A 57,671-nucleotide genomic window follows, 5' to 3' on the forward strand; every position below is an offset into this window, starting at 1 on the left:
GCTGGGATTTCAGCCACATGAGCTCGAAGCCAACGTTGAAACCTGGAAAAGCAAATTGCACCCAGACGACTACGATCTTGCGGTCGGGGCATTTGAATCGCACCTACATGGAGAGACAGAGGCGTATCAGGTCATTCACCGCATGATCCACAAAGACGGCAGCCACAGCTGGGTGTCGGACCGTGGAAGAATCGTCGAATACACACCTGAAGGCGAACCGCTGCGTATTATGGGAACGCACATCGACATCACCAACGAAAAACGCTACGAGCTAGAGTTAGCCAAACTCGCGACACAAGACCCGCTCACAAGCTTAATGAACCGCCAAGCGCTGAAATCGGCGTTTGACGAGCGAGCAGTGCTCTCCCCGCAAGACTCGTCTGCCTTGATCTTTATCGATGTGGATGATTTTAAGAAAGTAAACGACCACCTTGGTCATAAAGCTGGCGATCTGGTTTTAGTTCACATTGCGGATTGGATGAGAAAACTTGCCCCTCAGCACGCTAAAGTTGCCCGTATGGGCGGCGACGAGTTTGTTGTTTTCTGCCCACGCTACCACGCAGATCGAGTCCACCAGTTCGTCGATAGATTACTTAGCCAAGCCCACCAGCCGATCCGTCTAGAAAATGGTGAAGCACAGATTGGTTTTAGTATTGGGGTTTGCCAGTTTAGTAGTGCGTATCAAGATTTCGAAGTGCTCTATGAACACGCGGATCAGGCGATGTATCAAGTGAAGCGCAACGGAAAAAATGGCGTCTCATTTGTTTCGATTTAACTCGGTGCTTAGCGATAGAGAACCTAAGCAGGCTAAAGAGAGATGTATCTAAATGCTCACTAAGAAACTTGGAAAACAGTCCAGTCAGTGACAAACTGAACGTGGAAGACAGCATATGTAAAATTGGGGCTAACTGGTTCGGCATAATTTCTCCTTTTCTGTGATTAAGTTTAGGAGTGAGGCACGCCAAATAAAAACGATTAATATTTACAGATCCAGTTAGAAAAACTTACAGATGAAAAAACTTGCACCTCTCAAATCGATACACTCATTCGTCGCTGTAGCGGAAACAGGCAGCATGACAGATGCCGCGCTTCAGCTTAACGTCAGCCACTCCGCCGTGAGCCAGGCGATTAAATCTCTCGAACACCAAGTGGGTCAGCCAGTTCTCAACCCTTACCAAGATTTCTACTTTGCCTGTCAAAAAGACAAACTCAAGAATGAACACGTTTTGACGCTACGCAGTTGGCTACGCAGTGAGTTTACGGGGCCGTAAGTGAAAATTTCCCCTCAACTGAGCTATGGATAATTTAGCCAATTGAATTGGTGAGAGCGTCCCCCTTTACCTATACTCAGAAGTGGACCTCATACAGAAGGAGACTTGTATGACAATCTCTCACCGACTCGATCACTACATGGCAGAGCACGATATTCCGTTTCAAATTGTGCCCCACAGCCATAGTAACAGCTCATTGCAAAGTGGTGTCGCTGCTGGTATTCCATTGGTGAACTTAGCAAAAGGCGTGGTACTAGAAGATCATGAAGGACGTCATATCATGGCAGTGTTACCTGCCAACAATAAGATAAGCCTGTCCCGATTGGATGATGAATTTAGTGCGTCTTACCACTTAGTCAAAGAGCGTGAAATCTATCAAATGTTTACAGACTGCGATCATGGTGCAGTGCCTCCGGTTGGAAGCCCTTACCATATGGCCACCGTGTGCGATGAAATGCTCACTCACCTTGATTATGTGTATCTAGAAGCGGGTGACCATGAAACGCTTATTAAGTTGGATCAAGATGCGTTCTTGGCGCTCATCGACCCTATCCGAATTTTGCGTTTTAGTAGTCAAATTTTTCATTGATAACAAAGGCTTCTATCACTTTATTGTCTTTACTGACTTAATTGATTGATAGAAGCCTTTATGCCTCTAAGCGCTGAAGCGTTCCTTGAGTGTCAAGATGATATCTAGCAAGATCTTCGGCAAGAAAAAGCCTTCCGCTGTACTCACGCTGGGCTTCTTTTCTTATTTGCTCGATTGAGGTCTCTGCGTCAGGCTGGCTCTGATAACGGGCGCTAAAATGCGTCAAAATGAGATTGGGAATACTGACAGCCTGCGCGAACTTCGCCACCAGCGCACCGTAGCTATGCCCATACTCTTTCGCTTGCTGTGCTAATTCTTCAGAATACGTCGATTCATGTACGAGTACATGGCAGTTTTTACTGAGATTCGTCAACTTGTCAGGCTCACTATTGTCACCCGAAATAATCACTTTTCTTGGTTCATGTGCGTAATAAGTAAAATCTGCGCTTTTAAGTAACGTGTTCCCAAAGTGTACATCTTCTTCTTTCACTAACTGACCCCAAATCGGCCCCCTAGGAATGCGCTTCTTAGCCAGCTTTTCGAAGTCAAGATAACGTTTAATTGTCGACTCAGTAAATCCATACGCATAAGAGGGAACTCGATGAGTGAGTGCAGTCAACGTAATAGTAAATTGACCGATAGTGACTTCAGGTAACATCTCCGCGTCTAGAAAGTTGATCTGATAAGGCAGATAAAGCCCAGTCAAGGTTTGTGTCGCCTCAAACCACTCTTTTATGCCGTTGGGTGCAATAATCGTGAGTGGTTCTGTCCTACGATTCATCGCTGCGCTGGCGAGTAATCCGGGCAAACCATAGCAATGATCTCCGTGTATATGGGTAATCAAAATCGCTTGCAGATGGTTAACCGCCAACGGTGTATTTAAGAGCTGATGTTGAGTTGCCTCACCGCAATCAACCAGAAACCAACCTTTGCCTTTGCTTTCTTTCAGCGCTACCGCAGAAACGTTACGAGTTTTAGTCGGGACACCCGAAGACGTTCCTAAGAAATAGAGTTCCATGATCTCCTCGTGGGTAAGAATGTACAGATACTCTTAGATCATAGTTGATCAGGCTTCAGACTTTTTCCTTCTCCAACGTATTTTTGCCGTATTCCTGTTCTTAAAGTAAGAGAGCCAATAAAAAAGGTTGCGAAATGCAACCTCTTTGACTGTTGTTAACCAAGTTTGCAAAACGGAAAGTTATTACGCTAAACAGTCCATCGTTTAATTACATAACTATTTGGCTCACTATTGACCTTTAATACTTTAGCGGGCACTCCTGCTACTGTTGTATTTTCAGGAACATCTTTGATTACCACAGCCCCCGCACCAATTTTAACGTTACTATTGATTTTAATATCTTCAACAATGCATACGGATGGGCCAATATACACGTTATCTCCAATTGTCGCGGCTTGACCATGATTTGAACCGATCGTCGTAAATTGACTTAAATTAACGTTATTTCCTATTTTAGTGGTTGGATTTATTACAATACACTTACCGTGTCCAATAAATAAACCATACCCAATTTCAGTACTAGCAGGGATATCTATCATATATTTTCTTCCAACCCTATAGTGCTGAATTGTCGCTATGCCTCTTACTATTCTGCTTTTAGAAAATCTCTTAACTCGAAGCCAGAATGAAAATTTAAATCCACTATTTTTAACGTAATTCTTAAAAAAAGAACTCATGTTTACATTTTCTCTGCCTACATAACGACAAAGATCACTTTTTACATAATCAATCCACATAGTTAATACATAATATCTCGAAATTTATGCACAAAGTATCACATGATGTGGTTCTATAAAATAGGGATCGATGATGATTAATAATTAAGTTAACCATTAAAAATACGGTTATTCCAACTCTATTAAACCTTGTTACGGTAACGAGTCATCACCTCACTTTTGGGGTGATATTCATTCATCAATTGTTCAAGCAAACCCTCTGCTTTTAATCGTTCAAAACTTTGCATTAACGCCTTAACAACGGCTGGTGAGGTTTTGTTTCCAGTCACTAACCAAAGCTCTTGAGAGAGTTCGTCCACTTTGAGAACCTCCACAAATTCACTGGGCTTATAACCGTATTGCTCCACGCGATAATGAAAACTCGATTGAGTAAGAGGAGCGAAGTCGACACGTTTAGCGTGAAGCAGTTTAATCGCTTCTCTTCCATAGTGGACGGGAATGATGTTTTCTACGCCAATGTCTTTAATTAATGCTTCAAACGCACTCGCAGGCTGTGCAGCGACACTAAAACCCTTCAATTGCGACAAGTTTTTTATCGCCACACTTGGCCCAGAGATATGTCGGTAAACGGCCACTTCATAAGGTGAAACCTGACCTATCCAAGTGTATTGTGCTTCGCGAGACTGGGTTCTTGAAAGAGAGAAGAAAAGGACATTGCTGTTTCTCTGAGTCGTACGGATTGCACGCTTCCAAGGAACAAAATGAACGCCTGAGATTTCCATTGGCAGCGTTTTTGCCGCATCAGCGACCACAGCTTCCACAAATTTGACGACATAGCCTTCTGGTTTGCCATTGAGTTCAATTTGAAGAGGTGGGAATTCTTGAGTGTAGAGTTCAAGTGGGATAGGCGCGGCTATACTTGCACTGGTAAACGAGAGACATAGAACACCAGTTAGGATTCGTTTTAAATAACATGCAAGAATACGCACTTTAAAACTCTTAATAAGAAACGGTAGTAATAACCAATATCACTAATAGTCTCAGTAACTCGAAAATAAATTAAAAAGTTGGAAGCAAGGTAATGAAATTAGCTATTTTCATTATCAAATCGAACACTTGCTCATGACAGCAATCACACAACATCGACTTTTTAAAATGGCAACTCTATCTGCATCATCACATCACCATCGTACGTTTCGTGCCAGCGGTAATCGAGTCGCATTCGAGGTTGACCTGAGTTTCTTTCACCAATGCCTAAACTGAACTGTAAACCATGACTCAGAATCCAAGCCTCCGTTTCCATGTAGTCCAGTTGTGTTTCAAGTTCGTGCGGAACCCAAATGCCAATACCAAAATGACTGGTGGAAAGTGACTGAGTAATCAAAGGGTTCGTTTCTGTTTTCAACACCCAGTCAGACCAATAATCGGGATCGCTTTCCGATTCTTGTCTCGACAAATCGTAGTGTGCTTCCCCTTTCTCTACGTTGTAATCAATACCTGCGATAAGGGAAAAGCAGAGACTATCAGGAGAGTGAAACATTACAGATTCATTCGGCGTGTCCGTCGAGTACATCTCACACGCAAATAACAGCGTAGGAAACATGACCAGTGTAGGGAACATTGCTAGCAACGGTGTTATCTTCATACCTACTCTTCGAACCTCGAACACTCTTTACTAATATTGTTTGTTAATAATATTGTTTGTCGACCAACATTCGCCAAACTTTCGGTGTCGTTAAGTGAGAGACATCCGCTTTTATTTGCAGTGCATTTCGTATGTCGGTACTTCGCACATTGACCTTTTCTGGACACGCCATCACCGCCCAACGTTTTAAGATTTCCTCTGCGCGGTAAAACTTGGAAAAGTTTATTAGGTTATCGGGGCCCATAACAAACGTTAGCTCACAATCTTCACATTGTGCTTCCAATGCTTGTAAAACAGCAAAAGTTGTCACACTTTCTCCCGGCTGATACAACTTCTCCTCTATGGTCGAACGCTCAACGTTATCGACATCCAAATCGGAGATAAACGCATCAACCAGTGCGCAGCGCTCATCATAATCAAGCATATCTTTACCCCAGGCATGAGCGATACTCGGAAGCAATAAGACTTTGTCAAAATGAGAGAGCGATTCAATAACGCTCTTATGCCCTAACGTTGGCGGATTAAACGCACTACCAAAAACTGCAATTTTTTTCATTTTTTTCCTTAAATTTGGCTGAAAACTGTGAACGCAGTTTTCTAATTGATACTTTTAGGTATCATGTGAAAAAGCCACTTTACGATATTAACCCTCATTTTTCGTCAGAAAAGGGGATATCTTAAGGCGACTTGAATTTTAAACTACATTGCTTGCAGGAAGGAAACATAATGGAACAGTTGATTCGCGACGAGATGCATGTACTGCCATCTATTGAGCCTCAATATGAAATCACACGCCGTATCGACTTCATCAAACGTAAACTGCAAGAATCAGGGTGTAAATCACTGGTTCTTGGTATCAGCGGAGGCGTCGATTCGACCACCTGCGGCCGCCTTGCGCAGCTTGCAGTCAACCAGCTCAATGAAGAGCACGGTGGCGGGTATCAGTTTATCGCGGTTCGCCTTCCTTACGGAGAGCAAAGAGACGAAGACGAAGCGCAATTAGCCATTCGCTTTATCCAGCCTACTCATTCAGTTTCTGTGAATATCAAAGATGGTGTTGAGGGCATGCATGCTGCGACTCACACGGCTTTAGAAGGCACAGGTCTTATCCCGCAAGATGCTGGGAAAGTAGACTTTGTTAAAGGCAATGTGAAAGCTCGCGCGCGTATGATTGCCCAATACGAGATTGCAGGATATGTTGGTGGGCTTGTACTAGGCACAGATCACTCAGCAGAAAATATAACGGGGTTTTACACTAAGTTTGGTGATGGTGCTTGCGACCTTGCTCCTCTGTTTGGTTTGAACAAACGTCAAGTTCGACAAGTAGCTGACGCACTAGGTGCACCAGAGTTATTGGTTAAGAAAGTGCCAACAGCAGATCTTGAAGAGTTGGCGCCGCAAAAAGCCGATGAAGATGCACTCAACTTAACCTATGACCAGATCGACGACTTCCTAGAAGGGAAACCTGTCACCCAAGAGGTCATTGAACGTTTGGTACACATCTACACCATCACGCAGCACAAACGTCAACCAATCCCAACTATTTACGATTAATTTTTCAAGGTTCGAAGCTCACATAGGTTTTGCCGTGTGAGCTTTGAAATCCATGCCTGAAAAAGTCGCCCAAAGCGACCAAAGTCCACCCAACCACAATGACCAACGTATGACTAAGCTGTCAAAACTAACGGTTTTATGACGAGTTTTGCTGGCGTATACCCTTTATTTTCTCTAAAATACGCGATTGAAATCTAATTCCAGATTCAATGTTCTCGGTACAGGCCGCAATTATTAATGTGTAGCCCCTAATTCTGCCGTTTTTCGATAGCAATTAAGTGTTTTTATATGGATCAAGATAAGTTTACTAATATTTATCGCTTACCAACCGCCATTCAGATCCGAATTGGCAAATGGCAACAAACGTTCAATGGCACTTCTGATCTGGTGATGCATCAGGCGATTGAAACTCGCAACATGCAATACAAAAAACGGGACTATCTTCCTACAGGCTGGTGCGTGAAACTGTTTGATAAAGACGACATTTCAATCACCAACCACGGAAAATACATACAGACCGCGCTTCGCACCATGGTAGATCGCAAAGTTGCTTACAAGCGTATTTATCTGTCGCGTCTTCCGCTAGAACAAGCCGAACCCGCGTTGAATGCATTTAAACAAGAGTGGATTGGAAAGCACAACCACGTTGCGCGAAAATATAATCAGATTAAAAAGAAACAGTTTCTGCGTTTAGCGATGGATGAATTAGATACGCTATATCCGGCATTGGAAAAAGCAGAATTCGACCGAGTGCTTTGGAACAAACTGGTTCAAGCAGAACTCGGAAACCCAAAAAAATTCGATAACCCTTATTTTGTTAAGAAAGCAACGGTTTAAGCGCAACCGTTGCTTTCGATCAAGTAGCTAACGTTTCGGGAACGCAAGCATTAACTAACCAATCTCAATGGTTCTCTATCGATTAGTAATACTCAATCCCATCGCCTTGTTTGATTAATGTACCTGCTTGATTGCAGATGACTTTATCTAAATCAAACAAAGAACCGATGGCAGCGTTGCCACGTCCTGACTCTACAAACTTACATACTGCGTCGATTTTCGGTCCCATGGAACCCGCTGGGAATGAAAACTCAGACAGCCCTTTTGGCGTTGCAACTTTCATCTCTGCTTGATCAGCTTTGCCGTAATTTCGATAAATCGAACCATCAGTTAAAATTACGAATAAATCCGCATTGATCTTTTCCGCTAAAAGCTCTGCAGTTAAATCTTTGTCAATCACACATTCGACGCCAACACTGCGACCCTGTTCAATACAAACTGGTACACCTCCACCACCACAAGCAATCACGACATTGTCAGCAGTCAGCAAGGTTTCAATTTGCGAAACTTCAATGATCTCTTTTGGCATAGGAGACGGAACTACACGACGATAATATTCACCATCGGCTTTAAATACTTTGTCACTGCTTTCCATTAGTGCTTTCGCTTTTGCTTCACTGTATACAGGACCGACAAACTTAGTTGGATTGTAAAAGGCGGGGTCGTCTTTACTCACCTGTGTTTGCGTAACCAAAGTCGCAATGTTTAGACTAGGATCGCTATTTCTAAGTTCTTGCTGAAGCATGTATCCCACCATTCCGCAGGTTTCGGAGCCTAATACGTCCATCGGATAAGGTGTCGTGTCAGGAGAATATTCTTGATATGTCGCGTTTTGCTCCATCAGCAATCCAACTTGGGGCCCATTACCATGAACGATGACAACTTCATGATGTTTAGCAATCGCCGCGATACTCTCTGCTGCTTTTTGGATGTTTTCTCTCTGGTTTTCAGCAGTTAAAGCCTGACCACGAGCCAATAATGCGTTGCCGCCCAATGCTAATACGATGCGCATAAAACTATCCTCCAAATATGGGATAAAAATAATTCAATGAATGATTTAGTATTTGTCGACCCCAAGATTAAATAAATCTTGCCTTTAAATTCGTGACTTCAATCTCTTAAAACAGGCATGAATAAAGTGGGATAATTTCCAGTTGTTTTCTCTATTGAATATAAATCCGTATACCCATGTCTGAATTATTTATAATTGAATTAATTCGTACGTTGAGTTGAATAGTTAGCTTGTAGTCGCTCTCGTCAACACATAAAACTTTGTGCACCTTCTTAACCTCTATCACAAAATGGTATATGTTTTAATGCGACGAGGAATAAATATCCAAGGAATATCCAGTATGGACGGTATTGTGAATCATGAGATAACCCCACAAGATGTTTTGTTCTATTGGTTTGACGAGCTGACGCCTAATGATTGGTTTGCTGGCGATAATACTCTCGATAAAGCAATATCAGAGCGCTTTAGTCCATTGCTCAAAAGCGCCGAAAAGTCAGAGCTTTTCTCGTGGAGAACCACACCGCATGGGAGGCTGGCGGAGATCATTGTCCTAGACCAGTTCTCTAGAAACATTTATCGCGGCACGCCACAAGCGTTTACTCAAGATCCACTCGCGTTAGCCCTGGCTCAGGAAGCGATTCTTCTTGAAATGGATGAGCAGCTAACAACTACGGAAAAAGCATTTCTCTATATGCCTTTCATGCACAGTGAATCAAACATTATTCACGAAAAAGCGGTCGAGCTTTTTAATAAGCCAGGCTTAGAGAATAATTATGACTTTGAATTGAAACATAAAGTCATTATCGATCGTTTTGGTCGCTATCCCCATAGAAATGAAGTGTTGGGCCGAGAAAGTACGCTAGAAGAAATCGAATTTTTACAACAGCCCGGATCTCGCTTTTAAGCCTCCAAAAAATATAAGGGATATATTGTGAAAAAAGCGATTTTGGAGGATCATCAGGATCAGTTTGTATCCTATAGAGTGCGTGAAAACCTCGCTAACCCATTAGTGTACAAATCGTTCAGTAGCCACCCACAAACATAAGCTATTGATAAATATAATTTAAGCCTAAAAGTAAATCCATTACAACCAATGCAATCAAAAGCATATGAAAACACAATTGAGAATTGATATTATTTGCATTTTGATCGATAATCCCACTCCAATTTTAAAGACCTAGTGGTGAGGACAGAGTGAATCTGAAGCGATATTGCGTAGCAGGCGGCGTATCTTTAGCGGTACATGCGGCGTTTCTTTTTGTCGCCCATGAGCCAAAAGTGTTTGCTATGCCTACGGGTAATCAATCCACATCTGTTTCAATCAACTTTACTACGCAACCTACCCCTAAAGCGGTAGAAACACCTCCTACCGAGCAACCAGCAGAAAAGCCAGTGACTCCGCCACCGGTTAAAGAAAAAGTCGTCAAACAGGAAGAGCCGAAACCCGTTAAGAAGAAAGCCAAACCTGTTGAGAAAAAAAAGCCGGTCAAAAAGCAAGAACAACCCAAAGTTAAACCTCAAAAAGCCGTTGAGCAACCAAAGGCAAAGCAGGTGACACAAGAAAAACCTGCGGAGACGCATAAGCCAGAACCTGAAAAGCAAGCTACAGACCCTAAACCTGCGGTTTCGAATAAGGGCGCGTCTGCTCAACCCGTTCTTGTGCAAAAGCCTTCATTTTTGACCAACCCAACACCTCCAAATTACCCTCGCCTAGCAAGGAAAAGAGGTATTGAAGGCGTGGCCGTTTACGAAGTGTGGCTCGACAAAAATGGCAAACAAGTTAAGCAAGTTCTTATGAACTCTTCTGGTACCAAAATACTGGATAAAGCTGCATTGGATGCAATCAAAAAATGGAAATTTTCTCCGCATACCGTCGATGGCGTACGCATGGCCCATCGAGTTCAAATTCCTATACGTTTTAAGTTGGATAGATAATGGAACATTTACAGCAATTACAAGAAAACCTTGGCTTAATGGCATGGCCACTCATGATTTGTTCTGCTTTGACCGTCATGATCGTCGTAGAGAGACTTTTTCAAGTCGTCATCAGTTTGGGTGTGGGCAAACGAGCGATTCGCGCGGAACTGGAACAAATTTCACCAACAGATGAAGCAGAAATCGAACGCCTTGCGGAAAAGTTGGCACCAAGACGACCATTGCTTTACAAAGGTGTCGCCATGTTGCTGGCGCATCACTCTTTTTCAAAAACGCTAAGAGAAGATGCCGCAGGCATGTGGCTACAAGAGAAACGCCACCAGCTGAATTCTGGTTTAAGGCTGCTTACCTTAATTGGTGTCCTTAGCCCTTTAATTGGTCTGCTTGGTACCGTACTCGGTTTGATTGAGATGTTTAAAGGCGTTGCGGCCTCTACAGGCAATATTACGCCTAACGATTTAGCTGACGGCCTTGGCTTAGCGATGAGAACAACTGCCGCAGGTCTACTGATTGCACTCCCAGCAATTGCTGGCGCTCAATTACTTGGCTTATGGGCAGACAAAGTGATGGCGAAACTTGAGCACACGCTAAATTACGTGAACTTATGGCTAGAAGGCATTAGTGTTCAGCATGTCGCCTTAAATGGAAAAGCCAAAACCAAAGCTGCGACAGAGGCCAATGTATGATTAAGGCAAAAACGTCGGATAACCAACTTGGTCTGACGCCTGACTTGACACCTCTGCTAGACATCATTTTCATTGTTATGGTGTTTTTGATGCTGACGGCAGCAGTCAAATTAGACTCATTAGAAGTCGACTTGCCGACGACAGACTCTCAAGCCGTTTCTGAGGTTGAAAATAAGTCCATCACCGTCAACATTCTTGCGTCAGAGCCTCACTGGGCAATCGACAGCAAAGAATACATCAACTGGGAAAACTTCTCGATCGCTCTGCTGGAGCAACATAAGTCAAATGAGAAGCCCATCGTGATTGGCGCGGAAAAAACTGCTGAAGTACAGCATCTGGTTCAGTTGCTCGCTTTCCTGCAAGAAAACGGAATTCAGGCCACTCAACTTCTTACGGAAGAACCAACAAAGTAAGACGATACATTTCCAAAGACTGAAATAGGGAGCTCAATGAGCTCCCTATTTTTATTCAACCGATTAAAGCAAACGACGTCGCAACCCCGCCTTCTCCAAAATACGTGTTGATATTTCCTCTACCGAAAGCGACGACGTATTGATGTATGGAATGGCTTCACGTCGGAACAACGATTCTACGCTCGCCAATTCCGTCAAGCACTGCTCTGTACTGGCGTATTCGCTACCCGCAAGGCGATTCTCACGAATTTCCGTCAATCGTTCAGGATCAATGGTTAAGCCAAACAGTTTATGACGATGAATTTCAAACTCAGGAAGCAGCCTGAGTCGTTTGATGTCTTCTTCGATAAACGGGTAATTTACCACTCGCAGACCAAACTGCATCGCCATATAAAGGCTGGTTGGCGTTTTACCGCTTCGGGATACCCCCAACAGAATGATGTCGGCCTGTTCTAGCCCCTTCAATGTAATACCATCATCATGCGCTAGCGTGTACTCAACGGCTGCAATACGGTCAAAGTAGGTATCTGAGTCTTTCCCAACACTTCGCGAACGCTGTAATTTAGGCGAAGGATCCATCTGGGTGTCATCTTGTACTTTCTGCACAATACTTTCCAGCACATCGTAGCAATGCGCTGGTGCTTTTAGGAGCATCCGCTTAAGTTCTGGAATAACGATGGAGAAAAAAACCAAAGGCTTGACGCCGTTCACACGATTTGATGCCTCAATTTGTTTTAATAGCTCTTCCAGTTTGTCTTCACTTTCCACAAATGGGAAAGTCTTCTCATTAGTTTTGAATGAAAATTGACCTAGGACAACATGCCCTAAAGTCTCACATGTTATGGCCGTTCCGTCAGAAACATAGAATACATCACGACTTTGACTATCAATTTGCATATTTTATTTAAACTTTCAAATTCTTTTGAGTAGGATGAACACCATAATATAGATAACAAAGATAGGCTGACGTTACGTCCCCCACAGCTTTAAAAAATAGTGACTATTTTTTTGAGCTAAAGCGTAAACGTTTGCCTTTTAGAATCCCTACAAAGCTGCAATGTTTCGGAGATAGACATGCAAAACAATACCCTCTGGTTCAATGGCCTATCCATGGAAGATGTCGACAAAGTCGGCGGTAAAAATGCTTCACTTGGTGAAATGGTGTCTAACCTGTCAAACGCTGGTGTTTCAGTGCCAAATGGCTTTGCGACAACCTCTTACGCGTTTAATCAGTTCCTTGATTTCGAAGGTCTAGACGAGCGCATTCACCAACTGCTTGATGAACTAGACGTTGAAGATGTGGAAGCCCTGCGCAAGACTGGTGCAACCATCCGTCAATGGGTTTTAGAAGCACCATTCCCAGCAGATCTTGAACAAGATATCCGTACTAACTACCAAGAACTGATTGAAGGCAACACTGAACTGTCTGTTGCGGTTCGCTCTTCTGCTACCGCGGAAGATTTGCCAGATGCTTCATTTGCTGGTCAACAAGAAACGTTCCTGAACGTGAAAGGCATTGACGCAGTATTAGAAGCCACTAAGCACGTTTATGCTTCGCTATTTAATGATCGCGCTATCTCTTACCGCGTACACCAAGGTTTCGACCACAGAGGCATTTCACTATCGGCAGGTATCCAACGCATGGTACGTTCGGATAAAGCGTCTTCTGGTGTTATGTTCACTCTGGATACAGAATCAGGCTTTGACCAAGTGGTGTTCATCACTTCGGCTTGGGGTCTAGGTGAAATGGTCGTACAGGGCGCTGTGAACCCAGACGAGTTCTACGTACACAAACCACTGCTTGAAGCGGGCCAAAACGCTATCGTTAAGAAAACGTTTGGTTCTAAACTGACTAAGATGATCTACTCAACCAACCAAGAGATTGGTAAGCAGGTTGATATCGTTGATACTTCAGACGCAGAGCGCAGCGAATTCTCTCTAAACGAAGAAGAAATCAAAGAGCTAGCGAAACAAGCGATGATCATCGAGAAGCACTACCAGCGTCCAATGGACATTGAGTGGGCAAAAGATGGTATCGATGGCAAACTATACATCGTTCAAGCTCGTCCTGAAACCGTGTGTTCTCAGAGCGATCAAAACGTTATTGAGCGCTACGAACTGAACAACAAAGCAGAAGTATTGGTAGAAGGTCGTGCAATCGGACAACGTATCGGCAGCGGTAAAGTTCGCCTAGTAGATTCACTGGATCAAATGTCTCTGGTTCAAGAAGGTGATGTTCTGGTTACAGACATGACTGACCCAGACTGGGAACCAGTAATGAAAAAGGCTTCTGCCATTGTCACTAACCGTGGTGGCCGTACTTGTCACGCAGCAATCATTGCACGTGAGCTCGGTATCCCTGCTATCGTCGGTTGTGGTAACGCGACATCAAGCCTGACTGACGGCGCGACCGTAACTGTCTCTTGTGCTGAAGGTGAAACGGGTTACGTTTACCAAGGCGAACTGGACTTTGAAATCAAACGTTCTTCGGTTGACGAGCTACCACTGCTGTCTACGAAAGTGATGATGAACGTGGGTAACCCAGACCGCGCGTTTGATTTTGCTCAGATTCCAAACGAAGGTGTGGGCCTAGCGCGACTAGAATTCATCATCAACAAGATGATCGGCATTCACCCGAAAGCACTACTCAACTTCGATGCGCAAACTGACGAGCTAAAAGCAGAAATCACTCAACGTATTCGCGGCTACAAAGACCCAGTGGATTTCTACGTAAGCAAACTGACAGAAGGCGTGGCGACCATCGCAGCGGCATTCTGGCCAAAACGTGTCATCGTTCGTTTGTCTGACTTCAAATCAAACGAGTACAGCAACCTAGTCGGTGGCCAAGGCTACGAGCCGCACGAAGAAAACCCAATGCTAGGTTTCCGTGGTGCTTCTCGCTACATTTCTCCAGTGTTTGAAGACTGTTTCGAGCTAGAAACTCAAGCAATCAAACGCGTACGTAACGAAATGGGCTTGAAGAACGTTGAAATCATGATCCCGTTCGTTCGCACTCCAAGTGAAGCGGCATCGGTCATTGATTTGCTGGCTAAATTTGACCTACGCCGCGGCGACCAAGGTCTGAAAGTCATCATGATGTGTGAGCTGCCATCTAACGCGGTATTGGCTGACGAATTCTTGAAGTACTTCGATGGTTTCTCTATCGGCTCTAACGATATGACTCAGCTAACACTGGGCTTAGACCGCGATTCAGGTGATGTTGCTCACTTGTTTGATGAGCGTAACCCAGCAGTGAAAGTGATGCTTAAGATGGCGATTGATGCGGCAACGAAAGCGGGTAAATACGTAGGTATTTGTGGTCAAGGACCTTCAGACCATGACGACTTAGCAGAGTGGTTAATGGAGCAAGGTATTAGCTCTGTATCGCTAAACCCAGATACCGTTATTGATACGTGGCTAAAACTAGGCAACGTATCTACTAACTAATAATTAGACGAAATAACAAAGGCGGCTCAGTGAGCCGCCTTTTCTTTATCTAATAAACTTGAGTTGCGAAAGTTCGCCTTCACACCAATATTAGAACTTGTAACCGCCGCCAATCATAAATACCCAAGGGTCGATTTCAACGTCCGTTGTATGCTTTTCACCATTGAAAGTGTAATTCGCCTCCGTTTCGATATCGATATACCAAACTGACGCGTTAACAAACCAATCGTCTGTGAGCATGTAGTCGAGACCCGCATTAGCGGCTAGCCCCCAAGAATCATCCAAATCAAGGCCATCAAGACCCGCAGCTTTACCTTTGCCTTTAAACTCTTCATCAAAGAAGAATGTATAGTTAATACCTGCACCTACGTATGGACGAAACTTGCTTTCTGCCTGGCCAAAATAGTATTGCAACATAAAGGTTGGTGGGAGGTGCTTAGTATCTGCAATAGTCCCTAGATCAAGTAGATCTGTCTCAATATCATGTTTAAACGGCGTTGCTGCCAACACTTCAAAACTGATGTTATCCGTGAACATGTAGCCGAAAGTCAAACCCAGCTGGACGTCGGATTTCACTTCTAATTCATCACTACTACCTAAAATTTTATCACTGCTGTCATTAGGTACTACCGCAGCTAAACCGCCACGAACAATAAAGTCACCTTCTTTATGAGCAAGCGCACTCCCTGAAGCGAGAAGAGCAAAGACCGCGACACTGCATAATGTTTTTTTCATTGTAATTTCCTTAACGTAGGGCTTTGTAATTCATGACCTTTCGAGTCATTTTTATTTTGCGGGAAAAGTAGCACACAATAACCATACACTTTTGATGGAAATCAATTTATGTAACTTAGTAGCTATTCAATTACATTTATATCGATTAGATCACTCTCTTATGCAACATTAGTGACATTCATGTAATGCAGCTTTTGCGTATATCACATGAAAAAAAGCTCCCGAAGGAGCTTTATTATTTAAGTATCTTTTTAGCCAGCTGGTGTGTCTTTGCTTTGACGTGCAATTAAGGCTTCTTGTTCCTTTATCATTTTCGCAAATTCGTCCCTACGAGCTTTAAAGCCCGCCATTTCATTCTGCGGAACCGAGTTTGCCATCGGAATATTGGCTCGCATTGCATTAACTGGTCGGCCACGGTCGATGAGTTCATAGTGAATATGTGGACCGGTCACTCGCCCTGTTGAACCTGACAGACCTACGCGCTGACCACGTGATACTTTCTGACCTTTACGAACCAGGATCTTACTGAGGTGCAAATAACGCGTTTTGTAACGGTTACCATGCTCAACAACGACATACTTACCCGCATAAGGGTGGTTACGAGTCAGTATCACGACACCGTCACCAGTAGATACGATTGGCGTGCCTGTTGGAGTCGCCCAATCCGTGCCGTTATGAGGCGCAACACGGCCAGTTACTGGGTGTTTACGCGTCGGGTTAAAATTGGAGCTCAAGCGATAATTACCAAGGATAGGTTTACGTTGGAACGCTCGCTCTAGGCTTTCACCACTATAATCGTAATATTGACCGTCGGTATGAAGGTAGGCAGTCAATTCTCGGCCTCGATTCACAATTCGAATCGCTTGCAGTTCTTCATTCCCGGTGAATACACCATTGACAGTCTGACGTGATTGCACCACTTCAAACTTGTCACCCGCTCTTAAATCTCGAGAGAAATTTACTTTCTCTTTCAACAGAGTAACGATCTGGCTTACCTGCTTAGCCCCTAGACCGAGCGAGTAGACTGACTCAGAAAAGCTCCCATGAATGGACCCAACCAATGCACGAGAACTCCACTCCCCCGGAATCTTTATATCTTCAAACTCGTAACTTCCATCGTCTAACCTTGAGTAAACAGCGCTTTCTACCAAGCTAAAAACAAGTTCCATCTTCTGTAGATTGCCATTTTCGTCGTTTTTCCAAAAACGCAGCTTGTTACCTGGTTTCAATGTATCTAATGCCAGATAGTTAAGATCGGTTGCCATCACGCTCATTAATTCGCTATAGCCAAATCCAAGTTGTTCAAAAATCACACTTAGAGTGTCGCCCGACTGAATTGTATATTCATAGTCCGGCATATCTACATGCGAAAATTCAGCGTGTTTGAGTTCGGAAGTCACCTCCGACTCTGGAATAGACAAATCAATAGTACGAGTGAAAGGGTGATTGGGGTTTGTCGAAGAAAGCGCCACAGCGACCAGCACTGGTAGGCTCAAAAGTGACAACTTTTTTAAATTTGAAAGCTCATTTAGGCGACTCATTACTGTTGTTTTAGCGCACACAGCTTTACCCTTAGTACTAAAAGAAAGTGCTAAGATTACGAATTTATGGAAGATTTGTCACCTAGCGAATGTAAAAGTTAGATCAAAGAGAGGTGCGAATTTGCACCTCTCTAAAACAAAAAACTGACCGAATTATTGATAAGTGCTGACTAAGCTATTGTCTTCACCAAAAACATTCGGCTTGAACGTGTCAGATTGAGGGTCATTCACCCACTTATTGTCATCAACCAAATAGCGAAACTCGAAGTGCGCATCTTTAGGTAATCGAGTTTTAAACTTATAAGATTTCGTTTTAGCCACCTTCTTCATTTCTGCTGGTTGCCAATCGAGAAAATCGGCAACAATTGCAGCGGATTGCTCGACTTCTGATGCTGGCAGCTCAAAAGTAACCTCTACTTCATCCTTGGTTTTAAAATATCGTTTACTAATCATAATCTCTTCCCTAAACAGCAATTCTTTTCTAAGCAGCTCAAACAATAAGCAAGGTTCGTCGCTTTTACAACCGAATTTTTATTCAAGCAGGCGTAGTACTCCTGAGTTAGCCAATTCAAACTTTAACGTTGATTTTGATGTAGGAACATCTGCCATTGCTTGTCCCTCGCTGTGAGCATAAAAGCTTACGTCCAGCACATTATCCGTTAAAGAAATCGCCTCTACTTTAATCCGATCGCCAAGTAAATGGCTCTCTCTCGTGATCATCCGCTTTAAGGCCTCATCATAGTGGAAGCGCGTAAGATAGTAGAAAACGCCACTTCCTTGATTAGACACACTCATCACAGACACATAATCCGTGCTATTCACGGGCAGCATCCACTTTGTAAATATCGTTATATTCCCTCGCTCGGAACCAGCATCATAACGGCCTGTCACCACTTCAGAAGCTGCATCATTCGTTTCAATAAAACTATAGGCGTGACTGTTTGGCACTTCAATTGTCCATGGGTTAGGCGTTGAAATCCCAAACACGGATTTCAAAACTTCATCTTGATTTTGCTGTGTCCTTGGAAACTTATCGAGTATCTCTTGATCACTCATACTGAATCGATATAGACCTGCAACAACCACAATGATGAGAAGCAAAATAGGAATAAGCAGGATTAAAGGAACTGGAAGTAGACGTTTCTTCATTTTTTCTCTCAATAAAAATCTAAGTGAGTAATGTTACATTACTAACCCGTAACATTTGACCAATTCGGCTTTACTGTCCTAAAAATAGTGACATAGGCTTTATATCTTTTGTCTTCTATACGAATGGGAGTTGCAGTGAAGTCCAAAACGCAAGTACGTACTGCCGAATGTAGCTGCGGCCAGGTCAAACTTATATGTAATGGTGAACCTGAGCGTACAGCCATCTGCCATTGCTTTGAGTGCCAAAAAAGAACGGGAAGCGTGTTTGGTGTGCAAGCAAGGTTTAATAAAGAACAAGTCTCGTACAGTGGTGAAATGAATGAATACACCCGTATTTCAGATACAGGAAACCAAGTGACCTATTACTTCTGTCCTCGCTGTAGCACCACGATGCTACTTAGCCTGTCTGCCGCCCCAAACATCGTAGTTGTCCCCGTAGGAATATTTAACCATCAGGACCTACCCACACCCAGCTTCTCTGTCTATGAGTTAAGAATGCATTCTTGGGTTAAGTTCGACTGCCAAGTGGAACGTCACTTTTGATTGTTTAAGATCAAGTTGTTTCATAGATTTGAAGTGTTTAGTCATAGCTCTAACGGTATAATCCTTCTCTTCATACTGAGGGGCTGAATGTGATATCTAAATTACCGAAATGGGTAGAATACGGCGCTTTTCTACTCGCTTTATTGGCGGGCGTTGTGAATGCGATTGGATTACTTGGCTTTCAACACCAAGCCGTCTCACATGTATCAGGAACCTTCACTCTGCTGGGAACGCACCTCAGTGCGTTTGATCATCAAACTATCCACCTTCTTATGGTTGTGGTGAGTTTCATGTTAGGTGCGGTTTTAAGTGGGACATTCATCGAAGGAACAGCACTAAAACTTGGCCGACGATATGGAGTCGCGCTCTGTATAGAAAGTGGGCTTCTGTACATCGCTTACCTATTGCTTATGGATGGCGAACTCTCGGGTCAGTACTTTGCGTCTGCCGCATGTGGGCTACAGAATGCGATGATTACAACGTTCAGTGGCGCAGTCGTTCGCACCACTCATATGACTGGTATTATCACCGATCTGGGGATAATGATAGGTGCTCGTCTACGCGGTCAACATTTTGATTTTCGCAAAGCAAAACTCTTTATTTTTATTCTCTTCGGCTTTCTAGCTGGGGGATTGATTGGAGGAAAACTTTTCGTACTGTATTCTCTATCTGCTCTATTAATGCCCATTTTCTTTGCCCTGATATTGGCAATTTTTTATTGGTTCTACCTTTATGCATCTAATGACAAACATGTCAACCAAGATCACAAATAAAACAAAAAACCAAAGAAGTTAACATAATTACTACAATTATCTAGTAGAATCTCTTTGTATCGAATTTATTGTTGAATATTTAACGATGATTAATGAATAGTATTGCAAAGAGATTCCAAAGGCATTACTCTCCATCCGTATGACGATATATGGATGTTTAGTGAATATATATGCCAACTTGGATAGGCATGCTATTGACTAGTAGTAACATGAGAAATCTAATGTCAAATCAAGCTCAAACGATCACACAGCCAAAAGCTAAGGGCAACTTTTGGATGTTTTTAATCCCATCACTGGTGGGACTGTTCCTATTCATGGCTCCTATCAGCTATCAAGGTGATATCACAATCCCTGTTGCGGTACTGGCTAAACTCCTTCAAAACGTTATTGGCGACCACTTAGTTAGCGTTGTCACTGCAATTATCGCTTTTATGGCAGCGGCATCCGTGCTGTTCAGCATCGCTAAGCCGTCTTTTATTGCTAACAACTCATTTTTGAACGGCTTATTCAGCCCGTCTCCTATCTGGTTAGCAGTCCGTGCAATCGGTGGTATTGCTGTAGTGATGGCTTACTTCCAAGTCGGCCCTGAAGCAGTATGGGAAGAAAATACAGGTGGCCTAGTGCTAGAGGGGCTTCTTCCTACTCTATTCTCCGTCTTCATCTTTGCTGGGTTGCTGCTACCGCTGTTGATGAACTTTGGCCTACTTGAACTTGTCGGTACGCTCCTTTGTAAGGTCATGCGCCCTGTGTTTAACCTACCTGGCCGTAGCGCGATTGATTGTATCGCTTCATGGTTAGGTGATGGCTCTGTAGGTATTCTATTAACCAGCAAACAATATGAAGAAAAATTCTATACTCAGCGTGAAGCTGCCGTTGTAGGTACGACCTTCTCAGCGGTTTCGATTACCTTCAGCTTAGTCGTTATTGCTCAAGTGGAACTGGAGCATCTATTCCTTCCATTTTACGGTGCAGTTTGTTTAGCTGGTATTGTCGCAGCAATCATCATTCCACGACTACCACCGCTTAGCACAAAGAAAGACACATTCATTGATGGTACCAAACCTGAAAAAGACGCCGATGCAATTCCAGAAGGTTACACAAGCGTATCTTGGGGTATGGAGTTAGCACTTGCAAAAGCAAGCAAAGTGAAATCTTTTAAAGATGTCTTCAGTGAAGGTGTTCAAAACGCTATCGATATGGTGTTTGGCGTTCTTCCAGTTGTGATGGGCTTGGGAACGATCGCTCTAGTGGTCGCAGAATACACGCCAGTATTCAGCATCCTAGGTCAACCGTTCATTCCATTCCTAGAGCTACTGCAGATCCCTGAAGCGGCAGCAGCGTCTGAAACGATTGTGGTTGGTTTTGCTGATATGTTTATTCCAGCCATTCTGGCAGCGTCTATCGACAGTGAAATGACTCGCTTCGTGATCGCAGCAATGTCGGTAACTCAACTTATCTATATGTCTGAAGTTGGTGCTTTATTATTAGGCAGCCGTATTCCAGTTAACATTTTTGAGCTGTTTGTAATCTTCATATTACGTACATTGATTACACTACCCGTTATTGCAGGTGTAGCTCACTTGATTTTCTGATAATCAACTTAAATAACTGGTAAAGCCCTCAATTTTGAGGGCTTTTTTAATGTCTTGCGTCCTAGCAGGAACTTCCATCAGACCCATCTAAACGCCTGTTTCACGATAAAAAACGCCCCTTTTAAAGAGCATTATGTATATAATCAACAATAAGCCAACTCACCCGGAGGAACTATGGTGAGATTAGTTGGAGTTATTTTACTCCTAATGAGTTTTCAAGCTGCAAGCTCACCGTTAATCGTTCAGACGGGCGAGCAAGAACCAAGTGCCCTTTCTTACACTGAAATGGTTGAGAAATTTGCACAAACGACATTAAAAACAAAGCTGCCTTGGTTTGAAGAAGAACAAACGTTTACAGGTATAAAAGTTACAGACTTACTAAAGTTTTACAAAATTGAAGATGTTACTTCTGTCTCGTTCTTGGCACTCAATGACTATACAGCTACAACAAAAATCGAAGACATATACAGCTACGAACCGATCATTGCGTATGAGATCAATCGTGAAAAAATCAAAGTTAGGGATAAAGGACCTTATTGGTTGATATTCAACTTAAAGAAGTATCCTGAGCTCGATAACATCGACTTCCATGCACAAATGGTGTGGCAAATTAATAAAATCACTATTCATAGCAAACATGATTCGACTAAAACGTAAAGCAATCAACTTCCATTCATTCTTGTATAGTGCAAAAGCGCTGCTTCTTGTGCTATCCGTCATGCTGATTTTTGCAAACCTGCACCTCCTAAGCTCAACCAAAGATTTGGTCAAATCCTACTCAGAACAACAAAGCCAGGCCAGATGGTTTCTGTTTCAGCTAACAAAAGAATTCTCAGAGCTCAATGCCGTTTCTCAATATTCAGAGAAAAACGACGATTATAAACAAAGAGTCAAACTCAAGTATGAGCTCACTTGGAGTCGATTTGACTTACTACTAAACAACAGAGAAGCAGATACATTCACTTCCTTGCCCGGCACCCGTTCATTTTTTCATTCAATATTTGATGACTTTAAATCACTCGAACCAAAATTGGATCTTATCGACAACGAATATTATGCGCAGGAAGTCTCTGCGTCACTAACCTCAATTTACCTAGCGATGATCCAGTACGTGAATAATAATTTTCGGATGGAAAGCCCGTTGTTTAAGGGGCAGTTAGAAAAAACAAAGGTACTCAATAAATTGCAAATTGCGATGCTTTTGATTCTTTTCTTTTGCTTTGGTTTAACGAGCTTTATTTTTCATAAAGAAGCTCGCTATCATCGTAAACTGTCACGAACAGACTCTCTGACCAAAGTCAAAAATCGTTTAGCTATGTTCCATGACTTAAATACACGAATCGAACGCAATCAAAAATTCTCGCTATTTATGCTGGATTTGGATGGATTCAAACAGATAAATGATAATTATGGCCATCAAGCTGGAGATCGAGCGTTGGCTCAAATCGCGCAACGCATTTCCAATCTTGGTCTGCCCTGTTACCGAATGGGTGGAGATGAGTTTGCAATCGCAGCTCGTAGCCAGAACTGCGAAGATGACTTAGCTCAGATAAATTCATGCTTTATCGAACATGTCGACATTGGTGAGAAGCAAATGGTGCAACTTTCTACTAGCATCGGGGTAGCACATTTCCCTTCCGATGCAAAAGAACTAACTCAATTAATCTCTATCGCGGATGGAAACATGTATGAAATGAAATTTTTGAGGGAAGGTAAACTCTTGTCAAAAAACGCGTGCTAAATGTTTTGTTAGCATTTTCTGGTCCAGCTCAGCGCGGCTTGCTCCAATGTTTTCAAACAACGTTCAAAGCTAACGACATCCTGACGGTAAGGATCCGCGATATCACCTTGATTAATCCATTGACCAACCAACAAGGTCTTTGAACGAATGCCTGCTGCTACCTTTGATACCTCCTCTAATTGGGAGTGGTTCATTACCAGTATCAGGTCAAAGTCTTTCAGCATATCCGGACTCACTTGCCTAGCTTTATGTTCGCTTATGTTTAAACCATGGTTTTCGGTCACTGATATCGCTCTTTCGTCTGCCGGGAAATCATCGAAGCGCAATTCAGTAACTTTTATACCAGCAGAAGCGATCACTTTACCTGGTAAGTGCTTTTTAAACAGCGCTTCTGCCATTGGAGAGCGACAAATGTTAGCGGTACAAACAATAAGAATAGACTTGAACACTTAACTTCCTGACTTGGTATTTAACGGACTGAAATCCAACGGCTTTTTGTTCATTGCTGGTAAAATAGAAGTAGAAAAACACACAAAAAGAACGAATAAAAATGTTAATGCATTGGCCATAGGTTGCAAATTGAAGTCTACTGAGATGTGAATCAGCATACCTAAAATTGCTATCAAAGAACCAAAAGCAAGCCCTTTCATGGTGCGACTACGCCGAATGTACTGAGTTTTCATAGACAGATACAAAGCATATATCACCATTGCACCGAGCATGAGTGTTGCTGGAACCCCCGCTTCAACCGCAAACTGAATATAATCATTATGGGCATGGTCATAAAAGCCAACATCAGCTTTACTATACCCAGGGAAAACAGTATAGAAGCTTCCCATTCCTGTACCTGTCAGAGGATAGTCTTTAATAATATCTAAGCTCCATACCACTACCTGATCTCGTGACTCTACCTCGACCGAGCTTTCCACAATTCGCTGCTTAACTTTATCTAGCCCAAATAGAGTCCCAACGACTAACGTATCCACTGCTAAGACGCTCACTATCAACAATGTTAGCGCTCGTGGTTTTGAACGGTATATGGCAAGCGCCAATAATCCGCCAATCGCAGTTGCAGCAAAAAACGCGATATTCCCCATTCGGGAACGTGTCATCACCAAAGCGATAACCATAACCACTAAAGCGAGCCGAATTAGCATCTTACTGCTTAGCACCCCGTTGAGCAGTCTTTTAATTCGTATGAACCACGAGCGTGACTCCGACGTATGCAATTCTGAAACAATAAGACCTAACCCCATACATAAACAGAGCATTAGGTAATTAGCAAAGTGATTCTTATAAATGAAAGACCCAGTCGCAATTGCTTGTTCTGGGGAGCCCCAAATCGGACTTTCAGTTGTTCCTATTAACACAAGGGTTGCGCCGTAAAATGCCTGAAAGCATCCGCTAAACACCAGAGCGCTAGCTGCGAGTTTTAAACGATCTCCGCTATTAACGAGTAGTATTAAGTTGAATAGAAAAAGCCAATAACTCACTCCGCGGAGCAAAGAACGAAACGTCATACCTCGATCTAATGAGACTGAAGAATTCGGCGCACCTACTAGAGCGTACAGCTCTGCAGACTTGCTAGAGATGATACCAATCAACCCTTCTGGCAATACCATTGTTTGGAACAATACCCAGCATTGAAAAATGCCGACTGGCAATAACAAGAATTTGAACTTACTGAGATATCCCCACGGGAGTGAGTTCCTATATACAAATAGTAAGCTCAGCGTTTGTAGTGCAATCCATATTTCAGCTATCGACCATGCCCAAGGGCGGTTACTACCGAGTGGTATCGGCAACCAAACCAGTAAAGCAAGTAGAGAGAGAAAGGTGGCTTTTTCAATATTTTTCATGCATAAGTAAGCGTAAAGCCCAGCAAAAATACTGGGCTATGTATCGCTGATTAATTTGGTGAAACAACCGCATGGCCGCCGCCGTTGTTCCCTACAGCTGGTGCAACAGGTGGCGCGATAGCGTTAATACTTTCTGGAGCTGTTGCAGGGGCTATACCTGCAGCTGTCGCTTCAGAGAACTGTGTCGGGTCTACCCCAGCTAATAGTGCAGCGGTGGTAATAAGTTCGTTTGATACTCCTTCTACACGGGCTATTTCTGCGATTTCTAATGCGCGTTCTGGAGCAATTTCAAACGCGCTCTGAACTGTAAGTTGTTCGTCGATATTCTCTGTCCGTAACAAAATAGTTAAAATATCGAGGACAATATCGGGGTTGGATTTGTAAGCTACGATAATATCCTCTTTGGTTAGATTCTTACCTAGCTCAGGTTTTATCCCTTCAAGTGATGCGATTGCACCAATAGGCATTATCAAAGCAAGTGTTATTGTTAATCGAGATATTAGAGTCATTATTTCTTCCTTGTGAGTGATAACTGACTAAGTAAAAGCCGAAATCTTTAAATACTTAGTCAATAGTTTATACATGGTCAAAGCCTAAGATTTTAAATAACTCTCTATGGAGAGTTAGTCGAATCAAGAGGTATAGAAATACACTTGGGATGTGTTATGCCATTAAACTTAAGTAGATGACACATTCGATGTGCATTAACCGAATATGTCAGTGCGTACGAAAGCTCATGTCGATATTTCCATCTAGCAGACAATGTTATAAAGCGAGTGCTTAATTCAATACGCTGCCGACTATCTAAAGTACTCCACCGACTAAACTCTAAGTCGAAATACGAAAATATCGTCAAAGGCATATGTGGGCCAAACCTAAAGGCAAATTCTCTTAAATCAGTTTCAGTTCCACTTTGAAACGGCGCTCCACCAAATCTTGAAAGATCAATATAAGTCGCATACCAAGTTGGTCGATACTGTACACTTTTTAAAAAATAATGATTAGCTGATTCTATATTTCCAGTGCTAGGAAACAAATACGCATTCCAACTTGCTACCCTACCCGACAAATCATATTCATAGCCACCTACAACCCCACTAGACAACAACTTGTTAAGTAATAACTTGTCATTATTTACGCTAAACCTATCAACTAGTTCTATATTTTCGTGATAGCGAGAAAGAGAGCGCTCTAAAGCACTAGCATATAACGTTGATATTAATTGGAGACAGGCGAATATAATAAGAGAAAGAGAAATCAACCCTAGCAATAGCGCCCTAACGTCAAAGTTATTTTTTTTGCTACGATTCATTTTGGCAATTGTGGCGCGTTTGGAACCTTTCTTTGATTAGTAGCCAAGCAAACTGAGAGTTGGTCACTAAATAGCGTTTCCACATGCGCCTTGGTTCTTGAATAACCCGGTACAACCATTCTAGCCCAGCTCTCTGCATCCATTCCGGTGCACGATTCACCTTGCCAGCCACCACGTCAAACGTACCACCGACACCCATAACAAAACTCACACCTAAACGCTCACGCCATCTGTTTATAAAGTTTTCCTTTTTCGGAGATGTGATGGCAACAAATAGTAGCTGCGCGCCTGATTGACGAATCTGTTCAACCACTGATTCTTCGTCATCCCAGAAATAACCATGATGAATACCAGCAATCTTCAAGTTTGGATGTTTCGCTTGCATTCGTTTCGCTGTTTCTTCAACAACTTCTTGTTTTGCACCCAAGTAAAACACCGTAAAAGCTTCTTGCTCTGCCATCGCGTTTAACTGGTGGAACAAATCGACGCCCGCAACACGCTCTGGCACCTTATGACCTAGGGCGTTGGCACCCCAAACGACTCCCATACCATCAATATTGATAATATCGCATTCGGTTACGCTTCTCGCCAACTCAGCGTCTTTACGCATATTTACTAGCTTGGCAACGTTTACAACAACATGCTGAGTAAATTGTCCATTTAAGATTTTGTTTCTGATATCTGCGACAGTTTCTTCCATTGTGGCTTTATCCATAGGGAAGCCAAGAAACTTAATACGTTTCATTTTTATCTAACCTTATTCCACAGTAGTTATCTTGAGGTTTCTAAATAAGATCTCATTCTTATTTTCAATATCCCGATGACGATACATCCCTATCTTCAGATAATGCTGATAGTTGTTGTGCATATTCTTACCAGAGAAATTAAATTCAACTCCATTGACATGCACTGCCAACTTTCCTTCATCTCCCTCTGACCACAAGAATTCAAACTTCAAGGTATTCCACATACCCAAATGAAAAGGCAGTATCGTACTATCACCATTATAAGTTACGCCAAATTTCGAGTCCGGCGCCGAGTAAAGGGAAACTAAAGGACTTCGACCAGGGAAGCCTTCCCAGGTTTCACCCAGTGCAGGATCGGGTTGATCATGCCACTGAGTAAGGACAAACCAGCGACCTTGAGGATCAGAGGAAAAATATCTTGGAATATACAATTGATATTCATAAGTGACTTTGTCTCCCGCATTAAAAGGGTAATTCACGGTGAGCTCTGAACGTAATCCGTTATGTATTTCGTCCTGGCACTCTCTAATCACAAACTTAAGTTTATTATCCAGAGGGATAATTGTTTTATCATACACCGCCTCGAGTCTCATAAACTGCATAAGCCCTTGAGCATTCAGTGAATTTGCGATATTTTCAATTTGTTGCTGCGTTGTGCTTGCATTTAAAACATGAGGAAAAATAAAACACAGACTAGCCAACAAGTAGTTAATGGCATTTCTCTTAACACCTATCATAAATCTCTCGCCACTTTGGAAGAATCACTTGAGAAGTGAAGTTAGCTTGATAAATAGTAAAAGCTTGGGCGGTTACACTCTCCAATTCTTTTGGTTTGGATAATACGAATTCAAGCTTATCTCGGATCTGTGTGACATTGCCCGGTTCAACCAAGTAACCAGAATATCCATCTTGAATGACTTCAGGAATTGCACCAACAGGTGTAGTGATGACTGGAATCTGGCTACCCATAGACTCGATCAACGTCATAGGTAAACCTTCATTGTATGCAGGTAATATCATCACACTGCACGAATGCAGTAATTCACTTTTCTTTTGTTTATCCACCCAACCGTGTACTGTGACTTTGTTCTTTAGGTTTAACTCCGTAATCAATGCATCCACTTTGTCGTCTTCACCTGCACCACACAGGTGTAAATGGTAATCACAGCGCATTTGTGCGCATGCATTGAGTAAGTCGTAGATGCCTTTGCGCTGAATAAATGCGCCAAGAAAAAGAATATCTTGAGCGTTTTTACTGGGCTCTAACTCGATAACATCTACATAATTATTGATGACCGAAACATCTCTACCTGATATTTCTTTCACATACTCTTTCCATCCATCGGAAAGTGTGACAAATGCATCGACGTTGTTAATTAACCAGATAATCAACTTCTGGGTTAACTTTCCACGAGTAGAGAAATACTGTTTAAACTCAGAACCGTGTAAATGGACGATGGTGGAGTTTGAGAATATTTTCGCAATCATTACAAACGTCAATTTACGCCAGAAGCTGCCTTTATACGACATATGGCAATGAAGAACTAACTTAGAATTTCTAATCGACAACCACAATAATCGAAAAATACCAGAAATAAATAAACCAAGATCTTCAAGCTTATTTCTGCCACGGTGTGTTATAAGCCGAGTGTGCTTAGAAGAATCAAATAAGCCATTTTCTTCATAACCTTTAATTACCGAATCTATTCCACCCGGTGCCGCTGTGCCAACGGACACTATGTGTTGTTGCATGAATCAAATTTCCAGATATGACGTTGAGAAGATGAGGAACCATTATAAGAAATAATCTTTCCAGGATTACCAACTACGATTGCGTTATCAGGCACATCTTTGGTGACCACTGCATTTGCACCTACAACCGCATTGTTACCTATAGTTATGCCACCTAAAATAACCGCTCCTGTACCAATGTATACATTGTCTTTTATAGTGGGGAATTGATTGTTCTTACCTGCAATTGTTACGCAATGAACAATTGTCGCATTGCTACCAATAGTAACGTTTTGTCCCCAAGACGTTGCAAACACGTGGTACATCGAAAAGCCAGGGCCAACATTGGCTCGATAATTGACATCAGAGGTATAAGCTCTCTTGTAATACATAAACATAAGCTTAGGCAGAATTCTAAGGATAGGATTCGAGTCAAAATGCTTTGCCAATCTCATCCAAAATACAAACTTGAACCCCTTGCGAAAACACAGATCTCTTAAAAAAATCTTGAGGCTAACTGAACCGTTTTGTCGATATAAGTCCGATTTAACTAAATAAGATAAACTATGCTCTTGCATGGATAACCTCGTTGATTGCTGTGAAGTATTGATCAGCAATCTCTTTCTCTGAGAAATCTTTGGATCGTGTGATCAACGCTTCCCTAGCCACCAAGGGATATTGCAACTCTTCAAGAATAGCGTCTGCTAAAGCATCACTATCACCTACATCCACAAGTCTTCCATACTTACCGTTTTCTAGAATTTCCGCTGGCCCGTAATTACAGTTTGTAGAAACGATAGGCAAACCAAAAGACATGGCCTCGACAATGACATTGCCAAATCCTTCCCAAGCTGAACTCAATACGAAGATGTCAGCATCACGGTAGTACTCTTCAACTTTGTCGGTGTAACCAGAAAATGTCACTTTTTCTTGCAGGTTAAGGGTTTGAATCAATAGGTTCACTGACTCAAACTCCCTTTTACAAAATATGCCACCAACAATTGTTAAGTGGAACGAATTGGATTCAGTTAGCTTAGCCAAAGCACGAATTAAAGTAGGATAATCTTTTTGTTCCGTAATACGCCCAACAGCAACGAGTTTAACTATTTTGTGTTCATTGCTGAATTCTTTAGAAACATCAGATTGAGTAAAGCGCACCGGATTATATATTGTGGATACTTTCTTATCACTCCCCATAAGTTGGCTAACTTGACCAGACAAACCTTTCGATACACATATAACGGATTGGGACAGTTTATAAATATGCGAAACATAAAATTTTAGGATCATTTTTTTAAGATTACTTTTTTTTCTCCAATGCTCTGTGAGGGAAGCATGTTCCGTCACTATCACGCGCGAAGTTTGTCCAGCTATTAACGCAGACAACAGAGTTGCTGCATTCGTATCCGTATAAGCTGAAATGATGATATCTGGTTGCTCTGATTTTAAAAAACTGCTGAAAGGAATAATAGAGTTCATCGTTCTTGAGGCATTAAGGCAATGTACTCTATGACCTGCTTCTATAGCAGTTGCTACATTTTCACTGCCCAATCGATCCACTACGAAACAGATCGCTGTACCTTCTATTCTCTTAAACTCTCGCGCCAAAGAGAGAAATACCTGCTCAGCCCCACCAAATCCTAACTTGGATATACGGAAAACAATTTTCACTTTTTAAACCACCTTTTTATGATTCTATGCGTATTTGGGAAACCAAGAATAACCTTCTTTCTATGTGAGACATTTCTATCGAAAATATAACGAAAAAATAGCCTAAAAAATTCCGAACGAATTTCATTTGGAACTTTGGTTCCGTTTTGACAACGATATAATAGATATGCAATGTTGATTTTCAAGTAGTCCATATAACGTTCATCAACATTGTCTAGAGATTGATAGAATGATAACAAGTTGTAAAAATAATCAGGCTTGATATTAAATGTCGCACCACTTTGATTAAGTCTATAACCGTAAAGTGCTTTATCTATATGATAAATCGATTGAACTTTCTGATAAATTCTAGTGAATAGCATTAAATCCTCACAAAATTTCACGCCTTCTGGAAATTTATCACTACCAAAAAAATCACGTTTTATGATCCTCAACCAAGGGTACCAAACTGAGCGGGAATAAATGGACTCACGAACATTACTTACCTCATTCATCCCAAATTTTTGATAAACAAACTTAGCGGGAGAGCCATCTACAGGCTTATCGTGGTAAAACGTTTTAAAGCCAAACTCAATGACATCTGGGTTATGATCGTGAACTACCGATAAGACATTTTCAATATAACCATTGAGTAATACATCATCAGAATCAAAAAAGGTTATGTATTCTCCAGTTGCATGGTCCAAAGCTAAATTTCTTGCACTGCTGACACCACCGTTTTCTTGTCTAAGTAGCTTCAATGCTCCAGAAGATATTTTTTTTTGATAATTATTGATTACAATGTCATAGCTTTGATCTGGAGAACCATCATCTACAACGATTATCTCGACTCTATCATCTTCTTGGTCAAAGTATGAATCTAGTGCTTGTTTTATATAATCTTCAACATTATATACAGGCATCACTATCGTTAGTAACTTCATGATTTAGTTCCTAATGTGTACATGGCTAAACTGTATGCCTGTTTTGGTCTAATAAAAATATTCCAAAATCCATAACAACCGTAAAAGAATATCCCTCTCGTTTCTTTAAAAAACATATAAAGTAAAAAGTCGGCCATAAAATAAGACAGTACAGATACGACTGCTGCCCCCTCAATGCCGAACTTTGGAATAAGTAAAAAATTCATCGACACACTGAATACTGCGACAACAGCGGATTTAATAAATTCGTACTTACCTAATCCTTTAATGATCAGCAACCTCGAATACAGTGCCGCTGGAAAGATAAACACCCAGCACCAAACAGAGATCGATAACACATCACCAGCACCCTGATACTTATCTCCATACAGCATGTAGATAATATCGTCTGAAAAAATACTTACGCCTGAAGAAAGAGCCAAAGAAATAACGATAAGAATGATCGTGAGGCCACGAATAAAATCATCAAAATTTTCATTCTTATCAAAGTACAAATTTGATAGTGAAAGATAGAATGTCATCGTGATGATATGACCAAGAAATACTAGTTGCATAACTAACTTGGCAGCAGAACTGTAAATACCAACGCTGGTCTTATCCAGCAGGTGTGAAATAATTAAAATGTCAGCTTGCATAAAGATTGGAAATAAAATAGACGAGCCAATCAGTGGAATGGCCTCTCTTAGTAGTATTTTTGCCCTATCCAAATCTAGGCGTACACCTTTAAATAAAGAAGGCTCTGCCGACCGCAAAAAAGCCCCCAAAAGCAATAGGAATTGGATTGCTGCTTGCACTGGAATAAATAAGATAACCCAGTAGTACTCCAGATCCATCCATATCGCAATTGCCAAGTAAGCCAGTGCAACAAACCTAGAGATTAAGGCTGATTCGCCAAGCTTCCTTGGCTGGTTGATCGCTTGAAAGTAAAGCCTAAGCACAGTGGCTCGAGCAAAATACGTCGTCAGTGAAACCGCTATATAGATGACGAAAATATCGTAATCAACGTGACCTTCGCTTGAAATCAAAAGTACCGCATACACAGCAAGAGAGTAGATCACCCAACCCAAAGTTTGCATGACAAACACGGTCAACAGATAGCTAAAGTTTCTTGGGTCTTTCGCAGTATCTCTTACAACAATATGATCTAGTCCAAGGACAACCAGGAATGAGACCGTCGCAGAGAGTGCTTGAATGTAGCTCAGTTTACCTAAATTTTCAGGTCCAAACATTCTTGCCACTACAATTACACTAACTAATCCAAATGCTACTTTTGTTATGTTTTCAGTTGCGTACCAAGCTGCTTTTTTTAAATTATAGACTTTAGACATTCAGATTATGTTCTCTATATAACTTATTGGCGGAAATACAGGACACCAAAATAAACAAATACCACAGCAGGTTAGTGGAAAATAAAAATGTTGTTTCTGTTATGTTATGTAGGGTGATAAACAAAAAAATGGAAAAGAGTAAGGCAAAGCCCCTTTCTCTTATTAAACAAAAGATGTTTATTCCCGTATTTACAATGTAAAACGTGAATAGAAACAGTCCGACTAATCCGATGGAAACGATAAGGTCAATGTATCCACCGTCGGATGCCGCTAACGACTCCACCCATAGTGGGTTATCTGTAAAGAGATCGGTGTAATAGATTTCAGAAAGCTCACCTTTACCCCAAACAGCATTAAAGCCAAAACCATAAATAGTATTGTTTTCTGCGTGTAGCAACATGGTAAGCCACAGCTTCCCGCGACCGGTCAATAACTCTTCATCCATTGAGTAATAGAGATAATCGAGGACTTCAAATCGGTATAGCACCGCCATCAAAAATGCAAAGAGAAGCAATAAGAATGATGTAATCTTGATTGGAACTACTAGAGCAAACTTGCTACCTCCACCTAGCCTATACGCAACAATGCTCGCCATTGAACATATAAAAAACAGCGCTATCGACGTTTTTGACATAGAAAGTAAAAGCAACAGCAGCGACATCACTGAAAACATTATCGACAGCTTTCGTCTGTTAACTAGGAAGTCATAGCAACAGATCAACAGGCTCAAACTCATGACTAAACCAAAGTTGTTTTTATGGTTGTAGAAACCAACCATACCTGCCTCACCAAATGCGTTTCCCCCGAGCACAAGCAACGAAAGGAAGTTAATGCTAACCACAACGTAAGCCGTAATGGTAAGCGTTTTTAGAAGTGTGCTTATACTGAACGTAAAAGCAATCAGCACCCCACTCAGAAACATCATCGTTTGAATAATGGCTTCTTCGAGACTCTTATGCCCCCAAGACGACCATAAAACACTTACGAAACACCAGATGAGGACTATAGCTAACTGATAGTTGCTCATCACCTGTTTGATAATGATTGGGATGAACTTAATACAAAACAAGAGATAGATGAGTAAAGTCGCGAATAAAACCTTTCTATCAAAAAGGTTGTGGCCCACAAAAAGAAATATCAGAGATATTAATAAAACGCCTTTGACTAAATTGTCAGTATTTATTCTTTCAAAGTCCATTCTATCTGTGTATATGCTGGTAAGTTTTGGAGACATAAGAGCCAAGTTTAACTTGGCTCTTACTGTTTTAGACGTTAACGCTAAACTAGAGTTAAACGAGTCCACGTGTATCAATAACGACCTTACGAGCAAATTCGGACTTATCCGCGAGCTTGAATTGTCTGTGGTCGACTAATACAACAATAACGTTAGCGCGTTCAAGCGCTGCGTCGAGTGTTTCGAAGCCAACATTTTTCTTAGCTAAGTTTTCTGGCAAGCCGTTAACGTTTGGTTCAACGGCAATAAGTTCACCAATTTCGCGCTCTGCTAACTCTTCAACTATCTGCAATGCTGGGCTTTCACGTAGGTCATCAATATCCGCTTTAAACGCTAGTCCAAGACACGCGATAACTGGGCGCTTAAACTCATTTGCCGCTTTTTCAACTTGTTCAATGACGTGATAAGGCTTGGCATCGTTAATTAAACGCGCTTGGCGAATTAACTTTGCTTCATCTGGTGCACTATCAACAATAAACCAAGGGTCAACCGCAATGCAGTGACCACCGACACCTGGGCCTGGGTTTAGAATGTTTACACGTGGATGACGGTTCGCCAGTTTCACTAGCTCCCATACGTTTATCTTCAATTTCTCACAGATGATCGAAAGCTCATTCGCAAACGCGATGTTCACATCTCGAAAGGAGTTTTCTGTTAGCTTAGCCATTTCCGCAGTGCGCGCGTTGGTAACAATACACTCGCCACGAACGAATGTTTGGTACAACTCTATTGCTCGCGCGCTACATGCAGCCGACAAGCCTCCAACAACACGGTCATTCGAAACCAACTCTTGTAAAACATACCCAGGAAGTACACGCTCAGGGCAGTGCGCTATTTTAATGTCTGCAGCATCACCTACATCTTGTGGGAACGTTAAATCAGGTCGAGCTGATTTCAGCCAATTCGCCATTTTTTCCGTTGCACCAACAGGAGATGTAGATTCAAGAACAACCAAATTACCCTTTTCTAGTTTCGGTGCAATAGCTTTCGCTGCTGCTTCTATATACGAAAGATCCGCTTTATGCTCACCCGATTCACTATGTAAAAACGGGGTCGGTACAGCGACCATAAATGCGTCCGCTTTTTCGACACTGGTCGTCGCTCTTAAATTGCCTGTTGCTACCACACCCCTAACAACGATATCTAAATCTGGTTCAACAATATGTATATTACCCGCGTTAATCGTATCTACTGCATGTTGATTAACATCAACGCCGATCACTTTTATTCCACGAGATGCGACGACTGCCGCTGTAGGCAGACCTATATAGCCTAAGCCAACAACTGACACTGTATTAAAAGACATAAAACTATCCTGACTAAAAGTATTAAATTATAAAAATAGGAACACTCACGCTTGGCTAGACTGACATGAGGTATTTTTTAATGAGTAGCGGAGATGTACTCTTTAATAATGTGAGTGATACGTTCACATGTTTTGCCATCGCCGTAAGGATTGTGGGCTAAGCTCATTTCCTTGTACGCGGTTTCGCTACAAAGCAAGGTTTCTACTTCTCTCACAATTATTTCTTTATCTGTTCCAACCAACTTAACCGTACCTGCCTCAACTGCCTCAGGTCGCTCAGTCGTTTCACGCATTACCAAAACAGGCTTACCTAGTGAAGGAGCCTCTTCTTGAATCCCTCCTGAATCAGTCAAGATGATATGCGCTCGATTCATCAGATAGACAAAAGGAAGATATTCTTGAGGTTCTATTAAGAAAACGTTTGAAACACCTTCAAGTAAACGTCCAACAGGCTCTCGTACATTTGGGTTTAAGTGGACAGGATAGACAATCTGACTGTCTGGATGATTACAGGCTATCTCTCTCAATGCGTTACAGATATTCTCAAATCCATCACCAAAACTTTCTCGGCGGTGACCTGTAACAAGTATCAACTTTTTATCGAAATCAAGATAATTGAATTGTTGGGAGTAATGGTCAGATAAACTTTGATCATTTTCCAATTTATCTTTTACAAGTAACAATGCATCAATAACACTGTTTCCCGTAATGTGAACACCAGATTCAATATTTTCTCGTTTAAGGTTTTCCGCAGAAGTTCTTGTAGGAGCGAAATGCAACGCTGCTAATGTACCCGTGAGCTTTCTATTTCCTTCTTCTGGCCAAGGAGAATAAATGTTCTGCGTACGTAAGCCTGCTTCCACATGCCCCACTTTAACTTGCTGGTAATAAGCAGCTAAACTAGCAGATAACGTCGTCGCTGTATCACCATGAACTAAAACCATGTCCGGTTTGAAGGATTCTAAAATAGGTTTGAGTCCAGTTAAGATACGACTGGTGACATCATTTAATGTCTGTCCCTGCTTCATAATATTCAGGTCATAATCAGGACTGATTTCAAACAAGTCTAAAACCTGATCAAGCATTTGTCGGTGCTGACCAGTAACACATATTTTTGCTTCAATATGTTCATCTGATTCAAGCGCTTTTACCAAAGGAGCCATTTTGATGGCTTCTGGCCTCGTACCAAATACTGATAAAACTTTAATATTTGAATTCATAGCTTATCCCTGACCTTTACTACCGTACGCATAAGTAGCGTATTCTGTATATGAATGTTTACCTGCTTTGGGTACAGGAACCTGATTGAGTACCACACCATCAATGGATATTTGATGCTTGGTAAATAATGTCATGGTATGTCTGTAAACAGATTTAGTTGTGCTGTTTGCCTTAAGAACTAAAATAATCCCTTCCGTGATCTTTCCGACAATAAAAGCATCTTTGACAGGTAGCACTGGAGGGGTATCAATAATAATTTTGTCGTATTGCTGCTCTAGCTTGGCAATTAAGTCCTTGAACGCTTGACTACTGAGAAGTTCTTGAGGATCGGGGGCCACCATACCAGCCGGCAATAGGTCCAAATTTGTACCTTCTACTTTTGTAATACACTCTTCTAAAGGCGTGTTCATAAGTAGATGATTAACCACTCCTGGATGGCTATGCGGGCGAGAGAATCTCCCAGCCAACGAAGGTTTTCTCAAGTCACAGTCAATGAGCAATACTTTTTCGAGTTTGGCAAACGAAAGGGCAAGGTTAACCGAGGTGGTCGTTTTCCCTTCTCCTGGCACCGACGATGAGATAGCTAAGAGCTTTCGGTTGGAGTGATGCAAACTAAGCAGAAGCGAAGTTCTGATAGAATCAACTGACTCTTGGAATGCCGCAAATTTGCTATTGTTAAACACCTTGAAATCAATTGGAGCTTTCTTGTATTGCTTATCCTTAAGAGCAGGAATACTGCCTGTTGGTAACAGACCAAGCTTATTTTCAAAGTCTCGGCTTGACTCTATGGTGTTATTTAATGCGTCTAATAAGATAGAAACGACAATGGCAAAACCAAGACTTGCAATGAATACCAATATAACAATAAGGCGTTTATTCGGCTTGCTTGGATCTTTTGGTGTAAATGCGTGGTCACTAAATCGCGCATTGGCAGCACTAAAGTCACTGGTTGCGGACGTCTCTTTCTGGCGTGTTAAAAACAAGTCGTAGAGTTTTGCGTTGGTATCCACTTCCCGTTTTAGCGCATCATATTCTCGCTTCACAACACTTAGAGATTGGAACTCCCCTTTCTTTTCAACCAACTCCGCCTTTAACAGTTGTTCTTGGTTGACCGCACTGGCAAGCTCTTTTTCTATGCCATTTACGAGCTTTCTGACAATCGTGTTTGCGCGGCGCTGGATAGAATCTAACTGTGCCTGTGCCTGGATCATTCTATCGTGCTTAGGGCCATAACGTTTTGACAACTCACTGACTACTTTCTCTGCCTGCGATTCTGCAAGCCGAATATCTCGAATCTGTGGGTGGTTTGAAATCAATGACATTGAAGCCAACGTAGCAGCATCAGCTGATCTATGACCCTTTAAAGCATTAAATAGAGACTGAGTTTCTATTCTTTTTTCTGTCGCTTTAGCGATTCGGTCAGTTAAGTTAGACAGCTCTGAACTGGTTAACGCGACAATGCCGCTATCATCAATCAACTCTTGCTCTTGCAAAAAACTCAGCAATGCTTGCTCTGAAGCATCCAGTTTACCCTTCAGCTCAGCCAACCTCTGGTTAATCCAACTCGTCGCTTGCTCTGTTGCCAGCAACTTAGATTCCAAATTGTTTTCTATAAATGCTTGGCCAACAGCATTAGCAATATCGGCGGCGAGTTTAGGGTCACTAGATTCAAAACTGATATGAACAAGTTGAGTTTTTCGAATTGGAGATATTGTTAGTTTGGATTTGAATACTTGTAAAACCCTTCTGTTTAACGCTTCTTGTTCAGCTTGAGCGTCTAATTGAATCGGCTCTTTCTTTGGGTAAAGAGCTTGCATTAGCGGAAGCTGTTTGATCGTTTGTTTTAATTCATCAACAATTGTTGGTGGTGCATCTGAGACAGCCGGATTAAACTCAGCAACGCTCGTTAATTGAAGCTTATCAATAACACGCTGCGCAACATTGTTTGATTTCAAAATTTCGAATTGAGTTTGATAGTACTCTTTAGCGCGCGTATCAATACCAACGACTTCTTCAATAGAAATCGCTTTCTTCTGTGAAGACTCTATTAATAAAGTTGCCGTTGCTTTGTACGAAGGTGTGATAGACATAACGAACAATACTGATATTGCAGTACACAATAAAGTAAATGCCGAAATATAAAACCACCTATTTTTAATTAAATGGTAGTAATAGCCTAGATCAATAATTCTTTCTTGATTAGGCAAACCCGAGTGGGATTGACTTAACATGGTTGGTATCCGTGCTAACAGTTTTAGGGAGTGACGTTAGAAAAAGCTCTCATCGATCATAATAATGTCGCCAGGTTTTACCCTTGACGACAGTTTAACTCGAGACTTCTTATCATCTTGACCTGATTGAGTAACATAAACTTTATTTTTGGCAGCTCTATCTGTAAATCCACCTGCTAATGCAATGGCTTTATCGACTGTAAGACCGGGCTGATATTCATAACCTCCCGGCTTCTTAACTTCTCCATTAACATAGATACTTCTGAAGCCGATAATGGTTACACGAACTTTCGGTGAGATAAGATAATCACCTTTTAGCCCTTTTGTTATTTCACTCTTAAGTTGTTCTGGGGTTTTATTTATAACCGTTAACTGGCCAAGATATGGATAATCAAACTTACCACTATTGTTGATATGTAACTCTTCAATAGATAAGTTCTCTTCCCCATACACAGAGATTTGAATCTTATCTCCGGCACCTAATTTATAGGTATCTTCAAATGCATAAGAGTAGCCACTAACAAAAATAAGCTTCATAAAAATATAAATGGAGAGTATGTTTCGCATTTTAATTCTCGAAATTTTAAAACATTAGAAGTTAGCATTTGCTGAGATAAACATTACATTTTGCTTATAGTTATTACTTTCCAATGAAGAGTCATTGTTCTCGTAATTCCAACCTAAACTAATATCTGCATGCTCAAATATTTCGTAACCAAAGTTTATACCACTTTTAAATAGCTCGTCGTCACGTTTCAATTGCTGACCAAAACGTTGTGAATTCGAGTAATCATCATCTCTCAACTGAACGCTTAGGTTGCTATAAAAATTGTTTAGCCAATAGTGCTTCCATCCAGCATACAAACTCTTTTCATCTACGTAATATACCGTTCCCTGATCGCTATCTCTGGCTCGCTGAGCTCCGGACAAGGTAACGGTTGAATGTTTTACAGGCTTCCAAATTACATCAAGATCCCAGCTGAAACCTTGGAAGTCTTCCTTTGTTGATTCATCATAAGATTTATCTTGTAAACCTAACCTTAATTTACCTGTCGTCTTTCCAGTCGCTTCCCAAGTTGCACCAAGTAAATAGAAGATATCCACGCTGTCTTGTGACAAATCAGTAATCGGATCATTGAGGTCATATCTTCGTTCAATCGTATCAACCTCAAAAATCAGACTAGTTGCCGGCATTACTCGGTAATAGAAAGCAAGAGCGCCACTAAGTTCACGATGATCTTTGTGTTTGGTGCTCACTCTTCCAATGCCTGGCAATTGGGTGTCTCTATAGTTTTTGTACTCTCGATCTTCATAGCCCAGAGTTAATTCGACGCGCCCTTTGGCTTGTTCTGAGCCATAGACATATGTGCCATTGACATTATGTATAGCGAATTTAACTGGTTCATCAGTAGCTGTTGATAGCTCATCACCTGCAAGAAGGCCTGTACCACGTTCTTCATGCGAGTATTGATAGCTATAATTAAGCGCTACCCCGTTTCTGGAATTTAATCGAATAAAGTTATTTGTAGATAGAGTATGGTCAATATAGTTATCATCACTGCTATCCAGATATGTTCCAGATGACAGCTGATAAGCAACACTGTATTGATTACCTCCCCTATCAGACTCAACACTAATGCCTGGCTCTAACACAAAAACCGATGAAGATTCTGGGGCCTTAGCGTCAGAATAACGACCTATATTGTCATTGTACTCAAATCTCGAGTCTAGAATTGGCACCAACTTTAGACCTGATTCCGTTATATAACCGTTGCTCTCTGAAGCTTGGGCTGAATGGAAACAAGAAGTCAGTAACACGGCTAATATAGACAACTGTGGTTTGTTCATCTCTAATCCTTTAGTAAGTATTTTTTCCTGCAAAGCCTTTAAAGACCGTAAGAAATATAATTTTAATATCCAGCCAAAGTGACCAGTTTCGGATATATGTCAAATCGTACTCAACTCGTTTTTCCATCTTGTATAACGTATCCGTTTCTCCTCGGTAGCCATTAATTTGTGCCCACCCTGTGATTCCCGGTTTGACTTTGTGCCGAAGCATGTATTTGTTCACTATTTTTCTATATTCTTCATTGTGAGCAATCGCATGAGGCCTAGGACCAACAATCGACATACGCCCTTGGAGAACATTAATAAATTGTGGTAATTCATCTAAAGAAGTTCGGCGAATAAAGCTTCCAAACTTAGTGACTCTTGGATCATTCTTTGTCGCTTGCTTAACAACATTTCCGTTGTCCATAACTTTCATCGAACGAAATTTCCAAACTTTTATTTTCTTTCCATCTATACCGTATCGATACTGCTTGAAAATAATGGGACCAGGAGAAGAAAGCTTTACACCTATAGACACCGCCAAAAGCAGCGGGCTGATTAATGTCAAAATAATTGAAGATACGACAATGTCTTCTAGACGTTTTACAAAAGTAGTGAGTCCATAAAAAGGCGTATCACGTACGCTTAAAGTAGGCACTTGGCCGACGTTACGCCAGCGAGACTGAATAAGATCATACGTGAAGAAATCCGGTACGATGTAAACTCGTGCCGTACTGTCAGAGAAATAGTCAATGATTTCTTTGATTCGCTCAGAAGCTTGCATCGGAAGCGCAACATACACATGCCTAAAGTCTCGCTCTTTCGCCATATGTAACGCGTCATTAATTGAACCACGAATTGGGATTGAATTAGGAAACGCAGGGAGGCGGTCCATAGAACGGTCATCAAACAGACCTACTAACTTTAAACCTAAATGCTTATTGGATTGAATTTCGCGAGCCAATGATAAACCAGCACTCGTCGCTCCGATTATGATGCTTTTTTTCTTATACGAGTTGCTACCTAACAAGTTCGAAAGACGACCAAATACTAATCGATAGAAAAGTAACGCGGACGGAACATATATCAGCCAAGCGCCGATTGCGACTCTTGAAAAGTGGCTAGTGACTTTAAAAGCGAACGCTAGACACAACAACACGCCAATACTGCATGTCCAACAAAAAAGAATAGGGCCAACGGTTTGTCGTAAAGAAGAGTAGTATGTAGAGTTATATACACCTGCTAACTCAGCTATCACACTGTAAGCTAAAATAGCGACTGTTAATGCCAATAAATAGTAGTGATCCCAACTTCCCACGTAAAAGGCAATTATCGAAATAAAGCCAAGTAAGATAAGAGTTATATCTACCATTCGATAGATAAGGATATGTTCTTCACCATGGGTTTTAATTATCCCAACATCTCTCATTACCTTGGTTCCTTCGTTTAGGTACGCTACCGCCCTTGGGTTGAGCCCCCAATGCGCTAATAACAATGTCAATGATATTTATATAAAAAGTGTCCCGGTTAAGGAGGTAGTAGTCTGAATATTTTTCGACGAAAAAAAAACTCTATTGTTTGACTTATTATTCACTATCCTACAAATAAGAATGCAATACGTCTCATATAAAAAACACCAGTGATATCGCTCGCACTAAACTTACCTATAAAAAATACAACTATCACAAGCTAATGATTTAAAACTAAATATCTAAGAGGAAGGTAATAAAAACAATTTAGAAAACTGTTATTACTATTCAGGAAAAGGTTTATTTTTATATTGATGAAATGGAAAGTTATCGTTTTTAAAACAAAAAAAGCCCCTCTAAAAGAGGGGCAAATACCATCGCTTATTATTATAGTGATAATACCAGTAAATGATTAGTTTATAATTAACCAAAGTCGCCGTTTACATAACCTTTTGTACGGTCATCTTTCGGTTCATTAAAGATTGTTTGAGTCTCATTGTGCTCAACCAACTCTCCCATGAGGAAAAACGCTGTACGGTCTGAAATACGGCGAGCCTGCTGCATAGAGTGAGTCACGATAACAATCGTATAATCTTTCTTGAGCTCTTCCATAAGCTCTTCAATTTTGTGTGTCGCGATTGGATCGAGTGCGGATGTTGGCTCATCCATCAGAATGACATCTGGCTCCATTGCAATCGTACGCGCGATACACAGACGCTGTTGCTGACCACCAGATAAACCAAACGCGTGTGACTTAAGACGGTCTTTTACTTCATCCCAAAGCGCTGCACCACGAAGTGAACGCTCTACGACCTCATCAATATGTTTTTTGTCTTTTATGCCTTGAGCACGCAAACCATACGCTACGTTCTCGTATATGCTCATCGGGAACGGGTTTGGCTTTTGGAACACCATGCCCACCTTGATTCGTAAATCTGCCACATCAACATTGCCATAGATGTTCTCACCGTCCATATTCAATTGGCCTGTGATTTTCACACCTTCAATGAGATCATTCATTCGATTCAAGCAACGTAGGAGCGTTGATTTTCCACAACCAGATGGCCCAATCAATGCCGTAACTTGTCGTGTAGGAATCGGTAAATTGATTGATTTTAGGGCTTGGTTTTCACCATAAAACAGATCTAGGTTTTCAATATCAAATTTGTTCATTTCTTCAATCTCTATAAGTCTTAATTCGTGTAATTCTTGCAATAACTATTAGTAGGTCGCTGTGTTAAAACGACTAGCGATAAGTTTTGTGATCGTGTTGATTAAAAGTACCACCACAATCAGGACAGTCGCTGTACCGTAAGCTTGGTTCCACTCTTCAACAGTGAATAGCTCGGTTGTTAGCTTGTATAAGTGAACCGTCAAGGTACGTCCTGAATCCATTAAAGATTCTGGAATACGTGCCACCATACCCGCGGTAAGGAATACAGGAGCAGATTCACCGATTACACGACCAATACTAAGAATGACCGAAGTTAAGATACCTGGCATTGCACTTGGCAAGATCAAACGCCAGATAGTATAGATTTTTGACGCGCCCAAACCATATGAACCTTCACGGTACGTTTGTGGCACTGCCATTAATGCTTCTTCTGTCGTACGGATGATGACAGGAAGAATCAGAATACTTAAGGTTAATGCACCCGAAAGAATCGAGAAGCCTAAGCCTAGTATTGCTACAAAGAAAGTCATACCAAACAAACCGAAGATAATCGACGGAATACCAGCCAGAGATTCAGTACAGAATCGAATAACTTTCACTAAACGGCTACCAACTTTTGCATATTCGGTAAGGTAAATAGCCGTCATAATTCCAAGTGGTGCAGCAACCGAAATAGAAGCAATCACCATATAAATAGTAGAGACAATCATAGGGAAGATGCCGTGCTCTTCGCCAGTACGCGTATAATTGTCGGTAATAAAGTTCCAATCTACGTGTTGAAGCCCGTTAGATAAGATGTACCAGATAATCCAGAACAGGAAGCCTACTGTTAGAGCGGCCGCCCCCCAAATAAAGCCGTTTAGAATCTTATCTTTAATCTCACGAGATTGTTTTAGTTTTGCGCGATCCATATTCGTCACCTTTCCTTCACTTACTTCGCTTTTTCGCGATTAAGGTAAAGTAATGCCGCGTTCAGCATCATGATAAACACCAGCAGTACCACGCCTGTTGCGTATAGCGCATTGGCGTGTACACCACTCGCGTACGACATCTCAATTGCGATGTTGGCGGTCAGCGTTCGAGCTGAATCCAGAATACCTTGTGGCATGGCAGGTGCGTTACCCATCACCATGATGATCGCCATTGTTTCACCCAGTGCACGACCAATGCCTAAAATAACGCCGGTCATAATGCCTGAACGTGCCGCAGGAACGAGTAGTTTGAAAATGGTGTAGATCTTAGAGGCACCTAACGCTAAAGAACCTTCTTTGTATGTACGGGGCACGGCGCGAATTGAGGTTTCTGAAACGGTAATAACCGTCGGAAGAATCATGACTCCAAGAACGATGATCCCGGCCAAGATTGTGTTACCCGCAGGCACATCAAAGACCTCTTGGATCAGAGGAACGATAATCACAAGACCAAAGAATCCGTAAACAACTGAGGGAATACCAGCCAACAGTTCTACAGCAGGTCTGATAACATCAGCCACGCGTTTCGGAGCAATCTCTGCGATAAAAATAGCCGTGAGTACTCCCACTGGAACGCCAACAACGACTGCGCCAAATGTTGATACAACAGATGCGACAATCATGGTTGCAACGCCGTAGAGCGCCGGTGGCAACCAGTTTTGGCCTAATACAATTCCAGTAATACCCGCTTCTTCAAACGCTGGGATAGACTCTCTGACAATGAAATAAGCAATAACTGACAGAGAAACAATGCCGATTACTGCACTAGTAAGAAACAAAGCATGGAAGATGCGTTCTTTCCAATCCACTCGTTTTTTCGTACGCAAACGCGGTTTAGAAACTCGAGTTACTTCAGCTTCACTATTCATAAGCTTTTCACTATTTGTTGCGATGGTCATTATGTTTAACCTATCTACCGAGACTTTCTCGTTAGGAAGTTAAGAAAAGGCTCAGCCCAAAAGCAGGCTGAGCAAGTTAGAAATTTGAGTTAAATTAGTTAACTGTAATGTAGCCGTGGCTCGCTACGATAGCTTGTGCTTCGTCAGTTAGCATCCAGTCTAGGAATTTCTGAGTTTCAGCAGATGGTTCGCCTTTCTTGTATAGCACTAGGAAAGGACGTGCTACTTTGTAAGAACCGTTCTTAACGTTATCGACCTTAGCTTCTACACCATCAATCGCTAGCGCGTGAACCGTATTGTCCACCGTACCTAGAGAGATGTAGCCGATTGCGTAAGGGTTAGATGCAACCATAGTTTTCAGAGCGCCGTTACCGTTTGCAACCTGAGCACGTTGAGAAATTGCAGATACCTTCTTACCAGAAACTTCCATTTTTAGAGACATGATGTCTTCAAAAGCGCCACGAGTACCAGACGCTGTATCACGAGTAACAGCAACGATTGGCTTGTCTGCACCACCAACATCTTTCCAGTTTGTGATTTCGCCTTTGTAAATTGCAGATACTTGATCAGCAGTCAGACCTTTTAGATCGTTCTTTGGGTTAACAACAACAGCGATTCCATCGCGTGCCACCGCTTCTTCAATAAGCGTAGGTTCTTTTTCTGAGTCTTTTAGATTACGAGAAGACATACCTAGATTTGCAGAACCATTTTTTGCAGCTTTAACACCCGCTGAAGATCCTGGGCCTTGAACTTCGATAAATACTTCTGGGTTCTTTTTCATGTATGTTTCAGAGAAAACTTCCATCAGTGGAGTAACGCTGCTAGAACCTACTGCAGAGATCGTTTCTTTAGCAGAAACTGAAGTCACTGCCATTGCGCCTAGAAGTGCGATTGCACCGATAACTGTCTTTTTCATCACAATTTCCTTTGAGTGGCTTTATTGCCGTTTCGTTTCACTTGAACGGTGCTCACTTTAGGATCTAAATGTGACAGTTGTGTTTCACTTAGTTGAAGCCTATATGACACATGCAATCGCTTACTAACGGATTATCAAGTAATTACACTATAGTTAGCACAACGATTGGATGAACAGAATTACAGTGCAACACACCACATAAGGCAATGAAATGTAACAATTTTTATGGTTACCAACATTTCAAATAATGCGACTCACTACAGATTTATCAGCATTGAATTCCCCACACATAGGATTAGAATTAATACTCTATTGATAATAATAATAATTTTATTTATTACTTTTTTTGAAGAGGAAACTCTATGCGCCAACTACTTAGTGGCTTATCCATTAAACTTCAGGTTGTCATCCCGGTCGTGTTCACATTGCTCCTTTTAGCTTCGGGCATTAGCTTCAGCACGACAACTCTCAACAACGCGTTTAACCAAGTCAGTCTATCCACGGAGGAGGTGATTAGCCACAAGGACGATTTAACAAAAATCATCGACAATACATATGGGATGCGTATTAAAGCCATTTATAGTTTATTCCGAGCAGAAGACTTAAAGGAACTGTCTAGCGCACTCTTACAGAAAAAAGAACTCAACTTTGAGTTACTCAATTCTTTAGAGACCGTGCCTGGACTTAGCCCTGAAGTTAATGCACTGAGAACTGCAATGAATGCTTATGTCAGTTACTCTATTAACATCATGTCTCCTCTTCTTATTCAAAAACATTCCTCAGACGAAACCGATCAAGCGTTTACAAACAAGTATGCACAAGCTGCCGCCTTGTATCGCGAAAAAGGCGACACAATGACCAATGCGATTGAAGATTTATCGTCCAAACTCAATACACTTACGCTCATTGAAATTGAGCAAAACCAGCAACACCATTCTCAAGTGATGTTTCACACAATTTTAGGACTGATCGTAGTACTCATTTTAGCGATTGGAATAAGCTGGGTACTTGCCGGAGTCATTGTAAAGCCGATCAAATCGATGCAAGACGCAATGAGAGAGCTCGCGACTGGTAATCTAAAAATAGAGGTAGCAGAAGAAGGCAACAACGAAATTACCGCTTTATCTCGAGATTTCAACGCTACGGTAAAACAGCTCAGAAATACCGTTGATTCCATGGTCCGCATCAGTGTAGACGTCGCTTCCGCCTCAACAGAACTTGCAGCTGTCATGACTCAATCTTCTGCAAATTCTGACCAAGAAAGAAATGAAGTCGAGCAGGTCGCTTCCGCCATCAATCAAATGGAGAGTACCGCGTCAGAGGTAACTCAACGCGCGAACCAAGCAGACGCTGCTTCAGCTCAGGCCAAAGAACTGGCTCACGACAGTTTAATCGTCTTCGAACAAAACACTCGTGCGAGCGAGCAAATGGCTCAGAAACTGTCTGAGGCTGCGGGTGTAGTGACATTGTTAAAAGAACAGTCAGAAAAGATAGGTAACGTCATAGAAGTCATAGAGGGGATTTCGGAACAAACCAATCTTTTGGCTTTAAATGCTGCCATCGAAGCCGCTCGAGCTGGTGAAAGTGGTAGAGGGTTTGCCGTGGTAGCTGATGAAGTACGTATGTTAGCGGCGCGGACCCAGCAATCCACAAAGGAAATCCAAGCCATTATTGAAGAGCTACAACTACATTCAGGAACAGCGAATGAAAGCATGAATTCCAGTTTAGACATGCTTGCGCGCAATCAAGAGCAAGCTAATCGAGTCAGTGAAGCGCTAAACAACATTAGCCATACTATTTCTGAACTTAACACAATCAACGAGCAAGTCGCTGTAGCATCGGAAGAGCAAGGACAAGTCACGGCAGATGTAAATAACAATCTTAGCAATATCTATGAACTGGTTAGCCAAAACGTGACAGGTATAACTCAAGCCGCGGCTGCCAGCCAAGAGCTCTCTAGCCTGGCTGAAAATCAAAAACAGCAGCTAGGGTTCTTTAAGGTATAGTTCTTTAAGGTATAGTTCTTTACGATGTCGCTCTCTACAATATAGTTATTTACGGTATTAATGAATAAGGGGTTGCGCTGTGCAACCCCTTAATGTTTTTATTCGTCGTCAGTTTTAGGCGCGACTTTCTTTTTCGGAATAAATACCGAATCACCCACCGCCACATTTTGGTAAAAACCTTTATCGCGTTTGGCTGGTTTCTTCGTCACTTTCTTAGCTTGTGATTTAGCTTTCGTATCTGACTTAGACTTAGCTCGGAAGTCAGGTTTACGCGGCTTAAGGCCTTTAAACTTACCTTTTAATCCTTCCAATTCAGAGAATTGAATGTCCTGTTGTAAGTACGCTTCAACACGCTTAAAACTATCCCAGTCTTTAGGGCCAACTAAAGAGATCGCATCACCTTTATTACCAGCACGGCCAGTACGACCGACTCGATGAACATATTCTTCAGTATGTTTAGGCATATCAAAGTTAATCACGTGAGTAACATTGGCAATATCCAAACCACGCGAAGCAACATCTGTTGTCACCAAAATTTTAAACACACCGCGCTCGAATTGACTCATGATGGTATTACGCTGAGTCTGATTTAGATTACCACTTAGAGCAATCGCTTTTAATTTTTGATCGTTCAGCTTTTGTGTCAAACGGTCCGTATCGTCGCGAGTCGCGGTAAAAATAATCAGCTGCTTATAAACCGCCTCTTCCAGAACACGTTCCAGGATGGCTTCTTTATGATCTAAATGGTCACATAAATAAAATTTCTGTGTGATGTCTTTATGTTCTTCATTTGACACACCCACAGCAATGCGTTTAGGCGCTTCCAGCATTTCAAATGCAATTTCGTTGACTTCAGCGTGATCAAGCGTCGCTGAGAACATTAACGTTTGACGGCGGCGATGCTTCGCTGCTTTATGGATACGGCGAAGCTCTGGAGCAAAACCAAGATCCAACATGCGATCGGCTTCATCTAGAATCAATGTCTCTAAACCATCAAGAAATAGCGAACGGTGCTCTAAGTGATCCGCCAAGCGTCCTGGCGTAGCAACGATAAATTTTGGATAACGACGTAGCGCTTTAACCTGATCATTAAAGTTTTCGCCACCTACAATCAGCGTCGCTTCATAAGATAACCCACCAAGCATAGAGCGCAGCTCACCGTAAACTTGCTTTGCAAGCTCACGCGTAGGCGCGAGGATAATGCCACGAGGATCTTTCGCAGAGAATGCCTTGTTCTTTAACGACTTATGCAGCATAGGAAGAACAAAAGCTAGTGTTTTACCTGATCCAGTCTTTGAGGACGCCAGCAGATCTTTACCAGCAATCACGACTGGGATTGCTTTTTGTTGAATCTCTGTCGCTTTCTTAAAGTCGAAATGCTTTAGGTTCTTGAGTAAGCGATTGTCTAAGCCTAAATCTTTGAAGTGCAAGGTATTCTCCATCTGAAATACAATGTATCAGAAAGGCCACGGTGTACCATCCAACACATGAAAATTAAATTAACAGCGTATGATACCCAGATTTGCTCAAAGTGGATAGTGATCACAGAAAATATTACTTGCTGTCATTTTAGGGCTTGCACTTTCTCATTTAGCCTTTGTCATTCCGTTTCTCTTCTGTGAGACATAGCTCAATTAATTTGATAATTATCTAAATTCTTGGGTTTTTTTGACTTTTTCAACCTTTTGGTAAAATAAAATACGCACTACACTGAACGAGTCACTATACGATAATAATGTGTAGGGCAACGTTAACGTAAGCATCACTATTGATACTAAATAAAAGCAAGGAGTTCGATTATGAACAAAATGTTGATCGCAGCTGCAACGTCTTCTGTACTTCTACTAGCAGGTTGTGCGTCAGGTCCAGACGAAGCAACAACAGCAAAAATGGACGAGCTTAGCAACCAAGTTAGCCAGCTAAGCCAAGACATGCAATCTCTACGTTCTGACGTTCGTCGTACTGCAGACGCAGCAATGTCAGCTCAAGAAGAAGCAGCACGCGCTAACGAGCGCATCGACAACATTGCTCAGTCTTACACTAAGTAATTATGTCTTTATAAAAAGAGAGGGCCTGCACTGCAGACCCTCTCTTTTTTATTCTGAAAATTATATAGCTAGACCTCTATCGAGGTGCGGTCACTTCGACTGGAAAACCATTTTGAGCAGCAATCGTCGCTTTAACCTTAGAGTCTGAGTGACTGAATTCTTCTAACCACCAGCTCAACTCTAACGGAATATCCATCGCTTTTTTGGAGCCATCGCTTCTTGTTAACGGTTCATGCGCTTCGACAAACACACTTCGATCAGGCTCAAGTGACATCTTCACAGGCTCATCAATAATACGAACCTTCTCACCGCGTTTAACATTTGGGAACAACCACTCGATATCTTTAGGGTCCATACGTATGCAACCAGCACTCACTCGTAAACCAATCCCAAAGTCTTTATTGGTTCCGTGGATGAGATACTCACCATTTCCGTAAGCCAAACGCAACGCATATTCACCTAACGGGTTATCAGGGCCAGATTGTACTACCGCAGGTAATTCAATGCCCTTCGCTAAATATTCACGTCGTATAGACGCTGGCGGTGTCCAAGTAGGATTTGGGCGCTTCTGGCTGATCGATGTTACCATGGTTGGCGTATCTCGCCCGATTCGCCCTATACCCACAGGGAAAATATGGACAATGTCTGAATCTTGAGGAAAGTAATACAAGCGCAATTCAGCCAAATTGATAACAACACCTTCGCGCTCAACATTCGGTAAAATTATTTGAGTTGGGATTGTCAGTACGTAATCCGCTTCTGGCAAAAATGGGTCTATCCCTTTGTTTGCCGCCATTAGGGAAAGAAAACCAACGTCATATTTTTTCGCGATTTCAGCAATCGTCTCGCCTTGTACAACCTTATGGTACTGCATCCGTCCAACGATATTGCTTCCTTCAGGCGGTAGGTCATAACTTGCAGCAAAAGCATTGCAAGCTACTAAACAGCCGAGTGCAATGAGTTTACGAAACATTCATAGCATCCTTAGCATTTTTATAATTGGTCAAGGTTATCTCTCTTTGCTCCTTGTGATCAACAATTGGTGCTGAATATGACAACGCTTTGACATTGCTCCACTTCCAAGGCTTATGGATGTATTTATCCGGAACATCAGATAAAGCAGGAATCCACTGTCTGACAAAATCGCCCTTGGCATCAAACCTCTCTCCCTGAGTAACAGGATTAAAGATTCGAAAATAGGGCTGACCATCACAACCTGTCGATGCGCACCACTGCCAACCGCCATTGTTAGCCGCGTAGTCTCCATCAATAAGCTTACTCATAAAGTACGCTTCACCTACTCTCCAATCTACTTGAAGGTCTTTGATTAAAAAACTAGCAACGACCATCCTTAGCCGGTTGTGCATCCAACCCGTTTGATTCAATTGGTGCATAGCAGCATCCACTATTGGGTATCCTGTCCTGCCTTTTTTCCAAGCATCAATGCGAGCATCTTCGTTTTGCCATTTAAGTGCATTTCCCCATGCGAGGAAACTTTTCCCCATAGAAAGCTTCGGTTCAAAATACGTTAAATGCTGATAAAACTCTCGCCAAATAAGCTCATTTTGCCATGTTTCACGCCCAATACTAAGTGGAGGTGATTGCTGATACAGTACGCGGGCCATGCACTGACGTACCGACAGCGCACCTATCGCCAAATAAGGAGATACTCCACTTGTCCCTGCGATAGATGGATAATCTCTGTCCTCTTTGTAACGATCTACAGAGTCATTATTAAACTCTCGAAGCAAGCTATAAATCGCTATTGTCTCGACTGCATATCGTTCACTTGAGACGCGAGGATAACTAAACAGACTCTCAACGCTAAAAACATCACTGGGAAGTGCACCAAGGTCTGCTGGTAACTTAACCTTAAACGCCTTTTGGGGATGCGCCGGACACAGTGAAAGCTGGCTAAGGTAGGCTTTCTTAAATGGTGTAAATACTTTGAAGTACTCCCCCTGCTTGTTCACCACACTTCCTGGCGGAAGGATGCACTTATCGTCATAACGGTGGAGCGTTTTACTCTGCGCATTTAACTTCTGTTCGAGGAAATCATCGCGTCGAGTTTCATTGAGTTCATACTCTTTGTTAACAAATACATCATCAACACCTAGAGCATTGGCTAACCCAACGACTTTATCGACGCTATCTGTAAACGTATCGACTTCGAAGTAAAGCAAAGGAACATTAAGCGCGGCGAGATCTTGTTGAAGCTCAAACAGACGGCGATAGATAAAGTCAGCCTGAATAGGTGCTAGGTGATGTTCTGTCCAGGTTTGAGGTGTCGCAATAAACACCGCCGCAACAGGTCCACCAACCTTCGAAGCTTCAAACAACGCGGTATTATCATCGACACGCAAATCGCGCCGTAGCCATACCAGATTCATCACGAGCTCCTCGTTAGCTCGAGAACGTCTGATAAGATGACATTTCCTGTGTAAGAAGCGCGTAACTGCTCAATGGCACTCTTTTGCACTTCCGTGACAGGTTTTGGACTGTATACCGCAATAGAGTCATACGCATCAGACAACTCCAAGTCGTTAAGTCCAGAGATGTCTTCAATACCATCCATGATGGCGACATTCCAACCTTTTGCTGAAAATTGAGCAGCCCACAGTCGGCTAGAAATATCCCTGTTGTTAGCATAACTAATAAGTAAGCACTTACCTGCTCTGGCTGCTTTGTTTTCTGATTCAATGATCGACTCTAATCGTGGAATCAACAAGCTCATAAACAGGCTTTCCTGCAGTATTTTCTGATTGCGCTTCACCATTGAGATTGCATTTTTTACCGGAGTAATAAACTGCTGCTCAACCACCTCTAATGGATACTCTTTCAGTACGGTATTGATGATTGATTCGGCTTTAGCCTTGCGCAGCATCGCCAGCGCTTCTAACATCACCTCAACATCTTCAAGCTTCTCTACCCCAGTGCTCTGAGCTTCCTCTGGTAAGAGGTTACCTTCCAACAACGCTTTAACCTTACCAATCGAGACGCCTTTACTGAGCCAACTTTGGATCTCTTCAATACGAGTAATATCTTCTTCACGATACAGTCGGTGGCCTTTTTCCGTTCTCTGCGGCTTGATCAAATTGTAACGGCGCTGCCATGCTCTTAACGTCACTGGCTTCACACCCGTTATTTCCGATACTTCTCTAATGGCGTACAGCTTCTTGTCACAATCCATAACGTAAACGTAACTCCTGTGGGTAAGGTTCTAAAAATTTTTGTTGCTCTAAGTATCCGTCAGGATGAGTAGCTAAGTAGTGTTTAATAAGAGTTAAGGGTGCGAGCAAAGGAAGCACGCCAACACGGTAGTCGTCGATAACATTCCTTAATTCTGCTTTCTCTTTTTTACCTAAATAGCGTTTAAAGTAACCTTGGATATGCATAAGCACATTGGTATTGTTCTTTCGACTGGCTCTGTGAGACATAGCGCGCATCAGCCCAGTACGGTACAAATCATAAAAATGGTCTAGTTCGTATTCTTTAATGTTGGCAACTAGCCTGCCCAACTCTCTGTATGACGTCGGATGATGGGCCATCAAGGTGAGCTTATAGCGCGAATGGAAAGCGACGATATTCCCTCGAGCCACATCCTTCCCGACACTCTGGTAAAAATCATGTAAAGTAAAAACGCGAGTAATAAAATTTTCTTTTAGCACTGGGTCATTGAGCCTGCCATCTTCCTCAACAGGCAACCATGGCATTTGCTGAAGCAGTTCATTCGTGTATAAGCCAACTCCCGTATTATCTGCCCCAGATCGCTTATAGACCTTCACTCGTTCCATGCCACAAGTCGGAGATTTAGCACAGACAATATACCCGCACAACTGAGCATCCGTGAGCTCTGCCACTTTTGCCCGCGAGTAATCCAACATGGCATCGGTGTGATCTTTTGTTGCGTCTTTCGTTTCTACAAGCGCAATGCGCTCTTCGTTTGAAATTAATCGTATTGTTGGTCTTGGAACAGGCATCCCCATCCCAACCTCTGGACATACCGATACAAACTCAAAGTAAGGTGAAAGTTCTTTAGTCACAAACTTGCTGATCTTATGCCCTGAATCGAAACGTACTTTCTCACCCAATACGCAGGCGCTGATGCCAATCTTAATCTCTCTGTTCATACTAAACTCCGCTTATCACCAAGTTGTTGTACGTAAATTTACCTTGTATAAGTTTTAGCACAATAACCATTGTTGTACAAAATTAATTTCTGTACAATGCAATATTCTGTACTCAGTAAAATCAGATTTATCAAAGCAACCGATTGTCCGAATCGATTGCTTTACCACTTTCAACAGAAAACGTTATCAAGATATAAAGCTGCCATGTGATAGGGTGTTTTTGTGACATACTTCTCACGGATAGTTCGTATTGCTAGCTAGTATTGCCTCAACAGATTATTGAGAATCAACAAAATTAGTAATCAGAAATTGATTGACTAATAAACTTGGAGTAACAATTATGGCAACCCCACATATTAACGCTCAACCGGGTGATTTCGCAGAAACTGTACTAATGCCAGGCGACCCTCTACGCGCTAAGTACATTGCAGAGACATTCCTAGAAGATGTAAAACAAGTTTGTGATGTTCGTAACATGTTTGGCTTTACTGGCACATACAAAGGCCAGCGCATTTCAGTCATGGGCCACGGTATGGGTATCCCATCGGCTTGTATCTACGTTCATGAGCTAATTGCTGAGTACGGCGTTAAAAACGTCATTCGCGTGGGCAGCTGTGGCGCAGTACGTGACGACGTAAATCTAATGGACGTTGTAATCGGCATGGGTGCGTCAACAGACTCTAAAGTTAACCGTATTCGTTTTAGCAACCACGATTTCGCTGCGATTGCTGACTACGGTCTACTAGAAACAGCCGTCAACCAAGCACGCGCGCAAAACGTTCCTGTAAAAGTTGGTAACGTATTCTCAGCAGACCTTTTCTACACACCAGAAGCAGACATCTTCGAGAAGATGGAAAAACTAGGCATCCTAGGTGTTGATATGGAAGCAGCAGGTATCTACGGCGTTGCAGCTGACCTAGGTGCAAAAGCACTGACTATCTTGACGGTATCTGACCACATCATCCGCGGTGAAAAACTTAGCTCAGAAGAGCGTCAAAAGTCATTCAACGACATGATGAAAGTTGCGCTTGAAACTGCAGTCAACATCTAAAATCGCAATACCTTGCTGCCAGGCATCCCTGGCAGCCTTAATACCCCGAGGGGGAAAATCGTGACATCTGGCGAATTGCCAAAGGAAGCTGACGGGTTACAGCTCAACTTTTGTAAAACATTGGCGTGTGACAACTTTGGATTGAGTGATGCACATCGATACGTTGTGCAACATGCTAACCCCAAGCGACCTGCGATGGTTTGTCGGGAATGTGGCGCTTTCCCCCCTCTACTTAACAATCGGGAAGTTCTGAACGAGCTTCACCGCCTTAGGCATCTGCACAGTGATGGACTTCCTGCATGTCGGAATACCGACTGTACGAACTTTGGTTTATCAGTGCACACTCACAAGCATCTTTACCACTCTTTTGGCTTCAGTGGTGATCGTCAGCGCTACCGATGTAAATGTTGTCAATCTACGTTTGTAGATAAATGGTCTGGTGCCAACAAAAAGCAACAACTTCAAGAAAACCTACTTGGCTTGCTCTTTATGGGGTACTCCGTGAGAGAGATTTGCCGCAAATTAGAGATCAACCCAAAGACGTTTTATGATCATCTTGACCACATAGCAAGTCGATGCAGACGTCAGCTTGCCATGTTTGATGCTCGATGGGTCAACCATGCAAATCAGTATGAGCTCGCCTCCCACTACACGCAGTTACAACCTAAAAGCAATAACGGTGTTCTGTGGATCGTCACAGGGGAAGCTCAAAGCGGGTACATTCTTTGTCAGCATGTCAATTACGCGAGTGACGAAGAGCCTACAGGTAGCATCGATCACGATCCTTATCAGTATCCTTCTCGATTTGTTTCTCGTGAGCACTCTTCCGAAGCAAACATGCCCGTTCCTGAGCCGTCATCAATCCTCAAAGAACGTATCGACCAGAAGTACCAAACCATTTTGGCCCGTGGTAACGTTGAAGACCCTATGGGAAATCTTTCGGTTTTTAACTACCCATCCAAAGGTGCGCTGATTCGTCCACCTTACACGTCATATGCACACTTCCTACACGTTCTCGACATGTGTAAGAAAGACAAGCAAATCTCCATCTACTTACCGCAAGATCCTGTGTTACGCTCCGCTGCATTGAGTGTTTGCCTACCTCGTATCAAGTCAAAAACGGTCGACTTAATGTACGTAGAAGAAGACAAAGCTTGGACACTTTTTAACGACTCGGACAAAATTGATATCGTCCATATGGGCTGGTGGCGAGATCGTTGGGCGATCGTAACCAATAATGGTTCGTCAAAAGGTATCTGTTACCTTGCTGGCGAACACAATCAGCCTGAATTATGGTTAAAGCAAGCCTCCTTAAAAAAAGTAGCTTTCTACCAACAGAGATTCCAAAATCTGTTCAAAAGTTTCATTGATGAACCACGCCGTAAGCTTCGTCCGGGTGGATTGCTACCACTTCTCGATATTTTTCGCGCGTGGCACAATTTGTGTTATCAGGACAAAAATGGGCTTACCGCTGCACAAAACCTAGGGTTAACGCAATCCCCGCTGACACTACGCGACCTGCTTTCGTAGCCCAGTATGTGACGACTGCCCGTAAAAATCAGGTGTTTTCGCGCTTTTTATAGTGTTGAAAGCATCACTATTCTTATAATGCATGAGCAGAAAGAGCATCATCGCGTTAAGAGATTGATTCATTGGATAAAAGCCACAAACAAATCGCAATAGAGATAGAGCAACTTAAATCTCGAGCAGACTCAGAACCCAACGCCGCGTTAATAGCCGCAAAGAAATGTGCGACTCGTTCGGCACAGGCCTGCTATCCAGAAGGTGAAGTTCAGTGCTTTGTCATTATGTCGCGATGTTTGTGGAACGAAATGGACTACCGTCAAGGTTTAAAGCTCATAAAAAAAGCGCTCGCTAAACTAAACTCGTTAGATACCGATGACTTTTTGCCAGAAATCCTCCATCTCCATGCTTTGCACTATTGGGGACAGGCCAAATATTACTCTGCACAGCAATTCTGGATTAATGCTTTAGAACAGTCTGCACTCGTTGGTGAAACTGAATGCCAGATAGAAGCGTTGATCGGGCTTGGTAATATTTGGCGAATTACACGAGAGTTCGAGTTAGCAAAACACACACATGAATTGGCAGCCACTGTCGCCAACCACAACCGTATTAATTCTTTAGAGGGTAAAGCAAGAATTTTACTGGCGTGGGATCACTACTTACTCAACAACTTTGTCGATATGCTCTCTACTCTTGATGGTGCAGCAGAAGTGCTAAAAGACCATCACGACTCCACTTTGCAAGCCGAAATTTGGTATTTTCGTGGTTTAGCCTTGCTTGGGTTAGAACGAGTTGAAGATGCCGACGCAGCAACGGAAAAAACGCACTCTTTAGCAATCAAACATGACTTAGCCTGGGTAAAGGCGCAATCATACATTAGCCGATCACGCTTGGAGCTCTTACGTAAAAATCCGAAAAAAGCGACCGAAC

56 protein-coding genes and 1 pseudogene (2 of these 57 cut by a window edge) are annotated in these 57,671 nt (G+C 42.2%); 20 read left to right on the forward strand and 37 right to left on the reverse strand.

Annotated features, from left to right (window positions below):
• The 3 genes and pseudogenes from NP165_RS16030 to NP165_RS16040 all read left to right on the forward strand — a co-directional run.
• Positions 1-775, forward strand: the 3' portion of a protein-coding gene (locus NP165_RS16030; protein WP_257086753.1) for a GGDEF domain-containing protein. It extends 179 nt beyond the left edge of the window; 775 of the gene's 954 nt are visible here — the last part of the coding sequence; the start codon falls outside the window, past its left edge; the stop codon is at positions 773-775.
• A gap of 235 nt (positions 776-1,010) precedes the next feature.
• A pseudogene (locus NP165_RS16035) lies at positions 1,011-1,169 on the forward strand (LysR family transcriptional regulator); the annotation flags it as partial.
• A 211-nt stretch (positions 1,170-1,380) separates the two neighbouring features.
• Positions 1,381-1,860 (forward strand): aminoacyl-tRNA deacylase, encoded by a 480-nt coding sequence (locus NP165_RS16040; RefSeq protein WP_257086754.1) that lies wholly within the window; start codon positions 1,381-1,383, stop codon positions 1,858-1,860.
• A 58-nt stretch (positions 1,861-1,918) separates the two neighbouring features.
• Here the strand turns inward: NP165_RS16040 and NP165_RS16045 are convergent, their stop codons facing one another.
• The 5 genes from NP165_RS16045 to NP165_RS16065 form a co-directional block, all read right to left on the reverse strand.
• Positions 1,919-2,878, reverse strand: coding sequence for a ribonuclease Z (locus tag NP165_RS16045; RefSeq protein WP_257086755.1), 960 nt, complete (start codon positions 2,876-2,878; stop codon positions 1,919-1,921).
• Between the two features lie 188 nt (positions 2,879-3,066).
• Positions 3,067-3,615 (reverse strand): serine O-acetyltransferase, encoded by a 549-nt coding sequence (locus NP165_RS16050; protein ID WP_257086756.1) that lies wholly within the window; start codon positions 3,613-3,615, stop codon positions 3,067-3,069.
• Between the two features lie 122 nt (positions 3,616-3,737).
• A complete protein-coding gene (locus NP165_RS16055) occupies positions 3,738-4,544 on the reverse strand; it encodes a substrate-binding periplasmic protein (protein ID WP_257086757.1) in 807 nt (268 codons plus the stop codon).
• Between the two features lie 161 nt (positions 4,545-4,705).
• A complete protein-coding gene (locus NP165_RS16060; RefSeq protein WP_257086758.1) occupies positions 4,706-5,200 on the reverse strand; it encodes a hypothetical protein in 495 nt (164 codons plus the stop codon).
• Positions 5,201-5,243: 43 nt separating this feature from the next.
• Complete coding sequence (locus tag NP165_RS16065; protein WP_257086759.1) at positions 5,244-5,756, reverse strand: nicotinate-nicotinamide nucleotide adenylyltransferase; 513 nt, start codon at positions 5,754-5,756, stop codon at positions 5,244-5,246.
• Positions 5,757-5,926: 170 nt separating this feature from the next.
• Between NP165_RS16065 and nadE the strand changes: the two genes are divergently transcribed.
• On the forward strand, positions 5,927-6,754 hold the full coding sequence (gene nadE / locus NP165_RS16070; RefSeq protein WP_257086760.1) for an NAD(+) synthase: 828 nt from the start codon (positions 5,927-5,929) through the stop codon (positions 6,752-6,754).
• Positions 6,755-7,042: 288 nt separating this feature from the next.
• Positions 7,043-7,591, forward strand: a complete 549-nt coding sequence (locus NP165_RS16075; RefSeq protein ID WP_257086761.1) for an MSHA operon transcriptional regulator — start codon at positions 7,043-7,045, stop codon at positions 7,589-7,591.
• 82 nt (positions 7,592-7,673) lie between these two features.
• Here the strand turns inward: NP165_RS16075 and NP165_RS16080 are convergent, their stop codons facing one another.
• Positions 7,674-8,603 (reverse strand): carbamate kinase, encoded by a 930-nt coding sequence (locus tag NP165_RS16080; protein ID WP_257086762.1) that lies wholly within the window; start codon positions 8,601-8,603, stop codon positions 7,674-7,676.
• A 340-nt stretch (positions 8,604-8,943) separates the two neighbouring features.
• Here NP165_RS16080 and NP165_RS16085 point away from each other — a divergent pair, with 340 nt between their 5' ends.
• The 4 genes from NP165_RS16085 to NP165_RS16100 all read left to right on the forward strand — a co-directional run bounded on the left by NP165_RS16085 (position 8,944) and on the right by NP165_RS16100 (position 11,637).
• Positions 8,944-9,507 (forward strand): DUF924 family protein, encoded by a 564-nt coding sequence (locus NP165_RS16085; RefSeq protein WP_257086763.1) that lies wholly within the window; start codon positions 8,944-8,946, stop codon positions 9,505-9,507.
• 290 nt (positions 9,508-9,797) lie between these two features.
• A complete protein-coding gene (locus NP165_RS16090; protein WP_257086764.1) occupies positions 9,798-10,538 on the forward strand; it encodes an energy transducer TonB in 741 nt (246 codons plus the stop codon).
• Positions 10,538-11,224 (forward strand): MotA/TolQ/ExbB proton channel family protein, encoded by a 687-nt coding sequence (locus NP165_RS16095; protein ID WP_257086765.1) that lies wholly within the window; start codon positions 10,538-10,540, stop codon positions 11,222-11,224. Before NP165_RS16090 ends, NP165_RS16095 begins: the two co-directional genes overlap by 1 nt.
• Complete coding sequence (locus NP165_RS16100) at positions 11,221-11,637, forward strand: ExbD/TolR family protein (RefSeq protein ID WP_257086766.1); 417 nt, start codon at positions 11,221-11,223, stop codon at positions 11,635-11,637. The genes NP165_RS16095 and NP165_RS16100 overlap by 4 nt, the downstream gene beginning before the upstream one ends.
• A 63-nt stretch (positions 11,638-11,700) precedes the next feature.
• On the opposite strand, the gene ppsR is transcribed toward NP165_RS16100, so the two are convergent.
• Positions 11,701-12,534 (reverse strand): posphoenolpyruvate synthetase regulatory kinase/phosphorylase PpsR, encoded by an 834-nt coding sequence (gene ppsR, locus NP165_RS16105; protein ID WP_257086767.1) that lies wholly within the window; start codon positions 12,532-12,534, stop codon positions 11,701-11,703.
• 177 nt (positions 12,535-12,711) lie between these two features.
• On the opposite strand from ppsR, the gene ppsA reads away from it, so the two are divergent.
• Positions 12,712-15,084 carry a phosphoenolpyruvate synthase gene (gene ppsA, locus NP165_RS16110; RefSeq protein WP_257086768.1) on the forward strand — a complete coding sequence of 791 codons (2,373 nt, stop codon included), beginning with the start codon at positions 12,712-12,714 and terminating at the stop codon, positions 15,082-15,084.
• 90 nt (positions 15,085-15,174) lie between these two features.
• Here ppsA and ompW read toward each other — a convergent pair whose 3' ends face one another.
• The 4 genes from ompW to NP165_RS16130 form a co-directional block, all read right to left on the reverse strand.
• Positions 15,175-15,819, reverse strand: coding sequence for an outer membrane protein OmpW (ompW, locus tag NP165_RS16115; RefSeq protein ID WP_257086769.1), 645 nt, complete (start codon positions 15,817-15,819; stop codon positions 15,175-15,177).
• Between the two features lie 251 nt (positions 15,820-16,070).
• Entirely contained in the window at positions 16,071-17,360 is a 1,290-nt protein-coding gene (gene shyA / locus NP165_RS16120) for a peptidoglycan DD-endopeptidase ShyA (protein ID WP_257086770.1), read from the reverse strand.
• A gap of 153 nt (positions 17,361-17,513) precedes the next feature.
• On the reverse strand, positions 17,514-17,813 hold the full coding sequence (locus NP165_RS16125; RefSeq protein ID WP_257086771.1) for an isoamylase early set domain-containing protein: 300 nt from the start codon (positions 17,811-17,813) through the stop codon (positions 17,514-17,516).
• 78 nt (positions 17,814-17,891) lie between these two features.
• Positions 17,892-18,509, reverse strand: coding sequence for a hypothetical protein (locus NP165_RS16130; RefSeq protein ID WP_257086772.1), 618 nt, complete (start codon positions 18,507-18,509; stop codon positions 17,892-17,894).
• Positions 18,510-18,644: 135 nt separating this feature from the next.
• Here NP165_RS16130 and NP165_RS16135 point away from each other — a divergent pair, with 135 nt between their 5' ends.
• From NP165_RS16135 to NP165_RS16155, 5 genes are all read left to right on the forward strand, one after another.
• Positions 18,645-19,052 carry a GFA family protein gene (locus tag NP165_RS16135; RefSeq protein WP_257086773.1) on the forward strand — a complete coding sequence of 136 codons (408 nt, stop codon included), beginning with the start codon at positions 18,645-18,647 and terminating at the stop codon, positions 19,050-19,052.
• A gap of 89 nt (positions 19,053-19,141) precedes the next feature.
• Positions 19,142-19,825, forward strand: a complete 684-nt coding sequence (locus NP165_RS16140) for a YoaK family protein (RefSeq protein WP_257086774.1) — start codon at positions 19,142-19,144, stop codon at positions 19,823-19,825.
• Positions 19,826-20,046: 221 nt separating this feature from the next.
• Entirely contained in the window at positions 20,047-21,417 is a 1,371-nt protein-coding gene (locus NP165_RS16145; protein WP_257086775.1) for a YjiH family protein, read from the forward strand.
• 207 nt (positions 21,418-21,624) lie between these two features.
• Positions 21,625-22,074, forward strand: coding sequence for a putative pterin-binding protein (locus tag NP165_RS16150; RefSeq protein ID WP_257086776.1), 450 nt, complete (start codon positions 21,625-21,627; stop codon positions 22,072-22,074).
• Entirely contained in the window at positions 22,055-23,158 is a 1,104-nt protein-coding gene (locus NP165_RS16155) for a GGDEF domain-containing protein (protein ID WP_257086777.1), read from the forward strand. The genes NP165_RS16150 and NP165_RS16155 overlap by 20 nt, the downstream gene beginning before the upstream one ends.
• An 8-nt stretch (positions 23,159-23,166) precedes the next feature.
• Here the strand turns inward: NP165_RS16155 and NP165_RS16160 are convergent, their stop codons facing one another.
• The 21 genes from NP165_RS16160 to NP165_RS16260 all read right to left on the reverse strand — a co-directional run bounded on the left by NP165_RS16160 (position 23,167) and on the right by NP165_RS16260 (position 45,979).
• Positions 23,167-23,607 carry a low molecular weight protein-tyrosine-phosphatase gene (locus NP165_RS16160; RefSeq protein WP_257086778.1) on the reverse strand — a complete coding sequence of 147 codons (441 nt, stop codon included), beginning with the start codon at positions 23,605-23,607 and terminating at the stop codon, positions 23,167-23,169.
• Entirely contained in the window at positions 23,608-25,017 is a 1,410-nt protein-coding gene (locus tag NP165_RS16165; RefSeq protein ID WP_257086779.1) for an O-antigen ligase family protein, read from the reverse strand.
• 50 nt (positions 25,018-25,067) lie between these two features.
• On the reverse strand, positions 25,068-25,526 hold the full coding sequence (locus NP165_RS16170) for a hypothetical protein (RefSeq protein ID WP_257086780.1): 459 nt from the start codon (positions 25,524-25,526) through the stop codon (positions 25,068-25,070).
• A gap of 792 nt (positions 25,527-26,318) precedes the next feature.
• The gene (locus tag NP165_RS16175) at positions 26,319-27,074 is read right to left on the reverse strand and encodes a WecB/TagA/CpsF family glycosyltransferase (protein WP_257086781.1); all 756 of its coding nucleotides are present in this window, start codon (positions 27,072-27,074) and stop codon (positions 26,319-26,321) included.
• 12 nt (positions 27,075-27,086) lie between these two features.
• Positions 27,087-27,812, reverse strand: coding sequence for a heparin lyase I family protein (locus NP165_RS16180; protein WP_257086782.1), 726 nt, complete (start codon positions 27,810-27,812; stop codon positions 27,087-27,089).
• Entirely contained in the window at positions 27,799-28,827 is a 1,029-nt protein-coding gene (locus NP165_RS16185) for a glycosyltransferase family 4 protein (protein ID WP_257086783.1), read from the reverse strand. The genes NP165_RS16180 and NP165_RS16185 overlap by 14 nt, the downstream gene beginning before the upstream one ends.
• On the reverse strand, positions 28,812-29,384 hold the full coding sequence (locus tag NP165_RS16190) for a serine O-acetyltransferase (RefSeq protein ID WP_257086784.1): 573 nt from the start codon (positions 29,382-29,384) through the stop codon (positions 28,812-28,814). The genes NP165_RS16185 and NP165_RS16190 overlap by 16 nt, the downstream gene beginning before the upstream one ends.
• Complete coding sequence (locus NP165_RS16195) at positions 29,371-30,477, reverse strand: glycosyltransferase (protein WP_257086785.1); 1,107 nt, start codon at positions 30,475-30,477, stop codon at positions 29,371-29,373. Before NP165_RS16195 ends, NP165_RS16190 begins: the two co-directional genes overlap by 14 nt.
• Complete coding sequence (locus tag NP165_RS16200; RefSeq protein WP_257086786.1) at positions 30,474-31,400, reverse strand: glycosyltransferase family 2 protein; 927 nt, start codon at positions 31,398-31,400, stop codon at positions 30,474-30,476. Before NP165_RS16200 ends, NP165_RS16195 begins: the two co-directional genes overlap by 4 nt.
• Entirely contained in the window at positions 31,397-32,728 is a 1,332-nt protein-coding gene (locus tag NP165_RS16205) for a flippase (protein WP_257086787.1), read from the reverse strand. Before NP165_RS16205 ends, NP165_RS16200 begins: the two co-directional genes overlap by 4 nt.
• The gene (locus NP165_RS16210; RefSeq protein WP_257086788.1) at positions 32,721-33,653 is read right to left on the reverse strand and encodes an O-antigen ligase family protein; all 933 of its coding nucleotides are present in this window, start codon (positions 33,651-33,653) and stop codon (positions 32,721-32,723) included. The genes NP165_RS16205 and NP165_RS16210 overlap by 8 nt, the downstream gene beginning before the upstream one ends.
• 364 nt (positions 33,654-34,017) lie before the next feature.
• Entirely contained in the window at positions 34,018-35,268 is a 1,251-nt protein-coding gene (gene wecC, locus NP165_RS16215) for a UDP-N-acetyl-D-mannosamine dehydrogenase (protein WP_257086789.1), read from the reverse strand.
• A 77-nt stretch (positions 35,269-35,345) separates the two neighbouring features.
• Positions 35,346-36,488, reverse strand: a complete 1,143-nt coding sequence (wecB, locus tag NP165_RS16220; RefSeq protein ID WP_257086790.1) for a non-hydrolyzing UDP-N-acetylglucosamine 2-epimerase — start codon at positions 36,486-36,488, stop codon at positions 35,346-35,348.
• A gap of 3 nt (positions 36,489-36,491) precedes the next feature.
• Complete coding sequence (locus tag NP165_RS16225) at positions 36,492-38,720, reverse strand: GumC family protein (RefSeq protein WP_257086791.1); 2,229 nt, start codon at positions 38,718-38,720, stop codon at positions 36,492-36,494.
• Positions 38,721-38,756: 36 nt separating this feature from the next.
• Positions 38,757-39,257 carry a polysaccharide biosynthesis/export family protein gene (locus tag NP165_RS16230; protein WP_257086845.1) on the reverse strand — a complete coding sequence of 167 codons (501 nt, stop codon included), beginning with the start codon at positions 39,255-39,257 and terminating at the stop codon, positions 38,757-38,759.
• 54 nt (positions 39,258-39,311) lie between these two features.
• Positions 39,312-40,568: an outer membrane beta-barrel protein gene (locus NP165_RS16235; RefSeq protein WP_257086792.1), complete on the reverse strand. Its 1,257-nt coding sequence runs from the start codon at positions 40,566-40,568 to the stop codon at positions 39,312-39,314.
• A gap of 10 nt (positions 40,569-40,578) precedes the next feature.
• Positions 40,579-41,979, reverse strand: a complete 1,401-nt coding sequence (locus tag NP165_RS16240; RefSeq protein WP_257086793.1) for an undecaprenyl-phosphate glucose phosphotransferase — start codon at positions 41,977-41,979, stop codon at positions 40,579-40,581.
• Positions 41,980-42,442: 463 nt separating this feature from the next.
• Positions 42,443-43,192, reverse strand: a complete 750-nt coding sequence (gene pstB / locus NP165_RS16245; RefSeq protein ID WP_257086794.1) for a phosphate ABC transporter ATP-binding protein PstB — start codon at positions 43,190-43,192, stop codon at positions 42,443-42,445.
• Between the two features lie 48 nt (positions 43,193-43,240).
• A complete protein-coding gene (gene pstA / locus NP165_RS16250; protein ID WP_257086795.1) occupies positions 43,241-44,104 on the reverse strand; it encodes a phosphate ABC transporter permease PstA in 864 nt (287 codons plus the stop codon).
• Positions 44,105-44,124: 20 nt separating this feature from the next.
• Positions 44,125-45,063 (reverse strand): phosphate ABC transporter permease subunit PstC, encoded by a 939-nt coding sequence (gene pstC, locus NP165_RS16255; protein WP_257086796.1) that lies wholly within the window; start codon positions 45,061-45,063, stop codon positions 44,125-44,127.
• Positions 45,064-45,157: 94 nt separating this feature from the next.
• The gene (locus tag NP165_RS16260; RefSeq protein ID WP_257086797.1) at positions 45,158-45,979 is read right to left on the reverse strand and encodes a phosphate ABC transporter substrate-binding protein; all 822 of its coding nucleotides are present in this window, start codon (positions 45,977-45,979) and stop codon (positions 45,158-45,160) included.
• 362 nt (positions 45,980-46,341) lie between these two features.
• Here NP165_RS16260 and NP165_RS16265 point away from each other — a divergent pair, with 362 nt between their 5' ends.
• Positions 46,342-47,985: a methyl-accepting chemotaxis protein gene (locus tag NP165_RS16265; RefSeq protein WP_257086798.1), complete on the forward strand. Its 1,644-nt coding sequence runs from the start codon at positions 46,342-46,344 to the stop codon at positions 47,983-47,985.
• Positions 47,986-48,083: 98 nt separating this feature from the next.
• On the opposite strand, the gene NP165_RS16270 is transcribed toward NP165_RS16265, so the two are convergent.
• Positions 48,084-49,427, reverse strand: coding sequence for a DEAD/DEAH box helicase (locus tag NP165_RS16270; protein WP_257086799.1), 1,344 nt, complete (start codon positions 49,425-49,427; stop codon positions 48,084-48,086).
• A 357-nt stretch (positions 49,428-49,784) separates the two neighbouring features.
• On the opposite strand from NP165_RS16270, the gene NP165_RS16275 reads away from it, so the two are divergent.
• On the forward strand, positions 49,785-50,033 hold the full coding sequence (locus tag NP165_RS16275; protein ID WP_257086800.1) for an Lpp/OprI family alanine-zipper lipoprotein: 249 nt from the start codon (positions 49,785-49,787) through the stop codon (positions 50,031-50,033).
• A gap of 76 nt (positions 50,034-50,109) precedes the next feature.
• Here NP165_RS16275 and NP165_RS16280 read toward each other — a convergent pair whose 3' ends face one another.
• The 4 genes from NP165_RS16280 to NP165_RS16295 are packed head-to-tail and all read right to left on the reverse strand — an operon-like array spanning position 50,110 to position 54,163.
• A complete protein-coding gene (locus NP165_RS16280; protein ID WP_257086801.1) occupies positions 50,110-51,006 on the reverse strand; it encodes a L,D-transpeptidase family protein in 897 nt (298 codons plus the stop codon).
• Positions 50,996-52,423 carry a deoxyribodipyrimidine photo-lyase gene (gene phrB / locus NP165_RS16285; RefSeq protein ID WP_257086802.1) on the reverse strand — a complete coding sequence of 476 codons (1,428 nt, stop codon included), beginning with the start codon at positions 52,421-52,423 and terminating at the stop codon, positions 50,996-50,998. Before phrB ends, NP165_RS16280 begins: the two co-directional genes overlap by 11 nt.
• Positions 52,423-53,223, reverse strand: a complete 801-nt coding sequence (locus tag NP165_RS16290; RefSeq protein WP_257086803.1) for a MerR family transcriptional regulator — start codon at positions 53,221-53,223, stop codon at positions 52,423-52,425. Before NP165_RS16290 ends, phrB begins: the two co-directional genes overlap by 1 nt.
• The gene (locus NP165_RS16295; RefSeq protein WP_257086804.1) at positions 53,213-54,163 is read right to left on the reverse strand and encodes a YbgA family protein; all 951 of its coding nucleotides are present in this window, start codon (positions 54,161-54,163) and stop codon (positions 53,213-53,215) included. The genes NP165_RS16290 and NP165_RS16295 overlap by 11 nt, the downstream gene beginning before the upstream one ends.
• 340 nt (positions 54,164-54,503) lie before the next feature.
• Between NP165_RS16295 and deoD the strand changes: the two genes are divergently transcribed.
• The 3 genes from deoD to NP165_RS16310 form a co-directional block, all read left to right on the forward strand.
• Positions 54,504-55,214 (forward strand): purine-nucleoside phosphorylase, encoded by a 711-nt coding sequence (gene deoD / locus NP165_RS16300; protein ID WP_257086805.1) that lies wholly within the window; start codon positions 54,504-54,506, stop codon positions 55,212-55,214.
• A gap of 60 nt (positions 55,215-55,274) precedes the next feature.
• Positions 55,275-56,744: a lactate dehydrogenase gene (locus NP165_RS16305; RefSeq protein WP_257086806.1), complete on the forward strand. Its 1,470-nt coding sequence runs from the start codon at positions 55,275-55,277 to the stop codon at positions 56,742-56,744.
• Positions 56,745-56,866: 122 nt separating this feature from the next.
• On the forward strand, positions 56,867-57,671 hold the 5' portion of the coding sequence (locus NP165_RS16310) for a hypothetical protein (protein WP_257086807.1). 680 nt of this gene lie beyond the right edge of the window; 805 of the gene's 1,485 nt are visible here — the first part of the coding sequence; the start codon lies at positions 56,867-56,869; the stop codon falls past the right edge of the window.

The organism is Vibrio japonicus (assembly GCF_024582835.1).
GTDB lineage: Bacteria > Pseudomonadota > Gammaproteobacteria > Enterobacterales > Vibrionaceae > Vibrio > Vibrio japonicus.

What these genes read in the sequence shown, in the direction of transcription:
- NP165_RS16275 (WP_257086800.1), top strand. Translation starts at nt 49,785, where the DNA reads ATGAACAAAATGTTGATCGCAGCTGCAACGTCTTCTGTACTTCTACTA.
- ppsR (WP_257086767.1), bottom strand. Translation starts at nt 12,534, where the DNA reads ATGCAAATTGATAGTCAAAGTCGTGATGTATTCTATGTTTCTGACGGA.
- NP165_RS16085 (WP_257086763.1), top strand. Translation starts at nt 8,944, where the DNA reads ATGGACGGTATTGTGAATCATGAGATAACCCCACAAGATGTTTTGTTC.
- NP165_RS16150 (WP_257086776.1), top strand. Translation starts at nt 21,625, where the DNA reads ATGAGTTTTCAAGCTGCAAGCTCACCGTTAATCGTTCAGACGGGCGAG.
- NP165_RS16225 (WP_257086791.1), bottom strand. Translation starts at nt 38,720, where the DNA reads ATGTTAAGTCAATCCCACTCGGGTTTGCCTAATCAAGAAAGAATTATT.
- NP165_RS16080 (WP_257086762.1), bottom strand. Translation starts at nt 8,603, where the DNA reads ATGCGCATCGTATTAGCATTGGGCGGCAACGCATTATTGGCTCGTGGT.
- deoD (WP_257086805.1), top strand. Translation starts at nt 54,504, where the DNA reads ATGGCAACCCCACATATTAACGCTCAACCGGGTGATTTCGCAGAAACT.
- NP165_RS16230 (WP_257086845.1), bottom strand. Translation starts at nt 39,257, where the DNA reads ATGAAGCTTATTTTTGTTAGTGGCTACTCTTATGCATTTGAAGATACC.
- NP165_RS16075 (WP_257086761.1), top strand. Translation starts at nt 7,043, where the DNA reads ATGGATCAAGATAAGTTTACTAATATTTATCGCTTACCAACCGCCATT.
- NP165_RS16210 (WP_257086788.1), bottom strand. Translation starts at nt 33,653, where the DNA reads ATGATGTTTCTGAGTGGGGTGCTGATTGCTTTTACGTTCAGTATAAGC.
- NP165_RS16170 (WP_257086780.1), bottom strand. Translation starts at nt 25,526, where the DNA reads ATGACTCTAATATCTCGATTAACAATAACACTTGCTTTGATAATGCCT.
- NP165_RS16240 (WP_257086793.1), bottom strand. Translation starts at nt 41,979, where the DNA reads ATGAGAGATGTTGGGATAATTAAAACCCATGGTGAAGAACATATCCTT.
- pstC (WP_257086796.1), bottom strand. Translation starts at nt 45,063, where the DNA reads ATGACCATCGCAACAAATAGTGAAAAGCTTATGAATAGTGAAGCTGAA.
- NP165_RS16060 (WP_257086758.1), bottom strand. Translation starts at nt 5,200, where the DNA reads ATGAAGATAACACCGTTGCTAGCAATGTTCCCTACACTGGTCATGTTT.
- NP165_RS16290 (WP_257086803.1), bottom strand. Translation starts at nt 53,223, where the DNA reads ATGGATTGTGACAAGAAGCTGTACGCCATTAGAGAAGTATCGGAAATA.
- NP165_RS16045 (WP_257086755.1), bottom strand. Translation starts at nt 2,878, where the DNA reads ATGGAACTCTATTTCTTAGGAACGTCTTCGGGTGTCCCGACTAAAACT.
- NP165_RS16125 (WP_257086771.1), bottom strand. Translation starts at nt 17,813, where the DNA reads ATGATTAGTAAACGATATTTTAAAACCAAGGATGAAGTAGAGGTTACT.
- NP165_RS16145 (WP_257086775.1), top strand. Translation starts at nt 20,047, where the DNA reads ATGTCAAATCAAGCTCAAACGATCACACAGCCAAAAGCTAAGGGCAAC.
- NP165_RS16040 (WP_257086754.1), top strand. Translation starts at nt 1,381, where the DNA reads ATGACAATCTCTCACCGACTCGATCACTACATGGCAGAGCACGATATT.
- NP165_RS16165 (WP_257086779.1), bottom strand. Translation starts at nt 25,017, where the DNA reads ATGAAAAATATTGAAAAAGCCACCTTTCTCTCTCTACTTGCTTTACTG.
- nadE (WP_257086760.1), top strand. Translation starts at nt 5,927, where the DNA reads ATGGAACAGTTGATTCGCGACGAGATGCATGTACTGCCATCTATTGAG.
- NP165_RS16295 (WP_257086804.1), bottom strand. Translation starts at nt 54,163, where the DNA reads ATGAACAGAGAGATTAAGATTGGCATCAGCGCCTGCGTATTGGGTGAG.
- ppsA (WP_257086768.1), top strand. Translation starts at nt 12,712, where the DNA reads ATGCAAAACAATACCCTCTGGTTCAATGGCCTATCCATGGAAGATGTC.
- NP165_RS16155 (WP_257086777.1), top strand. Translation starts at nt 22,055, where the DNA reads ATGATTCGACTAAAACGTAAAGCAATCAACTTCCATTCATTCTTGTAT.
- wecC (WP_257086789.1), bottom strand. Translation starts at nt 35,268, where the DNA reads ATGTCTTTTAATACAGTGTCAGTTGTTGGCTTAGGCTATATAGGTCTG.
- ompW (WP_257086769.1), bottom strand. Translation starts at nt 15,819, where the DNA reads ATGAAAAAAACATTATGCAGTGTCGCGGTCTTTGCTCTTCTCGCTTCA.
- wecB (WP_257086790.1), bottom strand. Translation starts at nt 36,488, where the DNA reads ATGAATTCAAATATTAAAGTTTTATCAGTATTTGGTACGAGGCCAGAA.
- NP165_RS16100 (WP_257086766.1), top strand. Translation starts at nt 11,221, where the DNA reads ATGATTAAGGCAAAAACGTCGGATAACCAACTTGGTCTGACGCCTGAC.
- pstB (WP_257086794.1), bottom strand. Translation starts at nt 43,192, where the DNA reads ATGAACAAATTTGATATTGAAAACCTAGATCTGTTTTATGGTGAAAAC.
- NP165_RS16235 (WP_257086792.1), bottom strand. Translation starts at nt 40,568, where the DNA reads ATGAACAAACCACAGTTGTCTATATTAGCCGTGTTACTGACTTCTTGT.
- pstA (WP_257086795.1), bottom strand. Translation starts at nt 44,104, where the DNA reads ATGGATCGCGCAAAACTAAAACAATCTCGTGAGATTAAAGATAAGATT.
- NP165_RS16190 (WP_257086784.1), bottom strand. Translation starts at nt 29,384, where the DNA reads ATGCAAGAGCATAGTTTATCTTATTTAGTTAAATCGGACTTATATCGA.
- NP165_RS16180 (WP_257086782.1), bottom strand. Translation starts at nt 27,812, where the DNA reads ATGATAGGTGTTAAGAGAAATGCCATTAACTACTTGTTGGCTAGTCTG.
- NP165_RS16175 (WP_257086781.1), bottom strand. Translation starts at nt 27,074, where the DNA reads ATGAAACGTATTAAGTTTCTTGGCTTCCCTATGGATAAAGCCACAATG.
- NP165_RS16065 (WP_257086759.1), bottom strand. Translation starts at nt 5,756, where the DNA reads ATGAAAAAAATTGCAGTTTTTGGTAGTGCGTTTAATCCGCCAACGTTA.
- NP165_RS16260 (WP_257086797.1), bottom strand. Translation starts at nt 45,979, where the DNA reads ATGAAAAAGACAGTTATCGGTGCAATCGCACTTCTAGGCGCAATGGCA.
- NP165_RS16130 (WP_257086772.1), bottom strand. Translation starts at nt 18,509, where the DNA reads ATGAAGAAACGTCTACTTCCAGTTCCTTTAATCCTGCTTATTCCTATT.
- NP165_RS16265 (WP_257086798.1), top strand. Translation starts at nt 46,342, where the DNA reads ATGCGCCAACTACTTAGTGGCTTATCCATTAAACTTCAGGTTGTCATC.
- NP165_RS16205 (WP_257086787.1), bottom strand. Translation starts at nt 32,728, where the DNA reads ATGTCTAAAGTCTATAATTTAAAAAAAGCAGCTTGGTACGCAACTGAA.
- NP165_RS16270 (WP_257086799.1), bottom strand. Translation starts at nt 49,427, where the DNA reads ATGGAGAATACCTTGCACTTCAAAGATTTAGGCTTAGACAATCGCTTA.
- NP165_RS16095 (WP_257086765.1), top strand. Translation starts at nt 10,538, where the DNA reads ATGGAACATTTACAGCAATTACAAGAAAACCTTGGCTTAATGGCATGG.
- NP165_RS16185 (WP_257086783.1), bottom strand. Translation starts at nt 28,827, where the DNA reads ATGCAACAACACATAGTGTCCGTTGGCACAGCGGCACCGGGTGGAATA.
- NP165_RS16200 (WP_257086786.1), bottom strand. Translation starts at nt 31,400, where the DNA reads ATGAAGTTACTAACGATAGTGATGCCTGTATATAATGTTGAAGATTAT.
- shyA (WP_257086770.1), bottom strand. Translation starts at nt 17,360, where the DNA reads ATGAGTCGCCTAAATGAGCTTTCAAATTTAAAAAAGTTGTCACTTTTG.
- NP165_RS16050 (WP_257086756.1), bottom strand. Translation starts at nt 3,615, where the DNA reads ATGTGGATTGATTATGTAAAAAGTGATCTTTGTCGTTATGTAGGCAGA.
- phrB (WP_257086802.1), bottom strand. Translation starts at nt 52,423, where the DNA reads ATGAATCTGGTATGGCTACGGCGCGATTTGCGTGTCGATGATAATACC.
- NP165_RS16280 (WP_257086801.1), bottom strand. Translation starts at nt 51,006, where the DNA reads ATGTTTCGTAAACTCATTGCACTCGGCTGTTTAGTAGCTTGCAATGCT.